We start from the raw sequence: 57,671 nt of genomic DNA, 5'->3' as shown, positions 1-57,671 counted from the left end.
TCACAACCTTTTGGGGTTGTAGAACGTGTAATTGTATCTGGAAACAGACAAGGTCAAGGTTATGGATCGCTCATTATGAAGCATATTGAAGAGCTGTGTATTTCAAGGGGTTGTGTTAAGGTCTTTTTAACCAGCGGAGCTTCGAGGAAGCAAGCACACGAGTTCTATACAAAGTTAGGTTATGACGGTGATTCGAGTAAAGCCTTTAAGAAGTACTTATAATTTTTGAAAGTTATTCGAAGATGAGGCAGACATCACATAACACCATATTCGCGCAGCGGGCGTTCGCCCCTTGGTCCGCAAAGAGCGAAGGGATTTCACTGCGGAGCGATTTCAGAGATACAGGAAGCGTTGGCGGACAACCCTGCGAACCTAACCGCGCCGCGACCGGCCCTTCGGGCCTTATGGTTCTCGGGTTCGCGAATACATATACGCTATCTGAAAGCTAGGCACTAATATTTTATCTGGTGGTGACTGCAATGACGCAAATTGAAGAACATTTTCAAGAGTTCCATGTTCTTGAAACTGAACGAACAAGATTAAGAAAGATAAGTTACTCGGATCAGGATGATATGTATAGTTATTGTAGATTTCCTATGGTATCGAGATATACCGTTTGGGACACTCATCAGTCACTTGATAATACAAAAGCATTTATTGAATTTGTGTTAAACCGTTATGACACACAGAAAGTAGGACCTTGGGGGATTGAGCACAAACAAGCCAAGAAACTAATTGGTAGTTGTAGTTTTGTGAGTTGGGATAATCGAAATAAAAGAGCAGAGCTTGGTTATGTATTGTCAAATGAATATTGGAATCAAGGATACATGTCCGAGGTAATTAGAAGAATTTTAGGGTTTGGATTCAATGAATTAGGGTTAGTTCGAATTGAAGCAAGATGCCATCTGGATAATATCGGATCCGCCAGAGTAATGGAGAAGACTGGAATGCGATTTGAGGGGGTATTGAGAAGGCATATCTTAGCGAAGGGTGCATTTCAGGATGTAAAATTTCATTAAGGTTGTGGTTGTTGTGAATGCAAGAACGTTATATGAACCGCCGAAACCTGATAAAAACCAAATAGTGAGGGAATCATCATGCCCAATGTGTCTGTCAGATACATTCATAGGAATGAATTAGATCAACTACTTTTGCTATATAAGCATTTAAATGCAGATGATCCAGAACTGAATATATACGAAATACAAAATCATTGGCGAGAGATAATGAATGACAAGCTGATGAAGATTATTGTTGTAGAGCATGAGGGGAAGCTTGTCTCTTCATGCGTTTTAGTTCTTATTAGGAATTTAACTAGGGGCGCAAGACCATATGGCTTGATTGAGAATGTTGTTACACATTCTGATTATAGAAAGAACGGTTACGGGAAATTAGTACTTCAAAAAGCAGTCGAAACCGCTAGGGAGAATGATTGTTACAAAGTGATGTTAATGACAAGCTCTAGAATGGAAGGAACCCATAGCTTTTATGAGAGCTGCGGATTCACTAAAGGGGATAAGACAGGATTTATAATTAAGATGTAATGAGGGGAATTCGAAGATGCGCCGGCATCATTTATCATCATATCCACGCTTCGGAGCCTGACGGCTCCTCGGTCTGCGGGATGAGATTGGCAGGGGAGAGAATTCGGCGGACCCATCTGCGAGGCTAACTGCGCTCCGCTCAGCCGGTTTGGTTGGAGGCTACGCCTCTCCAGATGCGTACTTTAAGCCTCTCGACGTCGTGAATACAAGAACGTTATACGACAGAACAGAGAGATGATAATAGTTAGATTCATAGTAAAAAATGCATTAACCAGAACAACAGAGCGAAAGGACGCTATCCCGTATGAAATTTTCAACGAACGAGCATTCGATTCACGACATTCGACTTGCCCGCTATGCCGCCGTGTCCACTGCCTTATGTCTGGTAAGTGATGAACAGCTTAGCAAGCGAGTGGAAAAAGCTACGGTTCTAAATACTGGTATTGGCGGTACAACGGCTTTCTTACAAATTGATGATACACCCGTGTTCGTGAAAATGGTTCCGCTTACGGAACTTGAAAGCCACTACGATAATTATATGTCTACCAGAAACGCGTTCAATCTTCCTCCGTATTGCCACTATGGGATAGGTTCACCAGGTGCTGGAGTGTGGCGTGAGGTCGCTGCCCATACCATGACCACCAACTGGGTTCTGGCGAGACAGTGTGAGAACTTTCCCCTAATGTATCACTGGCGGGTGTTAAAAAGCCCAGAACGGCGTAATCCAATCTCTGAGGAACTGAGCGATGTTCCCAAAATGGTTGAGTTTTGGGGTACTTCAAAAATACGGGATCGTATTGAGGCCCTTGAGCAATCCAACTACAATGTTGTACTGTTCTGTGAGTACGTACCTTGCAACCTGCATAACTGGCTTGCCGAACAGGTCGCTATTGGTGAGAATGCAGCCAATTCAGCGTTTGCCATGTTGGACTCAAACTTGTTGTCAACGGTCTCCTTTATGAATGCGAACGGATTACTACATTTCGACGTTCACTTTAACAATGTTTTAACCGACGGACACCGTGTGTATATTTCGGACTTCGGACTTGCAACGTCTTCTCGATTTGAACTGTCAGATTCCGAATTGGAGTTTTTTGAATTGAACAAGACTCATGATGGATGTTATGTGGCAACACAAATAGTGAACTGGCTTGTAGCAGCATTGACGGGTAGGATGAACCGTTCTGAACGAATCGAATTCATACGTCGTTGTGCTGAGGGTAAGGAATCCCTCGAAGTGATGGATTCGGCAGCGGAGATTATAATGCGGTACGCTCCTATAGCTGTAGTGATCAATGATTTTTACACCAATCTCGTTTCGAATAACAGAAATACATCGTTTCCCGTTGAGGAGATTGAACGGGTCTGTATGAAAACTGGGTTCCAGCTGCCCTTCTCGAATCCCAGGCTGGTCTAGTCTACTTTAGATTTCCAAATGTTATATCATGATTGGAGCTGAATTTTTGATGTTGCCTTCCCTAGAATAAGAGCTATCTAAGGGAGATGGACGTCGTCGTAATACAGGAACGTAGGTGAAATCCGCCAAGAGCTTAAAACATTTATAGTTAGGAGATTCTATGAAGCGAACAATTATGATTAGCGATATTCATGGATGTATCGATCAATTAAATCAGATGTTGCATAGTATCAAATTTAATTCGATAGATGATCAGTTGATTTTGCTTGGTGATTATGTAGATAGAGGGCCTAATAGTAAAGCAGTAGTTGATAAAGTAATCGAATTAGTAAGTATGCATAATGCCATTGCTTTACGAGGCAATCATGACCAACGATTGGTTGATTTAATAAATAATGATAGCGCATTGATTCGATCTAAATTTATTGAACATGGGGGAATACAAACCCTCCAAAGTTATTGTGATATTAATAACATGAATAACGAAATCTCTGATGAGATATTGAACCAGGCGAAGGATACAATTAAAACTTTTTTTGGTCACCACATAGACTTTTTAAGTGAATTACCTTTATATCACGAAGATCATGATCACATATATGTTCATGCGGGATTGAATCCCAATTTTATAGATTGGAAGAACCAGCCGGAATATGATTTTATGTATATTAAGGATGAATTCATTCAACACGCTTTTGAGGATCTAAACAAAAGAGTTATTTTTGGACATACAAGAACTATTGATATCCATGGAACATCAGATATTTGGTTTAGTAAAGACAAGATAGGAATTGATGGCGGATGTGCATATGGATTGCAGTTGAATTGTTTAATTTTTCAAGAAGGATCGTATATAGCGGAACAGATAAAGAACTTTTGAATGTTAATCCAGGAAGCGGGGGACATCACCTAACATCATATCCACGCATCAAGCCTGACAGCTCCTCGGTCCGCGAGAAGCGATTGGCAGGGAAGCAAATTCAGCGGACACATCCGCACCGACTAACCGCATCGCGGCCGCTCCCGTTGGTCGGTTGGACAACGTGGATAAGGGAACGTTCAGGGAGGGTTATATGAAGACCATTATTTATATGGTTAGGCATGCCGAGTCACCATATACTGAAGGAAATGAAAGAACCAGGGGGCTTACCCTAGAGGGAAAGATGAACGCAGAAAAAATAACAGAAATTTTAAAGGATGAAGGAATAAACATTATTACATCAAGTCCTTATGCTCGAGCTATTCTAACATTGGAGGGGTTGGCCAAAGAGTTAGAATTAGATATTCAGATATTTGAGGATCTTAGGGAAAGGCACTTTTCAGACTATGTTATTACTAATGAAGAATTTATACCCGCAATGAAGAAGATGTTTGATGACCCTTCCTATGCATTGCCAGGAGGAGAGTCTAATACTGTTTGCCAGAATCGATCAGTTATAGTGTTGAAAAATATCTTAGAAGAACACGAGGGAAAGAAAATTGCTATTGGAACACACGGGAATGTAATGACATTGATGATGAATCATTTTAATCCGAATTACGGATTGGATTTCATGAATCAAACAAAGAAACCAGACATCTATAAATTAAAATTTAAAGACCTGGTATTAGAAGAAGTAACAAGACTTTGGAAAGAATAGATTAATTTGTGGATCGATCGAATAGAACTTTGGGCATCACGTAACACCGTATTCACGGTGGTGCACCCTTGCGGCTCCTTAATCTGCCCGAGGCATTTCGGAGAAGTTAAGTCAGGCAGACGAGGCTATGTTCGTTGACCCGGTCGTTGTTCCCCATAAGCCTCTCGGGTTCGTAGATACATTAACGTTATATGACATACCCGAAAACCAAATTTCACTTTTTCCTATAAATAAATTGTACACATAAGGAGATATAGCAATGGAAAAAAACAATTTACTAAGAATGGACAATGTCGGCATCGTTGTAGAATCCCTTGATGACGCAATTTCTTTCTTCGAGGAGATTGGCTTGAAGCTCGAAGGGCGAGCCACGGTCGAAGGTGAATGGGCTGGTCGCGTAACCGGACTGGGTTCACAGTGCGTAGAGATTGCTATGATGGTTACCCCAGACGGCCACAGCCGAATTGAGCTTTCCCGATTTCTCACCCCACCTACTATATCAGATCACCGGACTTCTCCTGTAAACGCCCTCGGTTATCTACGCGTCATGTTCACCGTGGAAGACATTGACGAAATGGTATCCAGACTCACTAAGCATGGTGCTCAGCTCGTTGGCGAAGTCGTTCAGTATGAGGACTCGTATCGGCTCTGCTACATTCGTGGAACCGAAGGAATTCTAGTCGGTTTGGCGGAACAACTCGGTAACAAATAAGCAACGTACATTTATAAACATCAGTTACTGAAATATACATTTCTAGAAGCATCGTGCTGACGCCCCACTCTCAGAAGTGTGGATTGAATTGAAACGAATGACGGTCTTATTAAAACTTTAACCGTTATCTGAAAGACATGTGAAACTTAAAAAACATAAAAAAGGAAGATCATATGAAACGAATAGACGTTGCGTATTCTTTGATTACAGATAAAGACAAAACAAAAATCCTCATGGTGAAGAATCATAAAAACGGTACTTGGTCATTACCAGGTGGAGGCGTTGAAGAAAACGAGACCTTAGATGCGGCTGCAATCCGCGAAGCAAAGGAAGAAACGGGATTTGATATTAAAGTCCACGGTGTAGTGGCTATCAATGAGGCAATATTAACAAAACATGATGAACACGTAGTGTTTATTACTTTTAGAGCTGAAATAATAGGCGGGCAACAAGAGATAACTAGACCATCCGAAATTAGTCATGTTGAATGGGTAGATATTGATAGAGCAGATGAATTTATGCCTTATTATCAAGAAGGATTAAAAAATATTGTAAAAAACGAGATTGAAATCAAGTTTTTTAATGAAGGAAAAGTTTGAAGGAATTGTAAAGTAAGTTGAGGAGGACAAGTCCTTCAAATAAAACACCATATTTACGCATTGAACCGTTCGTTTCTCGGTCTGGTATGAGGGATTTCAGGGGAGCGGGATCAACCTGACAACCTTGCACTGGCTAAGTCCGTCGGACCCGGGGTATTCGCCCCTTAAGCCAGTGAGGGTTCGTGAATATAAAGAAGTTATCGGAAATCAGCGCAAACCACAATTCCTCAATCATATGGTGGTGAGACTTTTGATAAGTAAGTTCAAAATCGAAGATGAACAGCTTATTTTATTCATACAAAAAAACTACGGAATTCTTATTAAGGATATTGAATTTATTCCGGTCGGGGATTCGGCGTATTCCTATAAAGTAAATTGTATTGACGAACAACAATATTACTTGAAGTTATTTGATCATCATAATGATAGACAAAGAGAGGGAATACGACGACTACATTATTACCTACCTTTGACTTGGGATCTTTATCATCAAGGGTTGTTTATAAACATGACTCATCCAATAAAGAATTGCTTTGGGAGTTTATTTACTAAATTACAAGACATCACTATAGTTTTATTTAATTTTATAGTTGGAGAGACCTTGACCGAGGCATATCCTTTCTCAGAAGAGATTCTTGTAGGAATTGCAAAGTCCGTGGCTACATTAGAACAGATTACTCCGCACGTGAATCAGAATTTATTACCAAAGGAATCATTTGATGTCACTTTCGAATCTGATCTTTTGAGATGTATTTCGATCCTTGAGAAATCAAATCTAAACAATGACTTAAATCAATCACTACGAAAGCTTGTTTTATTAAAGAAAGAACAAATTCTCTTTTACATGAACTTAGTTAGAGAAATTCGGAATTCAGTTCATATCAATGCTAGCCAACTTGTTTTGTGTCACGGTGATATGTGGGGTGGAAATATCATATATCACAATAATCAGTTGTTCTTTTTAGACTGGGAATCGGTGATCATAGCACCACCTGAGTATAATTTGTTTGGCTATATTGGTTCGAGTTTCGACATCTTTATATCTTCTTATATTAAACAGTTGGATCGAAAGATTCAGATTAATCTGGACTTGATTCGCTTTTACTCTTATCGTGCACATCTTCGTAATCTATCTAACTGGGTTATGAATATTCTATTTAGGAATAAAGATGAGTCTCAAAGTATCAATGACTTAGAAATGATTCGAAACCACTGTTTAAATCGATTTGATCAAATTGAACCCAATATAAGAAATATTAGAAGAGACATAGTAAGTTGAATACTTATTCGAAGAAGGCGCTGATATCTTAATAACAATGTGTTCACTCATCGGGGCATACGCCCCTCGGTCCAGGCGGGAAGTCGGAGAAGTAATTGCCGGCTAAATTCGCACCACCTAACCGCATCGCGGCGCGGCCTTTCGGGCCTTATGGTGGTGGAGTTCGTGAACACACCAACTTTATTAGCCATGGGGGAGAGTGCGATTATAACCAATCTAAAGAATAGAAGAACACTTATTGTCCTCATACTCGTTATAGGGACATTATATTTTGTTCTTGGTGATATGAATGGTTTCATGAGTCAGTCAAACTTAAATAAAGAAATTCAGGTAAAACAAATCTCCAGCACGGAGATGTCCAAAGCACGATACACCAGAAAAGGATCAGGTGCATATATCGATTGGATAGACGTTGAATTAAATCAGGATGAAATTAATAATATTGTAAATTGGATTAATTCTGTACCTGATTCAGATCGTATAGCGTTGAAACAAATACCATCAAACACCAGCATTAGTGCAGGGATTGTTTTTAAATTAAAGACCGGAAAAGAAATAAGAATCCAATATGATCTTGAAAAGATTTATATAACAAGAACAGATATATGGACTAGGCAAATGATTTATACAATCGATCAAGAAAACTTAAGGGATTTCTTTGATCAACAACTTAAAGGGTTTTATTTTGGAGAAGACAAGGTAAATAAATCTTGAAGGTGATCCCAGAAGCCCGCCTCACATCATAGGCGTTGACCTGAACCGCTATGAAACGATGGAGGAATTGAAGCGCAGTCTTTTAAAATCGATCGAAGCACAGAATTGATGAAAGGTCCGGCCAATAAGAATGTGGCCGGACCTTCGTCGTTGTTTTGACACTTTGGAATCTGGAGGCTTAACTCGGTTCAATATGAACATGGACGTCATAAACGCCATGCGTTTCTTTTAATTCATGCTCCACCTGGTCGGAAATATCATGGGCAACCCGAATGTCCAGATTGGATCTGACCAGAATGACGATGTCGACCACCGTGTTGCTGCCGTAATTTCTTGCCCGAATGTCTTTGACTCCTTTGACTCCAACCACTTGTTTCACGGTTTCTTTGTAGCCTTTGATAATGTTCTCATCGAATCCGTCGGTTAAATGATGAGAGGCATCGCGGAATATATCCCAGGCGGTTTTGCATATCAGAAAACCTACCACTATGGCCGTCAGCGGGTCGAGCCAGGGAAGCTGAAATTGGGCGCCTATGATGCCGACAACCGTGCCGATGCTGACCCAAGCGTCCGAGAGGTTATCCTTCGCGGCCGCCATTACGGCTTGGCTGTTGATTTGGCTGGCAAGACGCTTGTTATAGCGGTAAACGCAGTACATGACAATTGCACAGCCGATCCCGGTCCAGGCGGATATGAGATCAGGCGATTCGTGGGTACCTTCAAACATGGAAGATGCGGCCCCGAACAATACCTGGATCCCGACGGCCATCATGATGAAAGAGGCGATCAAGGATGCTACCGTCTCCGCTTTCCAGTGTCCGTAAGGATGATCCCGGTCCGCAGGTTTTTGCGATAATCGTAGTCCGATCAATACGGCAATGGATGCCACGATGTCGGTAGCATTATTTAATCCGTCGGCACGCAGAGCTTCGGAATTCGCCGAGTAACCTATCAATAGCTTGATTGCAGATAGACAAATATAAGCAATGATGCTGATGATCGCACCTTTTTCACCTAATTTTAGATCCTTGTAACGTTGTTCTTCCACGTCTGGCCGACTCCTTCCGCACACCCCTAAAAATAGTACCTGACTATAATACCAATCCACGCATGGGTGGGTCTAGAGCAACGTTTTTTCCTGTCGCTTAATATGTGACAAGGGGCAAAAAATGTTGCGCCGGACTAAGAAAGATAGATTCCGGTAAAACGCAAAAAATGCCGGCGATGCGCCGGCCGTAATTTGTTATATATATCATCCGTAGATAGGCAGCCACAATCGAATATCCGCCTATCGTAGGCTATCGATTGTTTCTCCGAGATTTGCGGCGGAGGATGCTTATCGTGAGCATGATGGAAAGAATCCCGATTATGGCATGCATAGGCCTCTTGCCTCCTGAAGGTTCATGATGGAACATCGGTTATGCATCCATATTATTCACGATGAAAGCTTCGTGCTTGGGTTGTTATGCAGGGCAGGCCGCAGAATCGAGAGAAAGAGTTACGCATTCCGCTATGGCGAACATAATCCATATGCTACGGCGTTCGGTTCGTTTTCCTCGCTTTTGCCGTTGATTGACGGGGAACCAGAACCGTGGGCAGCTTGATCTGCTGGTATTCGCTGCTTCGATTCTCTATTTGCTCCATAATCAGCCTGCCGGCTTCACGGCCGAGCTCGAGCTCCTGCTGGACGACGGCCGTAGGAGGAACGATGCAGAAGTCCGGATACTCCACATCGTCGAAGAAGACGACCGACAGATCCTCCGGCACGGAGATGCCGAGCTGCAGAGCCGCTTGAATAACATGCGGGCTGAAGTTAGAGGACAGGAGAGCCGTCATCTGCGGATTAGCCTTTAAAAATTGCTGGATCATGGCAATCACCTCTTCGTCACTGCTGGTCATCGTCAGCTTGGTCATCTGCATGCCGCGATCAATGAGAATGTGGCGGTCCTCAAGTGCTTTTTCGTAGCCGTGCAATCGGTCCTCAATGCTTGATGTTCCTTCGGCAAGCGTGGAGATAAACCCGATTTGGCTATGACCGAGCTCATGCAGATGGTTGACGGCTTGCATGGCCGCCGCATAGTTATCCGAGCTGATCGAATTGGTGTCCACTCCCTTTAGCTCGCGGTCAAGCAGGACAAGGGGGAAGCGGTTCAGCGTAAGCGACAGGATTTCGTTGTTGTAGTGCTCACCTTCCACGGGATAAATGATGAGTCCTTTGACTCCGGCCTGCTTCATTTCCTGGATCCTCAGAATTTCATGTTCCTGGGAGTCGTTGGTTTTCGCGAATAAGAGCTGATATCCGTTCCCGGACAGGCTATCTTCAATTCCGCTCAGCAGATTAGCGGTGAACCGGTTGTCCAGACGGGGCAGGAGAAAACCGATAGCGGGCACCGTGTGAGCTGCTTTTTCCTCTGTTGAGATATTGGATATATCCTCCGGACGGTGGTCGGACACAAAGGTGCCCTTACCCTGCAGTCTGTAGACTACTCCTTTATCCACCAGTGTCGTCAGCGCATTCTTCACCGTAATTCGACTGACGCCGAATTGTTCCGCCAACTCATTCTCGGAAGGTATGCGGCTCCGCGGCTTCCAATTTTCGTTCCGAATTTGTTCAATGATAAACGTTTCGATTTTCTTGTACATGGGCGTGAATTTTTTTACCATGGCATTTATCTCCAATCGCTAATAGATCCGTTTTAAATATATTATATAAATACAACATATACAAGTGTTGTTTGTTTATATCAAGTTATTATGATTACACGAAAAGTGATCAATCCTTATTTATGGCTGATAAACCCGTGTTGTCTTATTTTAAAAGAAAATGTCGGGTTCGTTTCTATCTTTAGTTGTATCAAAAAATAAACATTTACATCAAAAAATATGTTGTTTATATTGTTATTAAAGTTATTGGATGAAGCGATTCCAATACGACGTATTCATCTCATATGAACCGCAGGATGGTGTAAGTTCCTTGAGATCAAAAGGAGGTGCAGCAGCTTTTATCCCCATATGGCAAGTCATAATGGAATCGTAACGGAAGAACATTCAAAATCGAAGATAAGGGTGGTTGCGGAAAATGAAAACCAGAGCAGGAATGATGATGACGCTGTTGATTGTTTTTTCACTAATTGTAAGCGCTTGCGGAGGAGGGCAATCAGGCGGAACTGAATCTGACGCCAATAAGGAACTGACGATGTGGACCTGGAAGGTGGCTTATACGCCGGGAATCGAGGCAGCCGCGAAGCTGTACGAGGAGAAAACGGGCGTCAAAGTCAAAGTGGAGACCTTCACGCCGGACGATACGTACCGCCAGAAATTTCAGGCTGCCGCTAACTCCAAGAATCTGCCGGATATCGTGAATTGGTGGGCAACTGCCGGCGATTCAATCGAGAACTCCGTTATGGAGCTCTCGGGAGAGGTTGGCGACGATATCTTGAGCACTTACTACAGTGCAGCCATGGATCCGATTATCGTCACGCAGAGTCAGGTTGATTCCTGGCAGGCAGACAAGAACGCCACGACGATTCAAAAGTCGCTGAAGGCCGGCCAGTTCTACGGGCTCCCCTTGGATATCGGCGGATTCTTTACCTTCTACGGTAACAAAAAGCTGATCGAAGAAGCGGGTCTGACCGCGGAAGCGCCAAAAACCTGGGAGGAATTCGTCTCGATGATGGAGACGATCAAAGAGAAGACGGGAACGCCCGGATTGGTGTTTGGAGCCAAGCTTCCTGATTTGTGGGAGAACTGGGCCGGATCGGCTTTGTCCATCATGCTGAACGAACCGCAAGGTTATATCGACCTGCTCGAACGAAAGTCCAAATTGAGCGATCCGGCGAATCTGCCGGTGGTGAAAGCGATGGAAACGTTAGCCAATAAAGATCTGTTAATGCCGGGCATTCTTTCGACGGATATCGATGGTGCCGATCAGGCATTTGCGGCAGGCAAAGCTGCTTTTGATCTGGGGGGTTCCTTCACGATGTCGACGCTGCTGGCCATGGGAATGAATCCGGAGGATATCATTACGTTCCCGGTGCCGCCGCTGGAAGGATCGAAGATTACGAGCTGGACGACGGATCCGTTTACTTTGACGATGCTGTCCGTGAACAAGGATTCCAAGAACAAGGATCAAGCGCTCGACTTCATTAAATTCTTGACCGCCGATCCGGATGCGGCCGTTGCGTTTGCTAATGCGGCGTATACCGTACCGGCACTGAACCTGGGTGACCGCGCGCAGGACCTGGACCCGAACCTGAAGTCGATATCGGAAGCGTTCGCAGCGGAGCCTGGCCCGTACAGCCAAGCGTCCCCAGCGATCAATACGTATCGCGGCAAGCATAAAGAGTGGGAAGTGTACGCCCAATCGATGCAATCCATGATCGAGAAGAAAATGACGGCCGAAGAAGTGGTCAAAACATTCGACGACACGATGGAAAGTCTGAAAGCCAGCGGCAACTAAGCCGCATACCGAGCGATCGGCCGGACCCGCCCCGGGTTCAGCCGATCGCTAAATTGAGAAGCCAAAGGTGATGGATCATGATAAAGAGTCGAAATAAGTGGGTGCCTTATCTTTTTTTACTGCCCGGCGTACTTCTGTTTCTTGCCATCGGCATATACTCGGTCGGATTCTCGATCATGCTCAGTTTTTATAACTGGTCAGGAATTGATTTTTCAACGGCGCGGTTCGAAGGGCTCGCGAATTTCCGTCAGTTCCTGCTTGGCGATGATCCGATCGTAACCCGAAATTTCTATAACGCGGTACTCCATAATCTGGTGATTGCCGTTTCCCAGGTCGTGGTCGTCGTACCGATCGCGCTTGTACTGGCCTTTGTGCTGCAGAACACAAAGGCGGCGTCCTGGTACCGCACAATCTACTTCCTTCCGATGATAGCATCCGGCGTGGCGATTTTCTATGTATGGAAAGGATTGTTTGAGCCAACCGGAGCTTTTAACTCGCTCTTCCTGTGGCTGGGGCTGGATTTCCTGGCGGTGCCCGGGGGGATGCTCGGAAGTTCATCGACCTCCTTGCTTGGCATTATTCTAACGTCCATATGGGGCGGCCTGCCGGGAACGCTCATTCTGTATTACGCGGGCCTGACGTCCATCGATCCCACCCTTTACGAAGCCGCAAGCGTAGACGGCGCCAAAAAATCCACGATGATCATGAAAATCACGTGGCCGCTGCTGAAGCCCATCACGCTCATCGCCGTCATCCAGATGGTGAATGGTGCCTTCCAGGCCTTCGAGAATGTGTTCATCATGACGGGCGGCGGACCGGCGGGCAGCTCGGAGGTTATCGGCACCCTGGTATATCGAACAGCCTTCCTGAACAATGACTACGGTCTGGCCAGCGCGATTGGATGGGTATCTTTTCTGATTACCGGCGTTATCGCCATTTTTAGCATCCGTTCATTCCAGGCGGACATCTAAAGGAGGATCACATGGTCAAACTTATTAAACACGTCGTTCTCGTCCTGTACGGATTGACCTGCCTGTATCCTTTTGTATGGATGATCGGCACATCGCTGAAAACATCGCAGGATGCGCTAGCCAATCCGCAAAGCCCGTTTCCACAGGCCGCACCGGCTTGGTCCACGTTCGGAGAGGTATGGAACAAGCTGAATTTCTATCAATTTTTTGTCAACAGCGTGATCGTAAGTGCAGTCGTCATTGTCGGCGTCATCCTTATCTACACCATGATGGCATTTTCATTTGCGAAGTTTATTTATAGAGGCAAAAAATTCATCTACTACATGTTTATTGCACTCTTGCTTGTTCCGGGCGTCACTACGCTGATCCCGCTCTATATCAACATGACAAATCTGGGGCTGCAAAATACGTACGTCGGCATGATCCTGCCCATGATCAACGGCGCCGCGCCGTTCGCCATTTTCTTGTTCACCAGCTATTTCCGCACGATTTCGCATGAGCTCTACGAAAGTGCCGTGCTGGACGGCTGCGACAATTTCAAAATCTACTACAGGATCTACCTGCCGCTTGCACTGCCTGCGATCGGGACGATTGCCATCCTGAACTTCATCGGCAGCTGGAACAATATCCTGTGGCCGATGATCATCGTGGACAGCCGGGATATGTTCACCTTGCCTATGGGACTGATGTACCTGGATTCTTCCTCCTTCAAGAAATGGAACGAATTGATGGCAGGCGCGTTGATTACGGTCATTCCGATTCTGGTCGCGTTCCCTTTCATGCAGAAGATGTACGTCAAGGGGATGACGGTCGGCTCGGTCAAAATGTAATACCGCTTGAACTCGTTATCATCGATAACGAATCAACCCTGAACTAAACCTTACAAGATTGGGATGAACTGGATGACTACAAAAACAGCGCACGTTATCGCGCATTCGCATTGGGATAGAGAGTGGTATCTGCCATATGAGAAGCACCGGCTGAGACTGGTTCGGCTGGTGGAGGATGTCATCGAGACGTTTGAAAAGGACCCGGCATTCACAAGCTTTCACCTGGATGGCCAATATATCGTGCTGGAGGATTACTTGGAAATCATGCCGCACAGGGCGGACCAGGTCCGATCGTTGGTCGAACAGGGCAAGCTGATCGTGGGCCCTTGGTACATTCTTCAGGATGAATTCCTGGTCAGCAGCGAAGCCAACGCGCGCAACCTGTTGATCGGCATCAACGCGTCAAGGAAAATGGGCGGTTACCCGAAGATCGGTTATTTCCCGGATTCCTTCGGCAACATGGGGCAGGCGCCGCAGCTGATCCGTCAGGCGGGCATCGAAGTAGCCGTGTATGGGCGCGGCGTGAAGCCCGTTGGATTTAATAACGAAATACAGTCAGGCAGCGGACACGGGCATACCTCCAAATACTCGGAGATGTTATGGGAATCGCCCGACGGTTCCAGGGTGCTGGCGATCCTGTTCGCCAATTGGTACAACAACGGGATGGAGATTCCAGTGGAGCCTGATGAGGTAAAAGCGTACTGGTCTCGGAAGCTTGCCGAAGCCGAAGAATTCGCTTCAAGCCCGGAGCTGCTATTCATGAACGGCTGCGACCATCAGCCGCTGCAGAAGGATCTGACGGTGGCTTTGCAAACGGCCGGCAGCATAGTGCCCGACGTGACGTTCCGCCACTCCAGCTTTCCGGAATATGTCGCGGCTTTGCGCAGTGCAAGCCCGGAGTCGCTGGACGTCATCCGCGGCGAGCTTCGAAGCCAATGGACCGACGGTTGGATGACGCTGGTGAATACGGCGTCCAGCCGTGTATATATCAAGCAGCAAAATGCGAAAACCCAAACGTTGCTGGAGAAAGTGGCCGAACCGCTGGGGGTTATGGCATCGCTGGCCGGTGCGGCGTATCCGCGGCATGAGCTGCTGTATGCCTGGAAGACGCTGCTTCAGAATCATCCGCATGACAGCATCTGCGGCTGCAGCATCGACGAAGTGCACCGGGAGATGTTGACGCGGTTTGCCAAATCGCAGCAGGTTGCCGAATCGGTTGCGACGCAGAGTGCCGCCTGGGTAGCGGAATCGGTAAATACCTCCGGCTTCGATCCGGAAGCCGCCCGCCCATTCGTCGTGTTCAACAGCTCGGGGCACGGCCGATCAGGAATTGCTAGGGCGACAGTGGATGTGGAGCGTCGATATTTTGATCACCAGGCGCCGCATTTGAAGTATCAGGAGTTCAAACAACAATGGGAGGCATTTAATCCAGATGAATGGGGTATAACGGACTCTAATGGCCATCAGGTGGAAGCCGTGATTACGCCGATCGGGCCAGTCTTTGGTTATGATCTCCCGGATGACCGGTTCCGTCAGCCCTACTGGGCTTATCAAGTGGAAGTGGAGCTTTACGTTCAAGACATTCCAGGGATCGGCTACCGCACGTTCGCCTTGGTCCCCAAGGAAATCCTAAGTGTGAAGGCGTGGGAAGCATCCGTATCCTCCGAGTTGGTTGCAGGCGATCATGTCATGGAAAACCGGTTCCTTCGCGTCGAGATTGCCGAAGACGGATCGTTTATGCTGTCGGATAAAGTCAATAACCGCCTGTATGAGGGGCTTGGCATCTATGAGGATACCGGCGATATCGGGAATGAATATATGTACAGACAGCCGGATGATGAAGTAGCACTGACTACTCAAGGGCTCCCTGCGGACATTAAGCTTGTGCATCATACAAGGCTGAGAGCGGTATACCGAATCGAGCACGCCTGGAAGCTTCCGACCCGTGCGGATGACCTGCTGGATGAAGAGATTCGGTCCATGGTGCCGTTCCGGTACCGTCAATCCCGGCGGGTGAGCGAGATGGCGGAGGTTCGGATTGTAACCGAGCTGACCCTTGAGAAGGACAGCCGTAGGGTCGGCATCAAGAGTTACATCGACAATACGGTGCGGGATCATCGCATCCGAATGCTGTTCAGAACCGGTCTTGAGGCGGACCATGTTACGGTTGACTCCATCTATGAGCTGGCGCAGCGTCCGATTCAACCGGAGGCGGAATGGAGCAATCCGAGCAATGCCCAGCATCAGAATGCCTTTGTTAGCATTAGCAATGGCCGTGAGGGACTTACGATAGCAAATAAAGGCCTGAACGAGTATGAAGTGCTTGCCGAAGGGAATACACTTGCGGTTACCTTGCTGCGCGGAGTTCGGGAGCTGGGGGATTGGGGCGTATTCGCGACGCCTGAAGCGCAGTGCCTGGGGCAGCACACCCTGGAGATGGAACTGATCGCGCATGATCTGGACGTTATCCGTTCCCGTGCTTATGTGCAGGCGTATCAATTCCCGGTTCCATGGACGGTGCAGCAGACCGGCGTGCATGGAGGAACGCTGCCAGCTTCTCAGGAGTTTTTGCAATGGGAGGGCGAAGGTCTTGCCTTCAGTGCGCTGAAACAGGGCGAAGAGAAGCATGATCTGATGTTCCGGGTTTTCAATGTGTCTTCGGAAGCTGCAACGATGAAGGTGAAACCTTCGTTTCAGGTTGATCAAGTTTATGAAAGCACGATTATTGAAGAAATGGGAGAAACCTTGAGTCCGGACGAGGATGAACGTTATGCGTTGAAGGTCGGCCCGGCAACAATTCAGACCCTTGGCATTCAAACGCCGGCTCGATGATCCACGCATATCTCTTTGAATAGAAGGAGGGGAAGGACATGGCTATCATTTCAGGCATTCAATGTATTCGTACCCGGCATGACGGAAGCTGGGTCATTGTCAAAGTGCTGACGGACCAGGACGGCCTGTACGGGATCGGCTCTGCCAGCGATATATACCAGCCCGGAGCGATTGTCAGCGTCATCGAAGAATTGCTGAAGCCGCTTCTGATCGGACGGGACGCGAGCCAGATCGAGGACATATGGCAAACGATGTATACCAGCGGGTATTGGCGCAACGGTTCGACGCTTCATACGGCGATGGGCGGCATAGATATGGCATTATGGGACATTAAGGGCAAGGAGGCGGGGCTTCCGGTGTATCAGCTGCTCGGCGGCGCCGTCCGTTCTGCCGTGCCTTGTTATGCGCATGCCAACGGTTCCACCTATGAGCAGCTGGAAGAAGAGGTGATGGCTTATCAAGAGCAAGGCTATGGCGTCATCCGCTGCCAGCTTGGCGGATACGGCGGCGGCGGTTTTGTATCCTCTCGGCTGCCGTCAACGATTTTTCCTCCTGCGAATCGATTTGATGAAGCCAGTTACATTACGGCCATTCCGGCTATGTTTGAAAAGCTGCGCGTTCGATTCGGCATGAATCTGTCTTTCACGCATGACGTGCACGAGCATTTGACGCCCTCGGGAGCGGTTGCCCTATCCAAGGAGCTTGATCCATACCGCTTGTTCTTCTTGGAGGATCTGCTTCCGGCGGAGCATACGGACTGGTATCGCAGCGTGAGGTTGAACAGCACGACCCCGCAAGCCGTGGGCGAGCTGTTCGTGCATCCTCGGGAATGGCTGCCATTGGTCAAAGAGCGCTTGATTGACTTCGTAAGGATGCGTGTCTCCAAGGCCGGAGGGATTACGCCATGCCGCAAAATCGCCGCCGTCTGCGAAGCATTCGGCGTCCGTACCGCATGGCAGGAAGGCGGGGAGAACGATCCGGTGAATCAAGCGGCCGCCGCCCATTTGGACATGGCCATCATGAGTTTCGGCGTGCAGGAGAGCAACCATTTCCGCGCAGAGGAACAGGAAGCCTTTCCCGGCCATGCCGTGCTGGAAGGCGGGCATCTGCAGCTTAACGACAAGCCGGGGCTCGGGATCGATATCGATGAAGCTAAAGCGGCCGCCTTGCTGCGCGATCCGAAGCGCCTGACATCCTATCACCACCCATACAAGCTGGACCGCAAGCCGGACGGAACGCTACTTCGGCCGTAAGGCTAATGACAAGGAGGCATCATCATGAACAGAATCATCGTCACAGGCTCGGAAGGCAAACTCGGACATTACGTGGTGGAAGAGCTGAACCGGGCGGGTTACAAGGTCATTGGGACGGATAATCGCCCGTCCAGCGGAAGGAACCGGTATGCCCGCTATGTGCAAGGGGATTTGAATCAACTTGGAGAGGTATATGGATTATTAGCCGAGGCGGATGCCGTGATTCATTTGGCGGCTATACCGAATCCGGTCAGTTATTCGCCTGAGCGGATATTCGCTAACAATGTCATGTCCACCTATAACGTTATGGAGGCCGCATCGAAGCTGGGTATCCAGCGTGTCGTATTCGGATCCAGCGAGTCGGCTTACGGCTTTTGCTGGGCGAAGCATCCGTTTGCGCCTCACTATCTTCCCGTGGACGAAGACCATCCGCTGCTGCCGCAGGAGAGCTATGGACTATCCAAACAGACCAACGAGCATATCGGCGACATGTTTGCCAGACGGGTGAACATGCAAGTCTTCGCGATGAGGTTTTCATTAGTTCTGACTCCGGAAGAGTATAGCCGCGAGATCGCTGCTTTCTCCGACACCGCCAGGCACCATCGTATTTTATGGAGCTACGTCGATGCGAGAGATGCAGCCACCGCCTGCCGTCTAGCGCTAGAAACAAGCCCTAACGAATCGCAGGAGGCCTGCCGACTGGATGTGACGTCCAGCGATATTCTCAGCGATGTTGGTCTGGAAGAGCTGGCACGGCGATATTATCCGCAGGTGCCTTTGCCAGGGGCGTCTATTCAGGAATTGACCGCTTTCGTAACCAATCGGCGCGCACGAGAGCGGCTGAACTGGAAGCCTGTGCATTCATGGAGGGAAATTCTAGGACAGCAAGACATGCAATAAGGAATAACCCAAACCCGATCCATTGATTATTGAAACTCTTGGAATCGTGTCGTCTGGTCCGTTATTGTAGCAGACCAGCAGTATCTTGGTGCATGTACGGATGCTGCAGGGGACGGACGGTTATTTTCTACCGGAAGAAACGCTGACCTCGGAAGAGGCGTCAGTGCTCCTGTACCGCTTGTATAATCTGCTGCCATACCCCATGTAATTTCTTGTGCCCAGACTTAGCTGCCATCAGCATGAGCTTATAAGGCTTCATCAATAGAATCCGAGGAGGGTCCTAACCTATGAATAAGATGAACATGCATCCCTATGCAACGATACAGCAAAAAACTACTTCGATGAATCCCGTTATTACCAGCATCTACACGGCAGATCCCTCGGCCCATGTGTGGAATGACGGCAAAATCTACGTATACGCCTCGCATGACGTGGATCCGCCCCGAGGCTGCGACCTGATGGACCGCTATCACGTATTCTCCTCGGAGGACATGGTGCATTGGCAGGACGAAGGTGAAATCTTAAACTCCGATGATGTGAGCTGGGGCCGGCCGGAAGGCGGATTTATGTGGGCGCCGGACTGTGCTTATCGAAATGGAACCTATTACTTCTATTATCCTCACCCGAGCGGATCGGATTGGAACGATACCTGGAAGATCGGAGTCGCCACGAGCGACAAACCTGCCAGCGGGTTTATCGACCAAGGATACATCCAAGGCCTGGGAGGTTTTGCGATGATCGACCCGGCCGTATGGGTTGACGATGACAACCGTGCGTATATGTACTACGGCGGGGGCGGCGTTTGCGCCGGGGTCGAGCTGAACGATGACATGATGACGATTCATGGGGACGTTCAAGTCATGGAAGGGCTGGAGGATTTTCACGAAGCTGCCTGGGTATTCAAAAGAGAGGGCCGGTATTATCTGACTTACGCGGACAATCTGGAAGGAAATAATCGAATGCGTTATGCCACCAGTGACCATCCGCTCGGACCTTGGACATATCAAGGCATATTCCTGGAGCCGACGGGCTGTTCAACGACGCATGGATCCGTGGTCGAGTTCAAAGGAAGCTGGTATTTGTTCTATCACAATCAAGCGATATCAGGTGAGGGCACTCTCCGGAGCGTATGTATTGATGAGCTGCACTTTAATGAGGATGGCACGATCCAGAACGTGCGCCAAACGCTCGATGGGGTTAAGCCCGCTCCGGGAGGGCCTACGTGCTCTCCGAAGCTGGAGGTGTATGACGCAGCTTTATGCCAAGTGGTCGGCGGTGCGGAGCTTAAACAAGCCGCGGACGGCGTTACCGTTGCAACCCATCTGAGATCCGATACGGCCTGCTGCCGATTTGGCGATATCAAAGGCGGATCGACTGGAGGCAGGGCTGAAGTCGGAATCGTCTACGGTACGGCGGAACGCTTGGCTAAACTGAGATTGAGCGTAAACGGTACTGATTATTCATTCGTAAACGCATTGGGCACGGGAGGTATCCACGAAAGAACGGGATACACGGGCATTACGGTTGTGCTGAATGCCGGCAACGGGAATACGGTCGAGTGGAGCGGGGGACATGGCGAGATAGCGATTGAGGCATTAATCGTCAAGCATCTGAAAGATTGATTACGCGATTATTCATTATGGATACCATAGAACAAGTGGGAAGGTACAGGGATGGATAAGGGTTGGCCTGTGCATGCAATCGCTTATGGCGGACATGCGCAGGCTTTTATTGTGCGGGAAGAAGAAAAATAGCGGGCGAGATCCTCTCTCGACACCGCTATCTGTATTTACATCCTGAATGCATGCCCCCCGAACGTGAAACATGCAGAGCGACATTCCAACTTGCAATTCCATGAAGCCGCATGTCCTCCAGTGCTCTTACATGATCTTGTTTAAGTAAAGCATATATTCGCCACGGTTCAGCGGGTTGACTTGCCGACGTGTATTGACTGGGAAGGGAGCTTGCACCTTCGTATAACCGCCTGGTTTAACGGTGAGCATGCCTTCGCCGCTCGTAAGGGAATGAACCTCGGCTTTCAGCAAGTCGGTAGTCCGCACCGGAATGGTGCCGTGAACGTGGACGGTACCGTTATGGAACGCGGGTTCCTGATAAGTGCCGTCCAGCGCGGCTAATTTGGATAGTACTTTGCTTAAGCTGTTTTCCGGCAGAATGAATTGGATCACGTTCATGGGCTCGTATACTTCCGTCCCTGCTTGGTCGAGCGCAGCCATGAGGACTAGAGGAGTCAAGCTTCGAAAGTCCTTTGCCGTCGAAACCGGGCTTGCGTAACCGGTATGCGTCAGCGTTACGATCGTATCGGTCACTGCCCATCCGTACAAACCTTCCTGAAGCACCTCGAATACCGTGTCTTTAATTGCTTTCTGAAAAGCTAAGGGAAGGGAGCCCAGCTCCACTTCCAGCCTGTACTGAATTCCGGTACCGAACTCGCCAGGTTCGACCCTGATGCCCACCGTTGCATAAAAAGGACACTCGCCTATATATTCAACAGCTTCTCCCGTGCCATAAGGCTTCTCGATGCAAATCACCCGCGGAGCGGAAAATACGGCTTCGATGCCGTACTGCTGCAGAATCGTTTCCAGCAGAATTTCTTGCTGGACTTTGCCGAATACATGGATGACATTCTCGCTTGTTTTCGTGTCCTGGCTATATTGCAGAAACGGATCCTCTTCGGTGAGATCGCTTAAGGCGGCATGCAGCCGATGTTTCTCCGCGGAATGAACGGCCGAAACCTGGACTTGAATCGGCGGCTTTTGAAAATGAACCGTCTTCATCCTCCCGGAAACGCTGCCGATGACGTCGCCCACCTTGAGTTCGCCGTCGATAAGAATGGCGATGTCGCCTGCGCCGATTCCATGGACCGGAATGGATTTGCCCTGGTGCAGAGCATGAAGCTGCTTCACCTTGAGCGTCGAGGTTTGTCCGTTCTGATGGATCACCGGAATTTCATCACGATACTGGATGCTGCCAGCGTACAGGCGGAGGTATACATTCCGCTCCCCATTCGGTCGTCTGATCACTTTGAATACCAAGCCGGATAACGGTTCATGCTGAAGCATCGACGATGGGTTAACCGGGAAAAAATCGCCGAGCGCTTGAAGCAGCGGTTCTATGCCGAGACCTTTGGCTGCTGAACCTGCAAATAGGGGATAAGCTTTGCCTTGGCGCGTTTGCCTCCGCAATTCCTCCTGCAGCCGTTGGTGTGATATCGGAATATCCAGGGCATAATCGTTCAGCAGATCGTCATTGGACAATGCCAGGGTTTCTACCCAGCCTGCGTGGTGGGGATCGGACGCGTCCGCCTGAACGGCTGCGCCGCCTTCCTTGATGACCGAACTCATTTCGCAAATATGTTCGTCAAGCAGATGGCGTATCATCGCATAAACCTTCCGGTAGTCGGCACCCATTCGATCGATTTTGTTCATGAATAATAGGGTGGGTATCTTTTGTTCCTTCAATGTCTGCATGAGCACCCGGGTTTGGGACTGTACGCCTTCAACGGCGGAAATGACCAGAATGACGCCATCCAGTACGCTAAGCGAATGCTCAACCTCCGAGATGAAGTCGGCATGGCCGGGCGTGTCGATGAGATTGACTTTCAGATCGCCCAGCATGAACGATACCGCGGCGGATTTGATCGTAATGCCCCGTCTCCGCTCAATGTCCAATGAATCCGTGGTCGTATTGCCATGGTCCACCGAGCCTGCTTGTTCAATAATCCCGGCCTTAAATAGAATTTGCTCCGTCAGCGTAGTTTTACCGGCGTCAACATGGGCCAAAACTCCAATGTTCAATATGTTCTTCATATATCGTAACCCTCATTCGTTTCATCATTTGTAGTCCTTTCGGTTGGATGTCGTTGTGACATTGCCGCATAGATATCGCCTCCATGTAGAATAAAGTTAATTCTAGTTTATCCATTGAGAAGGGAACGGAATATGGAATAAATGCTTATAATCATTCATTATCTTGCACGGTACCTGACAACGTGCTGCGTCCTGTTTGGGTTTACATATTTATTACCGTGAAATATCGCCCGAGTTGAATTAGGATAGAGGCATAAACCATGTTGAAGGAGTCTTGCATTTGATATCACTTCATGTCATAGATAAAGATAATTGGGAGGATTGCATCCGCCTTAAACCCAAACCTGAACAGGAGAAATGGATTGCCCCTAATCTATATTCCATAGCGGAAGCTCAATTTATGGAGGGTTTCGAAACGAGAGCCATTTTCCATGATGAAGAAATGATCGGATTTGTTATGTACGGACTGCACCCGCACGATGACAACTATTGGATATACCGATTTATGATCGACGGCAAATTTCAGGGAATGCATTATGCCAAGCCTGCGATTCGCCTGGTTCTTGATGAGATTCGCCATTCGCCGAATCGTACGGACGATGTTATGCTGTGTTACAAACCCGGGAACGAGCATGCAAAAAGGCTCTATACCCAAATCGGGTTTACGGAAGCCGGTTATGCTCCCTGGGGAGATGTGATGGCTAAATATAGTTTTGTATAATATAGACGTTCATAATGTGAAACCGTGCGTTCTGCCATAACTTATGGTGGCACTATCAAAGAGGATGGGAGGGGACTGCGATTCGAACCTTAGCGATAAGCGACATTCATGGCTGCTATGATGAATTCAATCGGTTATTGTCCGAAGTGCGGTATCATCCCGCACAGGATAAGCTGGTCCTGCTTGGGGATTATGTGGATCGCGGATCTAAAAGCAAAGAAGTGATTGAGCAGGTGATGGGAATGCGGGATTCCAGCGTCATCACCCTTCGCGGGAATCATGATCAAATGATGCTGGATGCCATTCTGCTGGATACGGACGAAGCGAATTCACGCTGGATTCGCAATGGTGCGCGAAATACGATTGAAAGTTATTGCGGCGCCGATTTTTTTGATGGCGATCTGGATCGCTCCAGATACAATGAAGGCAAGGCCTACATAAAACGGCATTATGAGCATCATTTATCATTTCTCGATACATTGCCCCTGTACTATGAAACAGACACCCACCTATTCGTGCATGCCGGAATCAATCCGGGCGTGGAAGACTGGAAGCAGCAGCCTCCACATGATTTCATCTGGATACGGGAACCATTCTTCAATTATCCCACCGGCATCGACAAAACCGTGGTATTCGGGCATACCCCGGCCGTCAACTTGCATGACTCGGAGCATATTTGGTTCTGTGGCGATGGGGACAAAATCGGCATCGATGGAGCATGCGTATACGGTAAGCAGTTGAACTGCCTGGAAATCACGGAACAACTGGAATACCGAACGTATTTTGTCCGGTCCGTGCCTGCGGAGTGATAGGAAGAGTATGTTATTCTATCATTAAAGCCATGGTTTAACAGACATAATAGGAGGATCAGTCCATGTTGATGATGAACGAAAAGATAAAAGCGCGCGAAGTCGAGCTTACCGGCTTGAACGGCGAGGAGTTGGGCGTCGTCTCCAGGGAAGAGGCGCTTGCCCTGGCTAAGCGTCACAAAGCCGATTTGGTGTGCACCTCGTTGTTCAGCAGCCCGCCGCCATGCAAGCTCGTAAGCCGCGGCCAAGCGAAGCAGGAGGCGGTTAAAGCGAAGCAGCAGGTTTCGGGCGGTCCGATCAAGGTCAAGGAATTCCGCCTGTCCGTACATATCGAAGAGCATGATTACGACACCAAGCTCTCGCAGATGCATAAGCTGCTGGCAGCGGGCAAAGCCGTCCAGCCGGTCATACGCATCCAGGGCAAGGAAGGCGAAGCTGCCCGTAAGCTGCTTGAACGACTCGTTCAAGATCTGGCCGGGGTGGGTAAGAAGGAAACGGGCATACAGGTTAGCGGCAAACAGGCCGCGGTGAAGCTGCTGCCGGTATAATCTTGCGGAACGTCTTTCAAGGGCGTTTCATTATTGGTGGCGTACAGCGGTTTACTTTTTGAGTTTCTGGTGATATTATGGATCAAATTATAAACGCCATGAAGAGAAGAGTAGATGAACAGGAATCCCTGCAGAGAGCTCCGGTATGCTGAAAAGGAGCGGGAAGCCCTTCATTGAACCAAGCCTCCGAGCGGCGCATCGGAACTTATGGATAAGGGATGGTGCGACAGGAGCTCCTGTTACAGAGCTAGGGTATAAGCGATCGCGTGATGGCCGTACCCGATAAGGCTGGTATCGAGAGATATCGGCAAACCGGGGTGGCACCGCGAAACGAATCTCGTCCCCAAGACTTATGTCTTGGAGACGGGATTTTTTGTTTTATACGGCATTGCGGCAGTAATCAAACATAGGGAGGATTCAGGTATGAGCAACGACTACAACAATGGAGCGGAAACGGCGGATTTTTTGACCAGGATGATCAAGGACGATGTGGAGAACAACGTATATCACAGGCCGGTGGCTACGCGGTTCCCGCCAGAGCCCAACGGTTATCTGCACATCGGCAGCGCCTATGCAATCCACATTAACCATGCCATCGCCAGCCGGTTTAACGGGACATTCAATCTTCGGTTCGACGATACAAATCCGCTGAAGGAAGACATGAAATACGTGGATGCGATCCGGGAGGATATCGAGTGGCTCGGACTGAAGCCGGGCGTTTATTTCGGATCGGATTATGCGCATCAAATCGCTGAGGCAGCAAGGAAACTCATCAACAAGGGGAAGGCATATGTCTGTGATCTCACGCCGGTACAAATGACGGAATACCGGGGGACGCTGACCGAAGCCGGCATGAACAGCCCGTTTCGAGAGCGCAGCATCGAGGAGAATGTATCGTTATTCGAACAAATGCTGGCAGGGGCATTCCAAACGTCCGCGAAAGTGCTCCGGGCCAAAATCGATATGTCTTCGCCCAACATGAATCTGAGAGATCCTGTCTTATACCGGATTATTCATGCCGAGCATTATCGTACGGGAACCACGTGGTGCGTGTACCCGATGTATGATTTTGCCCATCCGATCCAGGATTGGATTGAAGGAATCACGCATTCGCTGTGCTCTGCCGAATTTAAAGAGCATCGACCGCTGTACGAATGGGTGCTGGCCGAGCTGGAGGTGACGGAGCCCCCGAAGCAGCGGGAGTTTGGCAGATTGAACATCTCCGGATACGTAACAAGCAAGCGATACCTGAGGGAACTCGTCGAGGGAGGTTTTGTGGACGGGTGGGATGACCCCAGACTTCCTACGTTGAAAGGACTTCGGCGACGGGGGGTGACTCCCGAGGGAATCCGGCATTTCCTGGACGAACTTGGCGTGATTCGCGGCAACAGCATGGTGGATTCGGCGATGCTCGACCATTTCATCCGTCAGGACTTGAAGGATCGGTGCCGCAATGCGATGGCGGTCATGAACCCGCTGAAGGTGATCATTACGAATGTTCCTGAAGATCGCACCGAGATGCTGAGCATACCGAACCATGAACATGACGAAGCGTTAGGGATGCGGGAGGTACCTTTTTCACGGGAGCTGTACATCGAACGGGAGGACTTCATGGAGGAGCCGGATCCCGGATTTCATCGGTTATCGCCCGGCAAGGAAGTGCGCCTGAAAGGAGCCTACTTCATCAAATGCGAGCATGTCGTGAAAGACCCGGCAACGGGGGACATCATGGAAATTCACTGCACGTATGACCCACTGACGAAGAGCGGCAGCGGATTCAAAGGGCGTAAGGTGAAATCCACGCTGCACTGGGTCTCAGCGAAGCATGGGATTCCGGCGGAGGTTCACTTGTACGATACATTATTGAAGGAATCGGCCGAGCTGTTGGAATCGGATAATATTTGGGCGGATCTCCTGAATCCGGAGTCGTTGATTCGGATCAAAGACGCCATACTGGAGCCCTCCATGAAGGAACCGGCCATGAACCAAACGTACCAATTTATCAGACACGGCTATTTCTGCTTGGATTCCAAGCATGCAACAGAGCAAGATCTGGTGTTTAACCGGATTGTTTCGTTGAAGGATTCATGGAAGAAGACGGGCAAGAATTAAAGGATACGATCAGGGGGCCCCGATCGTCGGGTACGGACATTCAGACAGCACAAAGAAGCCGGCAGCGAGTGGCTGCCGGAGATTCCTTTGCGAAGGTCTTGATCAATAATCTGTGTATGCTGCTATTCATGGGACGTTAAGACGTCCAATGTGCCGGCCGGGCTAAGGAAGAAGGTAGCCGGGTGCTTGCGTCTCCCTTCGCCGCGTTAACCTGGAATTGAGTCAGGAAGATGCTGTTCGTTAAATTAGCTCCCCTTAGGTCGGCATCCCGGAAATCGGCCCCGATCAAATCCGCGGCCCGCAGATCGGCTCCTCTGAGGTCCGCCGCAATGAGGTAAGCTCCTCTCAGATTGGCGTATCTTAGGTCAGCTCCTTTAAGCTTTGCTCCCATGAGATCGGCACCACGGCCCCCGATCTTCTGACGCACGGGCGGCCCTTTATGCTTCTGTCGCGCATCGTTCCGCACAAGCTCACTGGTTCGAAGAAGCAGCTGGTTCACTTCAGCGCGATGAGCTGCCACATCCAGCCGTAGCAGGGATGCGGCAGGAAGCTGGGTCAACTTCCTCGTCGCTTCCAGCGACGATTTAAGATCAGAATGTATGGCATGCGCCGGCTGCAAACTCAGCGCTTCGTTCAGATACCATAACAGCTCTTGAAGCTGTCGCATAATCGGAAATACGTCGAACATTTCTTTTGCCGTCTCCGGGGCCTGCCGCCAGTCGCGTCCGTTATAGGTAACCTGTGAAACCATTTGCCCCGCGCCGAAGCATTCATAAACGGTGCATCCCCGCATGCCGCGCTGCCGCAGGCTGTTGTGCACTCCGCATCGGAAGTCGGATTCCAGATGGCGGCAAGGGGTCCCGCCGTCTTTGTCGATGGCAAAATCGGTGGAGGAAGCGAAAGGCAAAGCGACGCAGCATAATCCAAAGCAGCGTTCGCAATCCGATTGCAATTGAATTCGGCCCTGTTCATCAGGGATGTGTTCTTGTCTGTCTAGCATGCGTAGAGGTGCTCCTTCCGGTCATAGAAACGTCAATAAATGACTAATCATAGTTATATTTTAAAACAAAATAAGGATAGAGTCATAGATGCAATGTTGATTATAACTGTTTTATACCTTAAGAATGCGTGAGAGCCCGATATCTGCGTAACCATCGTTTAGGCTGCCAAGGAAATTTAGGCAGCTTTTTTTTGCATGATCGATGAAAAGCCAACAGATAGTATATAATGAAATTCGTGTCTTCGGACAGGCTAGATGTGGAATCCCGTTCATTTCAGGACATATGTCCTTTCCTGCGTCCGGTGAGATCACTTTTAATAGTATACAGATCTATAGATGAAGGAGTTTGTATCGTGAGAGGAATTTTATTTGCATTCATTGGCGGTGCCTGCATTACGCTGCAAGGTGTAGCCAATGCCCGGATCAGCCAGGATATGGGCACCTGGCAAGCCGCCGCGGTCACGCAGCTGACCGGTTTTTTGATGGCATTGGTCATTCTGCTGTTCGTCCGGGACGGCAGCAGGCAAGGCTTCGGGCAAGTGAAGCCGCTGTATCTGATCGGCGGAGCGTTGGGCGCGCCCATCATATTCAGCGAGGTGACGGCGATTCAGAACATCGGTGTTACATTAACGATATCCGCGTTATTAATCGCCCAGTTATTCTTGACGTTCCTGATTGACAGCAACGGATGGTTCGGCGTGGCGAAGAAGAGAATGAGTTTGCCTCAATTCATCGGGATCGGGATGATGATTGCCGGAGTCGTGATTATCAAATTATGATGCGGATAATAAGGGGCCTTTAGACTGGTGATGGGGAAAGGAGACAGAGACGTGAAGGAAATTCATGATGCCGAGCTCATGCAGGATTATTTGTTAAGCAACCAAATCAATTCCATATTTCCCGATGGGCTAAAGCCTTATTTGGTGTTATATCATTTTGACCACGGCGACATCATCTGTACGCAAGGCGAGCCTGCCGAGATGCTGTACGTCCTGGTTGAAGGGAAAATTAAAATCTTCACGACATCCGCGGAAGGCAAGGCGCTGGTCCTTTCATTCAAAACGCCGCTCGAGGTGATCGGAGACATCGAATACGTTCAGGGAAATCCGATGATCAATACGGTACAGGCCGTGTCGCCCGTCTACATGATCGGCGTGCATTATCGCTGGCTTCGCAAATACGGGCAGGAGCATCCGCCGCTGCTTCAATTTTTGCTGCGGATCATCACGCGGAAATTTTATATCAAATCCAATTTCTTGAGTTTTAATTTACTGCACCCGGTGGAGGTACGACTGGCCAGTTATTTACTGTCCGTTTCGGAGGAAGCGTCGGGCACGTTTGTCATCAGCGACCCTGCGGCATACCATCTGACGGATGTCGCGAATCTGCTCGGAACCAGTTATCGGCATTTAAACCGGGTGATTCAGAAATTCAGTCATGAAGGACTGATCGTGCGTTGCAAAGGTTCCATTCTGATCAAAGATCGGGAAGCGTTGATGAGTGTAGCCGGCGGCAATATCTACGAAGAATGACGATGGTGAAAGAAACCGTAAGGGAGATAGAGCATGGTAGCAGGATTGGTATTAGCGCTGATCGCGGGTTCGTTGGTTAGCTTGCAGAACATTTTCAATAACAGGGTGAATGAAAAAACAGGCTCCTGGTCTACAACGACGTTGGTGCTAGGCATGGGCTTTGTGGCTTCGTTCGCCATGAGTCTTGCCGTAGAGGGAAAAGGGACATTCGACATTCAAAACATGGAGCCCTGGTACTGGATCAGCGGAATGATCGGAGTCGGGGTCGTGATCTGTTTGGTACAAGCGACAAGGCTGCTTGGTGCTACATTCGCGATTTCGATCGTTATGACCTCGCAGCTCGGCTTCGCGCTGCTGTGGGACTCTTTGGGTTGGTTGGGCCTGGAGAAGGTCCCGTTTACGAGCAATCAGCTGATCGGTGTTCTTGTGATTGTCGGGGGCATACTAGTATTTAAGTTAGGCGGTAAACAGGAGCAGCAAGAGACGGCATAGCCATCAGCAAACGAAGAATGAGGGAGGAATCCATATGATAACGGAAATTGATAAAATCGCTTGGATCCACATCGTGGATGGACGCATACTGTGCGCACGTTCAAAAGGCAAGGACACGTATTACCTGCCCGGAGGAAAGCGGGAACCGGGAGAATCCGATATCGAAACCCTGGTTCGGGAAATTGAGGAGGAGCTGTCCGTTCGCATCAAACCGAAGTCCGCGGCGAATGCAGGGAGCTTCCGCGCTTCCGCCCACGGTAAATCGGAGGGCGTTCGAGTAACGATGTCCTGTTACACGGCTGAATATGAAGGGGAGTTAAGACCGGCTTCGGAGATTGAAGAGCTGGCATGGCTCACGTATAAGGATCGGGCACGGGTCTCCGAGGTCAGCCAGATGATCTTTGATCATTTGCATGAACTGAAAAAACTGGCGGATTAAGCCTTAGGGATTATCCTATTACTTGATCCTGGCTGCCATCTGACGGGCGTTTTCATTATCCATGCCCGCCCTGACAGCAGGCCCAAGTGAATACAGCCATGCAACAAAAAAAGACGCTCCGAGGGGAGCGTCTTTTGTATTTGGAACAAATGTTCGTTTTATGGGTCATCTAAATTGAAAATCACTATATTCGGCTTTGATATTATTAGTATAACTCAGCGTTAAATATAAGTCTATATTTTGCCAGGAAAATGCCCTATAGTTTGTAATACCCGGCCGGGATAGAAACTGCATCGCCAATGTTTAACTTGGGCTGTTGGGACTGAAGAGAGGGAGTTTTATGCCAATACGATTATGGAATACCAATTTAAAGGTTCGATTATTCGGCGAAGCGCTGTTCAATATGCTGTTTTGGATGTATTTTCCTTTCATAACGGTATATTTCGGCGCTGCTCTAGGCAATCATATCGCGGGAATCCTAATGACGGTTCCTCCGATATTCAGCATCGTTGGCAGCCTGCTCGGCGGCGCTTTAGCCGATCGGCTGGGACGACGCCCCGTCATGCTGCTTGGCGCCTCGCTGCAAACGGTCATGTTTGCGCTGTTCGCGCTGTCGCCTTCGCACTGGACCGATTATGCCGCATTTATCGGCATCGGATTCGGGGGAGCCATCTATAGGCCGGCCAGTTCGGCGATGGTAGCGGATTTGGTTCCCGTTCAAGAACGACGGCAGGTATTCGCAACGTTTACGACGGCGAACAACTTAGGGGCCGTGCTTGGTCCGGCACTTGGAGCCATTTTCTTTTTTCAGTATCGGCAAGAGCTCCTGTGGTCATGTTCAGTCGTATTGCTGGTCTATTTCATCGCGATTTACTTTATTGTTCGGGAAACCTTGCCGGCTTCAGCGAAGAGTCCGGAGCGATCTGATTCGATCCTTCAGGTGTTCAAGGCGCAGTGGAAGGGATATGGCATCATTTTTCGGGATAAAGTGTTTCTGGTATACATACTGGCAGGGATATTTGCCCTAGTGACCATCATGCAGCTGGACCTGTATTTGGCGGTATATGTCATCGATTATGTGCCATCCCAGACGCTGTTCTCTTGGAACGGTCATTCGCTAATGTTATCGAGCACGGAGATTCTTGGGTGGGTACTGGGCCTTAACGGGCTCCTGTTCGTTCTATTTATTCTTCCGGTAACCAAGTGGTTTCGGAACTGGAAGGAGCGTGACGTATTCGTTCTTTCTTCATTGTTATCCGGTGTGGGCACGTTTGCGCTTGGGCTGAACACCAACATCTGGTTTTTATTCTTCGTAACCATTATTTTTACTTTCGGGGAAATTGTCCGCTCGCCGGTGACGCAAAGCTTTATCAGCCATTATGCGCCGGAGCATGCAAGAGGGCAGTATATGGGAGCTGACAGCTTGCAGTTTACGGTAGGAAGATTGCTGGCGCCGGTGACGGTATTTCTGTCAGCTTGGGTACCGCCGATGGGCGTATTCGGCATCATACTGTTATCGGCCTTGATCAGCACGGTGTTGTATATTCTGCTATTTCGAATGTATGTAGAAAAAAGCCATAGCTAGCGGACGCTTGAATGGATCGTAAAAAGAAAGGGCCAAGCCGGGTTGGGACGCAACCGGCTTGGCTTTTTTACTTTTTCATACGAGGCTTGCCGTGGAGGTTTGGAAAAATGTTGTATTTTTATATTTACAAACCGCCGGTCGGTATATATAATGGAGTTATAAATTCACGGAAGGTTGGTGAAGGCCATGATACCGTTTATTGCCATGTTCGTGTCGCTTCTTTTGTTTCGGGCACTGGGCTTTGCAGGTTGGGAGTATACGAATGATTGGGTTAATTCGCTCAGGTTAGCGGTTGCGGTCATGTTCCTGATTACGGCTTCTGCCCATTGGGGAAAACGGCGAGCCGATCTGATCGCGATGGTACCGCCGGGGATCCCTAATGCCGCGCTTGTCGTTACCGTCACCGGGGTGCTGGAGATTGCGGGAGCTATTCTGATCCTTATTCCGGCCACGACCGCCTTCGCCTCTTCAGGCCTGGCTCTTATGCTGCTGGCCATGTTTCCGGCCAATGTGTTCGCTGCAAAACACCGGTTGCCGCTCGACGGCAAGCCGGCCACTCCGATCGGACCGAGAACGCTGATGCAAATCGTGTTCCTGGCGGCGGTCATCATGGCTGGATGGCTTCCGCCTCAGGGGTAACCAACCATCATCAAGGAGGATAACAGATGAAGCAGGAAGAACGACGAGAGCAGACCAAGCGAATACTGCTTGAAGCCACGGAAGAACTGATACGAGAGCAGGGCGCAAGCCGAACCACGCTCAATGACATCATGAAGCGTTCCGGCTTGTCCAAGGGAGCTATTTTTCATTATGTTTCAAGCAAGGATGAGCTGTTTGTCCTCGTGTTAAGAGCAAAGCTTGCCGAACAGAACGAGCAGTTCATGAACGAGGTGAACAAGCAAGGGAACATTAAACAGTTTGACGGGCCGATGAATGCCATTGCAAACGGCATGTCGAGACTGGAAAGCAGGGACGATGTCAGCAACCTGATCTTGATGTACCTGATCGGCAAAAGCGATCAGCCGGAAATTGCCGACATTGTGGCTGGCTTCTACAGGGAAGCGAGAGCCACTTCCAAGGAATGGATTGTTACGGGCCAGGAAGCCGGCGTCATAACGAAATCCATCGATGCGGAACGGACGGCGGAGCTGTTCGAGCTGTTGTCTTTCGGATTGCGGATGCGGGGACTTATCGGCGTAACAAGCGATGTATTCAGCACGAAGGAATATTCGGATTTCATCATCGATATATTGCGGCCCGGGCATCGGAAGGAGGGGGATGACTGATGACGTTATGGTTATTTCTTCACATTGCCGGATGCGTATTGTTTCTGGGCAATATCGTCACGGCGGCATTCTGGAAGGTACGGGCGGACCTGAAAGGGGATCCTGCAGAGATCTATCACACGGTAAAAAATGTCATGTTAGCCGATGCTGTGTTCACGCTTCCAGGCCTGCTGCTGATCATCGTTTCAGGCATAGTGATGGCCATGCAAGCCGGATATGGAATGAGCGGGATGAGCTGGCTTACGGCTTCCTTGGTTTTGTTCGGCATTACGGGAATTCTGTGGGCGGGCATATTGATTCCTCTGCAAAAAGGAATGATTCGGCATAGTTTGCAGTCCGTAGAGGATGGAGGAATATCAGCAAGTTATAAGCGAGCTTCAACGTATTGGGCGGTAGGCGGGACGATAGCAACACTGCTGCCGTTCGTTATTTTATACCTCATGGTGAGCAAACCATTCTGAACGATAATGACGATCTGATCGCTAAACCGCGATCGGGTCGTTTTTAGTTAACGGTCCGCAACGAAACATGTCGCGTGAAGCGCCGTCTCCCTCACGCGTTAGCGCATATTTGACAATCGTCTGCATACGATTAGGCGAGAAAGCTTGCGAATAGGGAGGAAAACTTCATGTCCGTTTATGATCCGCAGCTGGTTCAGATGGTTAAGGCTTATCTGCCAAACGGCGCGGAAATTGTACACATGGGTCATACTGCCAAACATGCTGCCGTCATAACCGCCGATCTTACGGGAGATCAGGTGCCTGAAATCGTTGGAGTGTATCGATTGAATGAAGCATTATATCTATTTGTGCTGCTTTATCGAAATGCTGGTTACGAAGTCGTTGCCAATGTCATGGGACAGGGGTATGGGGTTACTTTACTGACGGCAGCCCCCGTGTTAAACCCTAGCCTGAACCATGTAATCGTAGGTTGGCAGCTCGGCTCTATCTGGTCCAAATTGTCGATCTACGCATGGACTTCGGAGGGATATAAGGATATCGCGCCTGCTGACGTGAATTTCAGTTATATCGATATCGTGGATCTGCCCGGTCCGGCGGGATCGGATGGTCTTGCTGAAATCGCGTTATGGATCCACGATACGGGAGAAGCGTATCGAGTCGAAGTGGTCAGGTGGGACCGAGGAACGTTAGTGCTTGCAACGGATGCTTACCCTTATTATTTTCCTGCCGTCGTTCAGTATTACGAGAGATTGACGCACGAACATCCGGATTACGCTTATTATTGGTACTACTTGGCAGACGCGCAATACCGGGCAGGGATGCCGGAGGCCGCGCTTGTGTCGGTCCGTAAAGCACTTGAGTTCGCAGAGCCTTACCCTTCACGCGAGATTCTGCTTGAGCTTGAGAGCCGGATCAAGGAAATGCTGGCAAGCAGGGGGAAATCGCAGACCCTTGGCCGCTTATATCCGGCATCCGTGAAAACAACGAGCGGAACAAAGTGGGGATACATTGACCGTAGCGGCAGCATGGTCATTCAACCCAAGTATGAGGATGCTCAGGATTTCCAGGACAATGGCCTTGCAGTCGTTGGCGCAGACGGCCTTTATGGGCTCATCGACCGGTTCGCCCGTTTCGTCGTGAAGCCCAAGTATCAATCCATTAGCCCATTCTTGGAACATCGAGCGACCGTGATCGATCGTCAAGGCTTTCAGATGATCAACGAACAAGGGCGAGTGCTGACAAGGCGGAGTTATCCGTATATCGCGGGGCTTAGCGAAGGAAGAGCCGTTTTCGATGTTACCGATTCCGGCGGCGGAGATGGCGCAAACAGCCGATACGGCTATCTCGATGCCGAGGGTCAGGAGGCGATCCCTGCGCAGTATGAGGAAGCGAATGATTTTGCAGGCGGCAAAGCCGTTGTGAAAATAAAAGAAAATCTGTATGCCCTCATCGATCCCCAGGGACGCCAATTGGCCACCTATCCGTTCGCTTACGTTGGACCGCTAGGTGAGGGCATGCTGGCCTTCCAGAGGGAAAGCGCCGGCAAGTACGGTTATATCGATGAACAGGGAAACGTTGTCATCCCGCCGGCTTTTTCTTCGGCATTTCCTTTCCATCACGGCAGAGCTATCGTTAACACGGCTGAAGATTACCGATCGAAGTATGGCGTCATTAATAAACAGGGAACATGGGTGATCCAGCCGGAATATAACGACATCCGGGATTTGAAGGAAGACCGGTTTGCACTCGGGCGTGCGATCGATCCGGAACAGCCGTATATTGGATCTATCTATGCCATTGCCGATTGGGAAGGAAAGAGGCTGTCCGATTATGTATATCGTGACGTTCTTGAATTCACGCACGGTTTGGCCTCGGTATATGATGCGATGCAGACGTATTTCATTGATCGATCAGGCCAACCGGCACCGGGATATCCCCGCGTTAACGGCAGTGGTTCATTTACGCTGGAACCAGGCGGCTTGATAAAGGCCATGGTCGATCAGAGGCTGTCGTATCTGGATCGGTCGGGCCGAGTCATCTGGAAGCAGAATACGGTAATTCCGTTACAGCCTCCTTATCAGGTCGCAGAGGAGAAGTATAAACCCAATCCGGATTACTTAGTTTATTATCCTCAGATCGAGGGAATGAGGGATCGGGCTGCCGAGCAAGCGGTTAATAACAAGCTTAAAGATATGTCTCAAGTAAAGTCCATCCCGGCCGACCAGCAGCTGGAATATGCTTATACAGGCGATTTTGACGTCATATTCTACAAGGAGCAGCTGCTTGTACTCGAGCTGAACGGTTATCATTATCCCTTCGGTGCCGCGCATGGCATGCCGACACGAACCTTTGCCTTGATTAACCTGGGGAACGGCAGCATGTATTCGCTGAAGGATTTGTTTAAGCCAGGCAGCGATTATGTGCAGGAGCTCAGCCGGATCGTCGGCAAGCAGATCAAGGAGGATCCTCAGTATTCGTACGTGTTTCCGGACAGTTATACGGGAATCGCTCCCGACCAGTCCTTCTATGTGACGGATCATGCGATTCATCTGGTGTTTGCGCCTTACGAGATTGCTCCTTACGCCGCGGGTTTTCCGACATTCACCATTCCGTTCGCACAGATCCGGGATATCATCAATACCGAAGGCGAATTCTGGAAGGCGTTCCATTCCTGACATTTCATTCAGCGCGCCGCTTTCGAGGACAAAAGCCGTGCCTGGCCTTTTCATAAGACCGAACAAGGTTTAGAATAGATGAATATTGCCATATTGATATCAACGTTGAAAGGACCTTCATGGTGGTAACATTTTTTCTTCTTATTATTTATCTTGCCTTCATTAGTTTAGGGCTTCCGGATTCGCTGCTTGGTGTCGCCTGGCCGGCCATGCAGCCGGATATCGGAGCGGCCTTTGAATCCGCGGGTTTACTGTCGATGATGGTAACCGGAGGCACGATCGTGTCCAGCCTGGTCAGCGGAAGCGTGATCGAACGCTTCGGGACGGGGATCGTTACGCTTATCAGCTGCTTGCTGACGGCCAGCGCGCTGCTCGGGTTTTCGTTTGCGCCATCGTTGTTCTGGCTCATTCTGTTGGCGATTCCCCTTGGTCTAGGCGCAGGAGCAGTTGATGCAGGGTTGAACAATTACGTGGCAAACCACTATAAGGCCCATCATATGAGCTGGCTGCACTGCTTCTGGGGCGTCGGCGCAACGTTAGGACCGATCATCATGTCCTATTCCATGGGGACCGGCAATGCATGGAGAGACGGATATTATACCGTATCGATCCTGCAATTCGCGCTGGTCTTCATCCTGCTGCTTACGTTACCGCTATGGAAGATCGTGGCGAGCCGACATCAGCCTCAAGGCATGCAGGACGTACACACGGGAACCGACTCCGCGAGCAGAGGGGAAGCCATGGTCCAGCGCGGCAATCCGCTGCAGATCAAAGGAGTAAAGGTTACCTTGCTGGCATTTTTGTTCTATTGCGGTGTTGAAGTGACCGTCGGTTTATGGGGAGCAAGCTTTCTGGTAGGGACCAGGGGGCTCCCTTTGGAAACAGCGGCAGTCTGGGTATCCATGTATTACGGAGGCATTACGGTCGGCCGCTTCATAACCGGATTCGTGACGCTGAAGATCAACAATCTCACTCTCATACGGGCCGGGCAGGTGACGGCTATTGCAGGGGCCGTCCTGTTATTGCTGCCGCTGCATCCCTATCTGTCCCTCATCGGTTTGATTGTCATCGGACTCGGCCTAGCGCCCATATTTCCTTGCATGCTGCATGAAACGCCGGCGCGCTTCGGCAGAGCCCAATCATCCAAAATCATGGGGTATCAAATGGCTGTTGCCTACACAGGCACAACGATACTGCCCCCGCTCTTTGGGATCGTTGCAGCCCAGATATCCATCGGGTTGTTTCCCGTCGTCATCCTGTTGTTTGCCCTGATCATGATGCTGAGCTCCGAAAAGGTTAATCGGATCCTCTATAAAAGCGGGAAGAGCACGGTTTGATTCGAACCGGGCTTTTCTTTTGTCGGCTGGGATACATAGGGAGTTCAGCCTTGCAGTTTTACTATTTTATGGACAAGTCAATGACAGGATATGTAATACAAAATCATAGAGTAGAGGTGTTTGACACATTATGCTTCATAACCCGACAGGAAAAGAACGCCTCGGATTAGCCTTGCTCCTTAGCTTGCTCGGCATATTAGGACCGTTCAATATCGACATGTATTTGCCCAGCTTTCCCGAAATCGCCGATGACTTAGGCGCGCGTGCATCGCTCGTCCAGTTAAGCTTGACATCCTGCCTGATCGGCCTTGCGGTCGGCCAGATCATTGTGGGACCTATCAGCGATGCGCAAGGAAGAAGAAAGCCGCTCATCATTTCGCTGGTCTTGTTTGCCCTTTCCTCCTTGTTCTGCGCTTTGGCACCCCATATTACGGCGCTTGTCATCGCCAGATTCTTGCAGGGCTTTACCGCAGCGGCAGGTCTGGTCATCTCGCGCGCCGTTGTAAGGGATGTGTTCAGCGGCCGCGAGCTTACGAAGTTTTTTGCCTTATTATCCGTCATCAACGCGGTTGCTCCCATGGTTGCGCCGATGTCCGGCGGGGCCATATTGCTAATGCCGGGAGCGAGCTGGCATTCCATCTTTTATTTTTTAAGTTTGTTCGGGGCAGTCATCGTATTGATCGTGGCCATACGGCTACAGGAAACGTTGCCGCTCGAGAGAAGAACGCCAAGCTCCCTGGCCCATTCGGTACGTACGATGGGAAGCCTGTTCAAGGATCGTTCCTTTATCGGTTACGCGTTGACGGTAGGCTTCATTCACGGCGGAAGCTTCGCTTACGTTTCCGGTACTCCCTTTGTATATCAAGGCATTTACGGAGTGTCGCCGCAAGTCTTTAGCATTCTGTTCGGAATCAATGGAATCGCCATTATAACAGGCAGTTTCATCATTGGCCGTTTTGGCGGCATCATACATGAGCGGAGCCTGCTTCGGATCGGGGTTATGGTCTCGGTAAGTGCAACCTTGCTGCTGCTGATCATGACGATGCTCAAAGGACCTCTTGCGGTCATTGTCATCTTGATCTTTACGTATATGATCACGATCGGCATGGTAGCTACCAGTACATTTACGCTAGCCATGGAGAACCAGGGTCATCGGGCTGGAAGCGCGAGCGCAGTCATCGGTTTGCTTCCCTTAATGCTGGGTTCGATGGTGTCACCGCTGGTCGGGATTAACGAATCCACCGCCGTGCCGATGGGAGCCATCCTGTTCGCCACCTCCGTGCTGGGTGCGGGATCGTTCTTCAAACTGACGAAAACGCAGGGGACGGCAGCGGATTACTGATACAGACCATAGGAGAGAGGGCGATAAGCGTCCTCTCTTTTTTAAGTTTGAACATGCTGCGAATATGCAAAATATCCCTTGCATGACATTCCCATCTCTGTGACAAAATGTACGAAGGTGGTGAATGGAAATGCGTATACAAAACATCTTATTCGGAATGCTGTCTCTTGTATTGATCACGGTAATGGGATGCCAGCACAAACAACCTGCCGAGCAGGATTTGCTGCGGGTAAAATCCGAACAAGGAGCGACGCATAAGAAAGTCATATTTTTGATGATCGACTCCCTAATGGCTCAGGCCATCGATAAGGGCATATCCCAAAAGCAGCTGCCCACCTTTCAAACCTTGATTGAACATGGGCAATACTACAAGGATCTGGTCAGCTCTTTTCCTACGATGTCCGTTACGATCGACAGCACGATGTTAACGGGAGCCTATCCGAACGTACATGGCGTTCCGGGTCTGTTATGGTATTCGACCGACGATAAAAAAATGGTCAATTACGGCACCGGACCGATGGAAATCTTAAGGCAGGGGATCAATCCGGTCCTGACCGATGCGTTAATCCATCTGAACGGGAAGCATTTACATGCGGATTCGCGTACGATCCACGAAGATTTAGCCCGCAGGGGCTTGAAATCGGGGTCGATCAACGGCTTGGTATATCGCGGAACGACCGAGCATACGCTGACGATCCCGGATTGGATACAGGGGCCGACGTCGCTGCAGAAAAATATAAAAGTTAAAGGCCCGGATTTTTTAACCTTGGGAGCTCTGTCCAATCCCTTCGACGGTAACGAGAAATTGCCTGACGATCTCACCGAACGGATGGGGATGAACAATAAGTTCGCGATAGGGGCCGTAAACCATCTGATCCAAGCTGATAAGCTGCCGGATTTTTTGTATGTATATTTGCCGGACTTGGACCAGAAGCTTCATAAAAAGGGGCCGTCGGAGCTCGAAGGCGTCAAAAAGGTGGATCAGCAGCTTCAATCCTTACTGCAGTCGTTCGGATCCCCGGAAAAAGCGTTCGAAGAGGCTATATTTGTCATCGCCGGGGATAGCGGCATGACGCAGCTTCTTCCACGTGAGCAGCGTTCGGAGATTGATTTGCCTGCTATGCTGAAGGGCATCCGCATATTAAAGCCGGGTGAGGATCTCAAGGATGAAACCGAGATTGCGCTGGCGGTGAATGAAACGATGGCTTACGTATATAAGTTCAAGCCGGATCGTACGTTGCGAAGCTTGGCCGAAATCATAAGCAAGGATGACCGCATTGATTTTGTTGCATGGAAAGAAGACGAATGGATTCACGCCATGCAGGGATCCACGTATAAGGAGCTCCAATATAAAGAGAAGGGCAGCCTGATCGACCGTTATAAACAAGCGTGGACCGTGAAGTTGGATGCCGAAGTGCTGGACCTTCAATTGAATGCCCAGACTCGCACTTTGGACTACGGGCAATATCCGGATGTGCTGGCAAGATTGTCAGGGGCGCTGAACTCCCATAAAGGACAATTCTTGGTGGTGACGGCTAAACCGGGATACGAATTGGCGGACCGAAGCTCGCCGACCCATGAGGGGGGCGGGGGCCACGGATCGATTCGCCACATGGAATCGCTTGTTCCGCTGATCATTGTCGGAACAAACGAGAAGCCTCCGCATTTACGTATGGTTGACTTGAAAGCCTATTTGCTTGATTTGCTGGCGAATCACAATCAAAAGGCAAAATAGAGCTGCCGATGAATCTGCCTGTGCTAGGCACCCTGTTCCAATTTTTTTGGAAAAGGGTGCCTTTTTAGTAGCGATTTTTTTGGCCTTTGCCGTTATAATATGATGTAATTCTTGCCCAGAAAAAGAGAAGGAGTTGGACTAATATGTCATCAAACCGCTTGATTCATTCCGTTATTTTTTCGCTTAAGCACGAGAAAGGCTCGGAGGAGGAGCATCGTTTCCTGGAGGACGGACGAGCTGCCCTCAGCACGATTCCGACGGTTCAGGAGTTTAAGGTATTCAAGCAAATCAGTCCCAAAAATACATACGATTACGGCTTCTCCATGAAGTTTGCGAGCGAAGCCGATTATGAAGCCTACAATGTGCATCCTCAGCATGTTGATTTTGTCGAGAATCGCTGGGAGAAGGAAGTCGAGCAGTTTCTGGAGATCGATTACAGCGAGATATAGAAGTGGCCCATAAGCAATGGCAAACCATAAATCATGTTAGGGGGAAAAAACATTGACTAGAGCAGGGGAAGGGTCGGAGCCTCAAATAACGCCGCGGCCGGCGCTAGGACGTTTGAAGCCTTACACGGCGGGTAAACCCATCTGGGAAGTGCAGCAAGAATACGGACTGGATCGCGTCATTAAGCTGGCTTCCAATGAAAATTCGCTCGGTCCTTCGCCAAAAGCATTGCAAGCCATTCAGAATCAGCTGCCTGACCTGCACCGTTATCCCGATGAACGCTCGTCGGTTCTTACGCAAGCGCTTGGCCGGCACCTGGGATTGGCAGCGAATCAATTCATCGTGACGAACGGCGGAGATGAGCTGATCATGCTGATTTCACGGGCGTATCTGGAGCCTGGCGACGAGATTGTGGTGCCCGATCCAACGTTCAGCGAATACGAATTTGGCGCATTTCTCATGTCGGGCACGGTCATTAAGGTGCCGCTGCGCGAGCCATATGCCTTCTCTGCAGAAGATATGCTGGCCGTCATGACGGAACGTACCAAAATCGTTTACCTGTGCACCCCGAATAATCCTACAGGCACCTACATGCCAGAGTCCGAAATGAGAAAGCTGCTCGACAGCCTTCCGGATTGTGTGCTGGTGGTCATTGATACCGCATACCGCCATTATGCCACGGCCTCCGATTATTCGGACGGCATTGATTTTATCAAGTCGGGTTATCCGGTCATCACCCTCAACACCTTCTCTAAAATTTATGGGCTTGCGGGCATTCGAGTCGGGTACGGCGCTGCTTCCGAAGGGATCATCCGCACGCTGCTGCAGGTTAAGGAGCCCTTTAACGTGAATGCATTGGCACAGGCAGCGGCAGCGGCCGCGCTCGGAGATGAAGAGCATGTCGATGCATCCCGCCGGATGAATGAACAAGGAAGGCACCAAATCTATGAGGGACTGAGCCGATTATCGATTCCTTATGTCGAGAGCATGAGCAATTTCATTCTGGCAGAGCTTGGCGAACATGCAGATATCATATACCATCAGCTGCTGGAACGGGGGATCATCGTCCGGTCAGCCAAAGGGTGGGGGCTTCCGCGTCATATTCGGATTTCGGTAGGAACCGCGGAAGAAAATCAAGGTTTGCTGGACGCTTTACGCGAGATCCTGTTCCATTCAACATAAACCGTTGAAGAAGGAATACAAAGGCATTACCCGGGAGGCAAGGATCACGTCAATAATCTTGCAGCATCCAGCTCATCCAAAACAAAAAGGGCCGCAGGCGCGGCTCTTTTTGTTTTGAGTTCTGATCCGTTTTTCGGGACCTACAGGCTCTTAAGATTGCCACGATTCTCAATGACGGTCGTAACGCTCAGCTTGAAATCCAGATCGGGATAATACGTCGTTCTCCAATCCTGCAGTTGTTCGCGGGTCAGGTGGTTTCTGAAATGTTGTCCCAAGGCCAGTATATCCGCTTGTTCTTTTTGCGTTTGCTTAAACATCTGATTCAGCCTGGTGGTGAGCAGTTCTTCCAGCTTCCCGTTGATCTGCTCTTCCGTCGGGTGTCCCCTGGAGTCCAGGATGGTGACTTTCAGCCTGAGATGGCTTCGAAGATAAGGTCTTCCATCCTTCATCCAGCTGCGATGGGTCAGCTTGTTGCTAATGATTTGAACGGTGGCGCTGTTCATAACCTCGACCTTCCCGAATGCGCTTTTTCCGTAAAAGGCATTGGCAACAAGGGTTTCGTCGGGCCCGATTCGGCCTGTCATCCTGCCATTCTTGATGATGGCTGAGCCTACGCATTCGATACTGGTGGATCTGCCTGAGCGAATGATCGGGACGATCACGTCGTGCGTATAGGAATGAATGCTTCGAAACATTTGCCATACGCGCGTGTCCGCCAGCTGGGGGTTCCATCCGGCGTTTTTTTCAAAAAAATCATATACGATGCTGCCGCTGTGCTCCGATTTCGCCTGCACCTTTGAAAAGAATTGATCAAGCTCTTCATCGCAGATCGCTAAAAGCGTTTTGGATGAGATGTCCCTTGACCGATTAAACGCGGAAATAATGTCTTCCATGCCCTTGCTGGCAAAGTTCTTATCCACGATGACGATTTTTAAATGCAGCAGATCCACCTGAGTCTCCATGTTCATGCTCATATGATCGATGATTTCATTGATGGTGTTGCCCGTATCCGAAACGATATTGACGGTGCTGGTTTCATTCGTGGCCGGAATGTCCAGAAACACCTTATATTGATTCTCCTCCGTTAACGAAATGCCCATGATCACCGGAAGCGAGCGATGGTTAATGTCTTTGTTATCCCAGCAGCCTGCAAGCAAGGGGACCAGGGCAGCCAGCATGAGAAAGCATTTCAAAGGATGGCGGATGTTGACCGGATTGTCCATTTCAGGTTACCTCCGTTGCACGGTTTGCTTTGTGCTTGTGCCGCCATCCGATAAGGAACGTGATCAGCGGAAGCACCAGGAAAATATACAATCGCAAAGGAATAATCAATACCTGCAAATTCTTGAGGTAATTCCAGTTGGGGATGGCCAAGGATATGGCAAACAGACCAGCGGTCAGAGCAATCAACAGGTAGATGCCGGGGACATTCGGGACAGCCTTCTGGGCTAGCGTCGCAAGAACCCATAAGGTCACTCCCAAGTACATCAGCGCAAACGCCATCAGGCTTAATAAGAAGAAAATCGTGATCCGATCAAACAACAGCCAGGTGATATTCACGGTATCTATGGTCATCAGCATAGGAAATTGGTATAACTCGGCGGTGGCTTGGCCAAAGGTCAAAAGCGGCAGATAGACCGATAAGAAGAACATGGGCAGCAGCAGAAGGCAGCCCAGCATCATTTTCTTGAGACTGATATGTATGGATGGAGGCAGCAATCCCAGGAAAAAGGAGCCGCCTGCGTAAACGAATAAACTGACCAGAAAATCGGGCTTTGCGATGAAATGAAAAGTTTGCTCGCGGTCAATGAGCGGCAGCAAGTAGTACCAGTCCACATTTTGAAAGCCTAGGCAGAGAACAAACAAAATGGGGAACATGAACAACACAACCAACAGGACGCTGGTTCGCGCCATGCTGGACATTCCTTGCCACGCCATGAGAAAACCAATCGCAATCAATAGCAGCTGAACCGCCCACAACGGCGTGCTCGATAAGAAGACCAAAGTTAACATCTCGGAATAGGCCCTAAGTGTTACGATGATAGCGATGCCGAAGTAAAAGAATGCAGGAAGCAATAAGATCCACGCCAGGTATTTGCCGGTGCTGCGGAACATATCCACGACATTCGGCTGGGCGGCCCATTTCAGACCTTTCATGTACATATAAAGGGCAGCTGCATGCAGCGCATAGCTGATGGAGATTCCGATCCAGTGGCCCGTGTCCATGCCGGAAAACATGTCGGAGGGATAGAGGAAAAAAATAAGTCCCATATGACAAATCACGTACAGGATGGTTGCTTGATAACCTTTCTTATCCATTTCGCTCATCCTTCTGATTCAATATTGGTAACGACAAGTAAGGAATCCCCATACTTTTCTGATGGCCCATATAAGCACAGATGACAACGATTCCAGCAAGCAATCCCAGCATGCCGTAGATGGCGGACAGTATGATCAGCAGATACTTGAACACCCGCACGGATACGGAGTTTTGGAAGCCTACCACCGTAGAAGAAGCAATGGTTGTACCCGCCAGCACGATAATCAACAGGTTGCTGACGAGTTTGGCGGATACGGCAGCTTGACCAAGTATAATACCGCCAACCATCGTAATGGTAGGACCCACGCTTTTGGGTAGACGGACGCTGGCTTCCAGGATCAGCTCCAGAACGATAAGAAGCAGCAGCGTCTCGACAAAGGCGGGATAAGGGACTTCCTGACGGCTGTTAGCAATCGAGAGGGCCAGTTGGAGCCGAAGAACCTCGGGATTGACGGATACCAGGGCAACATAGAGTCCGGGAATTATCGTCGCGATCAATACGCCGAGGATTCTCAAGAATCGGATCAGGTACATGAAGGGGAGGGGATAATTATGATCGTCCTTCATGCAGAACATATCCATGACAAGGCTGGGGATAATGATTGCGAACGGATAACGGTCAAGCATTAACACGGCCTTGCCCTGCTGAAGGGCGTGGGCTGCATTCTGCGGAAGTTCCGTCATGTTGAAGTTGGTTACGAGCGACCACGTGTTGACGCCAAGCATCTTTTCGAGCTGCTGGATATGATGAACATCCTGATCCAGACCTGATTTGATTTTTGCTTGAATGGATTGTAATAACCGGGGGTTGATCTTGTCTTCCTGATAGATTAACAATAAGGATTTGGGATGACTTTTTCCGACGGTGTACGTTTCCACGTGCAAGGACGATCCGGTGCAATGTTTTCGGAGAATGCCGATGTTCGTATTGATATCTTCCAGAAAGGCGCTGCTGGAGCCGTATAATGTGTTCTCGGTTTCGGGAGATGTGATGGAGCGGGTGACAGTTTTCGATATGGGAAGGACGGCGCAGCAGGCTCCGGACAGGGGTTCCAGAAGGATCAGGTGGCCCTTCTTGATTCCCGTCACAACCTCTTCCAAATCGGGTTCAACAAGCTCGCCCAAAATTTTAAGCAGATCTGCGGGCGGCAGGGCGGTTTCGGTTAGATTCGAGGTTTGGGTTTGAAGCGATGCGATGCTCTGGGGAAGATCCACCAATGAATCAAAACCGATCACCTGGACATGATATTGCAGCAATCGAATTTCAACATTGAAATAATCGGCATTCGCTTTGAAATATTCAGCCAGGCTTTCTTTGAGGTTCATTCCAGCATCCGCTCCCCGCCATTCTTGATACTAGATATCATTTCCATTACGGTCTCTGCTTTATGCATAAAAAGTACGGCCGGTTGATGTCACAATCGCATTGCCTTATTTGTCTATATGATGAATAGATTAAAAAGGAGAGAAATTGGATGGAAAAAATGCTCATTATTAATGCTCATCCGAAGGTGGAAGCAGCCGCCTCTGTCAGTTTACAGGTGCTTCAGCATTTTGTAGAGGCGTACACGAAATGGAATCCAGCAGGGATAATCGAACAGGTAGATTTATACCGCGATCATATACCTGCGATTGACTACAGGGTTCTTGAGGCATGGAGCAAACAGGGAAGAGGGGGGCCGCTTAACGAAGAGGAGCAGCAGATCACGGACCGGATGTCCGTCATCCTGAGGCAGTTTAAGGATGCGCGGAAGTATGTCATAGCCATGCCATTGCACAATTTCAACGTTCCGTCCAAGCTTAAGGATTATATCGACAACATCCTCATCGCGCGGGAGACATTTCGATACACGAAGAACGGTTCGGAAGGTTTGCTAACCGATGGCCGCAGTTTGCTGGTCATTCAGGCAAGTGACGCCATTTACACGAATAATGACTGGTATACCGAGGTGGAATATTCACATAAGTACCTTACATCCATGTTTAATTTCATGGGGATCATGGATTATCAGATCATCCGGGCACAAGGGAATGCCATTCTGGATCGAAGTCAAATTCTGGAGAAGGCTTTTCAGGAAGCCGAAACAGCTGCGAAGGCCTTGGCTATGGCGAAGACTTCGAATATAGAGCCTATACGAAGTGGATTAGCGGAATAGGAATGTATCATGAACAAGGCTGCCTGATGGCAGCCTTTTTTATAAGTATCCGTGATCCTTTAAATAAGCATGCAGGAGCATCATTCCGTCACGGATCTCGCCAGGCTCAAGATGGCCGTAGCCAAACAGCAGCTTGTTGGCGTGGAGACCTTTTTGAATGCTGTGATAATCCAGCGGCGTGATGCGTATTCGATCTTGCCTGATCCTCTGCCTGAAAGCCTCGTCAAAGACAGCCCCGGGAAACTCTACGGCAAGATGCAAACCGGCTGAATCTCCCCAAGAACGCCAATCATCTTCGAAGTGTTCATGTAATGAAGACAAGAGGACCTGCCTGCGTTCGCCGTAGATCTTACGCATTTTCCCGATATGCCTGTCAAATTTCCGGGTATGTAAAAATTCGGCCAAAGCAGCCTGTTCAAAAGGGGGATTCTGCACATCGGTATGGGTACGTAACCGGCCCCAGCTTTGTTGAAGCTGACGGGGAACCACCGCGTAACCGATGCGAAGCGCAGGGAATAGAACCTTGCTGAATGTGCCGACATAGACCACCCTATCGGGATCCATGGCATATAAAGGCGAGACGGAATCCCCGTAATATCTGAACTCGCTGTCATAATCGTCCTCAATGATATAGCTGTCGTTCTTTCTGGCGTAACGAATAAGGGCAGCGCGCCGATCGGCCGGCAGGATACCGCCAAGTGGAAATTGGTGGGAGGGGGTGACATACACGGGACCACTTGATTTGCCGCCCAGCAGATCTGTTTGCATGCCGCATTCGTCCACGGGAACTGGACGTATGCAATACCCTTTATTGATAAACGTCTGCAGCATCTCGATATTGCAAGGATCTTCAAACCATATCTCCTGACGGTCCCGATAGAGCAAATCGGCAAGGATGCTGAGCGCATGCGTCGCGCCTGCCGTTATGTATATATCCTGGGCATCCACGCTGAGTCCTTTGCTGCGATATAGCCATAAAGCGATTTCATTGCGCAGCGCCGGCAGGCCCTGGGGACCCGTATAACCCAACAGGGCGGAGCTCATGCCGCCAAGGGTTTTCGATGAAATCTGCTGCCATGCGTACCGCGGGAATAACCTCAGTTCTGGCTGGCCCGTACGAAAATCCGCTGCAAAGTCAGGAGGGCCTTCTTTCTGCGTCCGCGGTTCGGCGTCAGTCGGAGGTTCCAGCACGATGCCTGGGGCGACGCGCGTCGGCGCTCCTTGTCTGCTGACGACATAGCCCTCGACGTTCAGCATGTCCAGAGCTTCGTTGACCGTGGCACGAGACACGTTCAGATCTCTGGCCAATTGACGGGAAGAGGGGACGGCTTCTCCTGACGGCAGGTTTCCTTGAACGATCTTATCCCTTATGGCCAAATAAATTTGGCGTTTGAGCGAAACTTCGCTGTTCCGATCTAATTTGATTCCCCACATGCTGGCTCGACCTCCGACTGGTATGCTTATATTTGTGATCAACTGGCTCTTTTATCATACCAGTTAATTTCCTATGATTGTAGCATAGATTAGCGGCTATCGATTGGAGATTTCAAGGGGATGTGATCAAGTTGGAACGATGGAAAGGGATGCTTTATTTAATGGGGGCTTTCACGCTGGCAGGAACCTCTGTCATCACGGCGTGGCTGTTGAACGGAAAGTTAGGTACGTTTACTATAACGGCGGCCAGCTTATTGCTGGCTCTGTTATGCATGCTTCCTTTTTGCATGAAGGATTTGAGGAGAACGGTTGGCAGGCTGTCATGGGGTGAATGGGGGTATCTGTTTTTTCAGGCGCTCTTGGGTATGTTTCTGTTCCGGATGCTTCTACTGCATGGCCTTCTTCATACTAGCACGGCAGAAGCCGGAATACTCACGGGGACTACGCCCGCTTTTACCGTGATGTTGGCATTCATGTTCCTGAAGGAATCGGTTAGCGGCAGCAAGCTGGCAGGCATTCTCAGCACGGTAGGAGGCATCCTCGTATTACAAGGAATTCTCACGCCCGGCCTTTCTTTCAAGGTGCAGCACATATACGGGAACTTGCTGGTGCTCTGCGCGGCTCTAAGCGAATCCGGCTTTAACCTGCTATCCCGTATCGGTTCGGTGAAGCAAACGGCTTCCCCAAACCATGCCATGCATCCTGTAGTCCAAACGACGCTCGTCTCGGCGATCGCCTTCCTATTATGCTTGATTCCCGCAGGGTTCGAGGATCCTGTCAATTCTTTGGCCGCCATCGGGTTACGAGAATGGCTGGCACTGATATGGTATGGTCCGATCGTTACGGCCGTGGCGTTCATCATGTGGTATGCCGGCATCAAGCGCTGCCATGGTTCAACAGCTGCCGCTTTTTCCGGCATGATGCCTTTCACGGCTCTATTGTTATCTGTCATGGTACTAAAAGAACCCGCAGGATGGGAGCAGTGGGGCGGAGGCATTCTGGTCGTTCTCGGTATGTTCCTCATTGGCAGGCAGCAGGCCATAAGCCCTCCGTCGGCCAAACAGCTTCAGTCGGAACATGGAAGCCTCGCTGGAGTGAGGGAATAGGTTAACAAAAAGAAGCAGCGTTGATCGCTGCTTCTTTGGCTTGTGGATCGGCAAGGCTCAGCGTTTCAAGAGACTCAGGTGCCAACTGTCTGATTGACTGAGAGACCGCTTGCTGGGGGTTGTGTTCACCAAAGGAAAGTTTGAAAGGATAAAATTGGGTTATAGATTATACAAGCGGAGAACATAAATCAATGACAGGAGTGATCAGGATGGACAAGGTACTGGTTAAGCTATTGGTCCATGGCGCGATGATTACGGCCATCATCGTCGGGCTATCCAATGCCACGTTTGCATCAGCCGCGATTGCCGCGCTGGGAATAGGCGTTGCGTCTTATCTCGTGGGTGACCTATTAATTTTGCCAAGAACCAATAATATGGTTGCAACCATCGCGGACGCAGGACTGGTACTCGTCATGCTGTGGCTTATTAGTGAATTGGCGAACTGGACGCTGGAATTCCCAGTGATTCTACTCATAGTGGTGTTAGCCGGGATCTTTGAATATTTCTTTCACATCTGGCTCCTGCGTGATCATCAGCCTGTCAAGAAGCAGCAGGCTTAGTAGTCTGAGGCCAGTCAATTGGCAATAAGAAGTTAGAAATAGCAAAAACACTCTGAGCTGATAAAGCTCAGAGTGTTTTTGCTGTTTAAACGCCATTTTTATTCGGGTCTCTTGATTTGAAGCGGCGGCGGAATAAGCCAGCCTTTTTCTTTATTCATCTGAAGGATTCGCACACCTTGGGCCGTCTTGGTGAGATGATATTTAGCGAATAACGCACCGATATCCTCCCGGATCGATTGTCCCATGATTTGACTGCATGATACCAGTCCGAGCGAGGTATCCGCTGCGATTTTGGCCGCGATTTCCGGATCCGTGAATCTTGCGCCAGCCGGAATATCCTCAAGTTTGACAGGGGGTCTTTCGGGAAGCCCCGGTGCAGGCGGGATTCCGTTGTCGGTTAGCAGCTCGTCGGATTCTTTAATCTCGAGTTTCGCCTGATCCAGCAGATCATGAAGTATTTTTTTTAGGTCTTTATCTCCCGCGTGATTCAAATAAGCCTCGTAGCAGGAAACCATGCCCTTTGCCAGCATGGAGGTTTCCCAAACGCTAAAAATCTCCCCGTAATGCATGGGTTCATCCTTAGGGTTGCCGCTTAATATACCCATCCCAATCGCTCCTTTAATATTTATCCAAACAGAGTCATTATGTACAGGAGGTCATTGTTTCATTCTTTCAAAAAATCAGATTGAAGTTCTAGGAGAATTTGCAGGAAATCATTGTATCGGGTGCAGACGCATGGAAAAAGAGAGGCCTAGGCAAACTTGATACATGACAATTTAGAAGAAGCGGAGGATATGCATATGTATTTTTATAAAGAGGATCTGATCAACCTGATCGTTCCGGATAAACCAGATCCCGCAGCTGCCAAAGTCCTGCAAGAAACGTTAGGCGGCCGGTTCGGCGAAATGCGGACGATGATGCAGTTTTTCTTTCAGAGCAGCAATTTTCGAGGAAAGGCAACGCAGTACCGCGACTTGATCCGCGGTGTTTTTTTGGAAGAAATCAGCCATGTCGAATTGGTCCAACATACAATCAACCAGCTGCTTACCGGTGCTGGAGCAGAAGGAGCGGGAAACTCCGGGATGGACGCGGCCCCGCTGAACGAAGCGATCCAACATGCGAATCCGCATCATTTTATTATGGGAGCCCAAAGTTCTTTGCCTGTGGACGCCGCCGGAAACCCGTGGATGGGAAATTACGTGTACGATCACGGCAATCTGGTTGGTAATTTGCTCGATAATATTGTACTTGAATCTACGGGAGTGCTTCAAAAAACACGAATTTATGAGATGAGCACGAACAAGGCCTTCCGCGAAACGCTGGCTTTCCTCATCGTACGGGATAATGCACATCAAAATGCTTTTGCAAAAGCGTTGGAGACGCTTGGCGTGGAATGGGGCAAAATATTTCCCGTTCCGAATTATGACATCCATAAATACCCGGAATGTCAGAAATACGTTGATATGGGTTTCCATAACGCTCAGTTCAATTTCAGGTTGGATGACACACGCATCGGCGAAATTTTCAGCGGTCAAACACCTAGCAGAAACGGCGGAGAATTACAAGTGGTTCAACCGCCGGAGGGTTTCCCGTTACCTGTGATGCCGGAGCTGGCCAACGAGCACGCACCTGGTTTATACGATTTAAATCATTAAGTCTGCATCCGTTCGGATATGCAGGTTATTGAATAAAAAGAGGCAGTCATCGAGCTGCTTCTTTTTGCGTGCTTCGTCAGAAATCATGAGATCTAATTGTCATTTGTCATTATGACGTGCCACTGTTTATATAAAAATTAATTATAATCATACGGCCTATATATAAGAGTTTGTTTAGGATGATACCCTTGAGTGCAAGGAGGGATTTGGATTGAGTTTATTTCCTGTCACTTACTCGCTTCTGTCCAAACAAGCGGTAGGGTTACATATCCAACGCAATTATGAGATCGGTTCCGTTGTGAAAATTCAGTATTTCTTGCGGGGGATGAACGATACGTACGCAATAGAAACAGATGTTGATAAGTATATCTTCCGTATCTATAGGGCCGATCGAAGAAGCCGGCCTGACATCGAGTTTGAATTGGAATTGCTGCGGTTTCTCAGTGCGAACGGGATCAGCGTGTCAGAGCCCATTCCGGGAAAAGACGGCGCGTACCTTAGTGGATTTAACGTCATGGAGGGAACCCGGTACGGGGTTCTATTTCAATATGCGGAAGGACACGAGATGCCGATTCACGCCGCAGCGGACAGTTACCGGTTCGGTGAATCCATTGGCCATATGCATAAGGCGGCGGATCAATTTGAAAGTCGGTTTGCAAGGGAACGGCTGGATATGGAGTTTCTTATAAATCAGCCTTTATCCATCATCAGATCCTATATGAAGCATCGGTTAACCGATTGTAACTACCTTAGTGAAATGGCAACGGAACTAAAGAAACGAATTTCGGACCTCAAGGTTCAAGGTTTAGATTGGGGCGTGTGCCACGGAGATTTGCACGGCAATACGAATGCTGCATGGACAGAGGACGGAAAGCTGACCCATTATGATTTTGATTTATGCGGTTACGGCTGGAGAGCTTACGATATTGCGGAGTTTAGGCTGGCCAGAGAAATACATAGCAGACATGACCCGGAGGAAGTGGAAAGATTGTGGGACGCCTTTCTGAGAGGGTATTGTAGCGTCAGATCTCTCAGCGAAAATGATCTTGCTGCCGTCCCTGTATTCGTTGCCGTTCGGCAGCTTTGGCTCTTTGGTCTATGTTTTCGCGATTCGGAATTTGTGGGCATTGCCGACTTTGATGAAGGTTTTATAGATAGCAAAATGCAGTATTTCAAGCGTTTGGAATATGTCTAGGATGGAGGAAATTATATGAAAGTTACCGTGGAGTTAACCGACGCTTCCGCCAAATTTATGATTAACAATCTATATCCGCTATATTTGCATGATTTATCGGAGATATGGGAGTGGAAGCCGAATCGATACGGCGTCTTTGAGGATGACGATACTAGAACCTTATATGACCAGAATCAAGTTTTTGATATATGGTGGGAGAAGCCCTCGGTTTTGTTTCCCTATCTGATTCGAGTGGAAGGTATTCCGGCAGGGTTCGCCCTCGTCGCAACCCCGCCATACACTTTTGGCAGTGAATTTTACATGAATGAGTTTTTTGTTATGAAACCCTTCCGGGGTAAACATGTTGCTGAGAATGCTGCATCGCAAGTGTTCAGGAAGCATGCCGGCAGCTGGGAAGTCCAGACGAATGCCACCGATCGCAATAAGCGGGCTCAGGCATTCTGGAGAAAGACGATGCACAATAATGTTTCGCCCTCTCCCATGCAGGAATTTGTTGCAACGAGGGACGATAAAGAGATGCTGATCTTTCAGTTTGTATCATCGCGGGTGTAAAGTCCGACACACATATATGTCTTCTAAACAAAAGAAGTGATCGACATGGCGGAAAAACAATTCATACTTGAGGTATGAGTTGTTTTTTTATTTATGTTTTCGGGTGTCCCTTTTTTGGAAGATGAGGGGTTATACAGACGTAAATAAGATTTACACGGAGGTGCGTCTTCGAATTGGATTCGATCGAGGAGTACGTGAGACGTGTTAAGGCCGGAGAGGTGGATTGTTTCGAGCCTATCGTCGAAACGTACAAAAAACAGATTTACCTATATTGCTGCCGAATGCTCGGCTGCAAGCAGGATGCGCAGGATGCCGTCCAGGATATCTTCATCAAAGCGTTTACCAAGCTTTATACCTATGAAGCCAAAGTTTCATTCTCATCATGGTTATACAAGATTGGATATCATCATTGTCTCAATATTCTTCGTAAGCGACGGGTTCGCATGCGAGTAAGCCGACTGATCAAACCGGCGGGTTATGCTGATAGCGTGGAAGAGACGCTGGAGCGCAAGTGGTTTAGCGAACCGTTGGAATATGCCATGACCAAGCTCTCGGCAGAGGAGCGAAATCTGCTTGTGTTGCGGGTTTTCGAAGATAAACCATTTACGGAGATTGCGCAGATTCTGGATAAGAATCTAAGCGCGGTGAAGAAAAAATATGCTCGAATGAAACAGAAAGTCATCCAACTGATCCAGGAGAAGGAGGGGGCGGGGTTATGCGAGATTCGGGACAGCCGGAGCAAGATCGAATTCTGAGAAGCATGGAAATCCACTCCGTGGATGAAGAAGTAGACGTGACTCCCGCCATCATGCAAAAGGTGCGACGAATTCACCGGAAGAAACACGGAAGAAATGACGGCAATCGGAAGAAAACCTTAATGATTGCAATGCTTACTGCGATTTTGATTCTTTCGTCGCTTAGTGTTTACGCCAGTCATTATTTGATACAGATCAAGAACAAGGAAGGCGAAGTCATTCTGTCTACCATAAAGCCATGGAAATATTCCGAATCGGAATATAACGCCAAACGTGTGAAAGAGACGGAAGAAGAGCTGAGAAAGAGGTTAAAGCCGGGAGAACAGGCGGTATTTTATATCAAGGACCTGCACATGACGCCACTCGTCAAAGAACAACCTCTGAATTATTTTTATATGTTGACTAAGCATTCAAATTATCAGGAACTCGCAAAAGAAATCGAGGAAAAAGGCGCTCCCGTGCTTCAAGAGCCTGAATATGTACCGAAAGGGTATCGTTATGATTATGGACAGATTCAGATTAGGAACAATCCCGTATGGGGCACACCGGAGTATGAAACTCTTCTGAACGAACTCAAAGAGCAGGCAGAGAAGTCGGATGAAGAACGGGGACTGTTCTATAAGATTGTTCCTTGGTTCAAGATTGCATCTACAGGAATGGAATATCGTAAAGGCGAAAATCGGATCAAGATGGTAGCTTATGCCCGAGAGAAGGGCTCCAAGGCCGGGGTGCCCACAAACCAAGCCGTAAAAATAAAGGTGAAAGGGAAAGAAATGATTCTGTCAGCCAGTCCATCCAGCCCTTCGCGCAGCTTGACTTGGCTAAGCGACAATGAAGAGGTGCTGTATATAATTACGGATGACCCAAAGGATCCGTTGTCCAAGGATGAGTTTGCGAAGATTGCGGCAGGGCTTATTCCGTAAAGGCATCCGATTTTTTACAAAATGTCCCTTTTGATGACGGCAAGGTGTTATATGAGATGTTAATAAAACTCAAAAGGCTTTGCCGCCGAAAGGAGCACGAATGGTAACATGATAAAAAACAAGATGAAAGTCGCATTATTTCTCGCAGCCACGATGATGGTCGGATCCGTCAACGCATACGCAGCCAGTACCGAAAGCGCATCGATATCGAAGACGATATCTGCCAAACCGGAGAAGGGAATCGTTTCATATGACGATCAAATCACGGACTTGGTCGACAGGCTTAAGCCAGGTCAGATGATTGCCTACTATGCTGCCGATCAGGAATTTAACCGGACAGATCAAATCTACTTCGCATCCAAGGGCTTTGCTTTCACTAAGTATACGGATTATTTGGCGAAGTCGAAGGCAATGAGTGCACCGTCCCTGACCAAGCCTGCAGCCTTGCCGAAAGGTTACACTTTCAAGAACGCGGTTGTATACTTAAAGAGTCCTGAAAGAACGTCGAGCTTGTACAAGAAGCTGGACAAGGAATTGAAGGGGAGGGCTGGAAACGGCGAGAAGTTCGTGTATTCCGAGATCATGAAGGTAAATGAAGCATCCGCCGCGATTCTGAACTATGAAAAAGGCAAAGTAAAGCTTCAAGTCGTAGCGAGTGATATCGTTCCCGAACAGCCGATAGGCGGAACGCCCGTACCGCAGGAGAAACCGAACGAATCAAAGGAAACCATCGTCATTAACGGTGTCGAATGTGTCTACACCGCCGACTCGAAGGGAAGGGATCACCTGGATTGGGTGGATGAGGAGCAACAGATTCGTTACAGCATTTGGGCGGAAGACGTCAAGTCTGATATTCTTCGCTATGCCCAAAATATGCTTGCTCAAAAATAGAAGCTCTGCATTAGATCCGGTCGATGCAATAACCCATGTTTTTATTTTTTGCTCTAAAGTCTAAACTCTTTCATATAACAAGCATAGGATATTGTGTTCCGAAAATAAAGGAGGTTAGAACCATGGGTGAAGTTGCCGGTTACAATGGCGGAGGATACGGATCGGTTGGAGCGGTGCTGGTTCTCTTTATTCTCTTGGTCATCATCTTGTCTGCTTTCGGATTCGGATTTGGAGTTTAATAGGTTATGGACAAAAACCCGCACCGTTTACTCGGTGCGGGTTTCTTCCGTTCATTGCGAGGCATGCCTTCCCATTGGCGAGACCACATCGGATTCTATGAGCAAGGACAACCATTTGCTATATAACTCCCACGGTTTCCCTGAGTCCAGCAATGCTTTGCAGGTATATATTCCTTCTTCGACGGAGCTGACTTTGTCCGCCAACTGTAAACGTACCGCACCATTCAGCAGCACCTGGTAGATAAATCCGAGGTCCCCTTTGCCCAGCAGAACCTCCGCCGTAGCGTCAGCTTGTTCGGAAGGAGTCCAGCCGATGTCCGGAACCGGCACATCTAGTCCGTACGCCTCGGGATCGATGATCTGCAGGCTGGCCTTGCCGTTCTCGATCCGGTATGTCCGCGTTGGCCGGTGAATGAATAATTCATCGGAGCCTTCACTGCCTTGAATAATGATCGCTTTACGGTAATCGAGTTTCATGATCAGTCGGCTTAACCGGTCAAAAACCGTATTATGGTATACGCCGAAGGTTAAATAAGGGGAATGGGAATAATCGACAAACTTTTCCGCCGTGTTGAGTACGGTCCGCATCCCCAGTTCCTCGCGAATCGGGCGAAGGTGCTTAAGCGGAGGGCACCATTCTTCCGCATCTACATATAATACGCCCGTCCGTTTGGCCGCCCGGATGCATGAGTCTTTTGCCAATGCCGGTCCGGTTATTCCTTTCGCCGCGAGTATATCGGACAAGGTAATCCCCCACTTTGGAGGGAGGGATGCAGTCCCGTGCAGCGTAACAGGGAGATCGGCAGCCGCGAGGACAAAAGCAGTGGCTAGCGTCGAGAAAAAAGATGACTTTCTGCCGTCATAAGGACCTGCGCAGTCGATACCCGCATGTAGAAACGAACGGTCCGCATATTCACGACTGACCTTCACGAAGGCTTCCAATTCTTCCACGCTTTCCATCTTGATGCGTTCAGCGATGAAAAAGGCGCCGATCTGCGCAGGAGTAGCCTGTGCACCTAGTATCGATGCTGCAGCCAGAAGCGCTTCCTCGTAAGTCAGGTCCCGAGCGCCGCGTTTGCCGCGGCCGACTTCTTTCAATAAGTGGATCATGATTTTTTGGCACCTCCTGAACCGGTCTCTTGCAGCAATTGATACAGCTTAACGATCGAGGTGGCGACGTCCACCATTCTTTTTCTTTCATTCAT

At 49.1% G+C, this 57,671-nt stretch carries 57 protein-coding genes and 1 other annotated feature (2 of these 58 running past the window's edge); of the genes, 46 read left to right on the top strand and 11 right to left on the bottom strand.

Features of this window, described 5'->3' with window-relative positions:
- The 10 genes from JNUCC32_RS12450 to JNUCC32_RS12405 form a co-directional block, all read left to right on the top strand.
- Positions 1-222, top strand: partial view of a GNAT family N-acetyltransferase gene (locus JNUCC32_RS12450; RefSeq protein WP_192572253.1) — the 3' portion only. The gene continues 210 nt to the left of window position 1, outside the view; only the last 222 of its 432 coding nucleotides appear in the window; its start codon lies beyond the left edge, outside the window; its stop codon occupies positions 220-222.
- Between the two features lie 257 nt (positions 223-479).
- Positions 480-1,019, top strand: a complete 540-nt coding sequence (locus tag JNUCC32_RS12445; RefSeq protein ID WP_192572252.1) for a GNAT family N-acetyltransferase — start codon at positions 480-482, stop codon at positions 1,017-1,019.
- Positions 1,020-1,097: 78 nt separating this feature from the next.
- Positions 1,098-1,544 carry a GNAT family N-acetyltransferase gene (locus JNUCC32_RS12440; RefSeq protein WP_192572251.1) on the top strand — a complete coding sequence of 149 codons (447 nt, stop codon included), beginning with the start codon at positions 1,098-1,100 and terminating at the stop codon, positions 1,542-1,544.
- A 304-nt stretch (positions 1,545-1,848) separates the two neighbouring features.
- A complete protein-coding gene (locus JNUCC32_RS12435) occupies positions 1,849-2,961 on the top strand; it encodes a protein kinase domain-containing protein (RefSeq protein WP_192572250.1) in 1,113 nt (370 codons plus the stop codon).
- Between the two features lie 160 nt (positions 2,962-3,121).
- A complete protein-coding gene (locus JNUCC32_RS12430) occupies positions 3,122-3,841 on the top strand; it encodes a metallophosphoesterase family protein (RefSeq protein ID WP_192572249.1) in 720 nt (239 codons plus the stop codon).
- Positions 3,842-4,034: 193 nt separating this feature from the next.
- Positions 4,035-4,601, top strand: coding sequence for a histidine phosphatase family protein (locus JNUCC32_RS12425; protein ID WP_192572248.1), 567 nt, complete (start codon positions 4,035-4,037; stop codon positions 4,599-4,601).
- Positions 4,602-4,860: 259 nt separating this feature from the next.
- Positions 4,861-5,313, top strand: coding sequence for a VOC family protein (locus JNUCC32_RS12420; RefSeq protein WP_096775448.1), 453 nt, complete (start codon positions 4,861-4,863; stop codon positions 5,311-5,313).
- A 173-nt stretch (positions 5,314-5,486) separates the two neighbouring features.
- Complete coding sequence (locus JNUCC32_RS12415) at positions 5,487-5,912, top strand: NUDIX hydrolase (protein ID WP_192572247.1); 426 nt, start codon at positions 5,487-5,489, stop codon at positions 5,910-5,912.
- A 250-nt stretch (positions 5,913-6,162) separates the two neighbouring features.
- Positions 6,163-7,191: a phosphotransferase gene (locus JNUCC32_RS12410; RefSeq protein WP_192572246.1), complete on the top strand. Its 1,029-nt coding sequence runs from the start codon at positions 6,163-6,165 to the stop codon at positions 7,189-7,191.
- A gap of 165 nt (positions 7,192-7,356) precedes the next feature.
- Positions 7,357-7,905 (top strand): hypothetical protein, encoded by a 549-nt coding sequence (locus tag JNUCC32_RS12405; protein WP_228468946.1) that lies wholly within the window; start codon positions 7,357-7,359, stop codon positions 7,903-7,905.
- A gap of 178 nt (positions 7,906-8,083) precedes the next feature.
- Here the strand turns inward: JNUCC32_RS12405 and JNUCC32_RS12400 are convergent, their stop codons facing one another.
- Together JNUCC32_RS12400 and JNUCC32_RS12395 are read right to left on the bottom strand one after the other, a co-directional pair.
- Complete coding sequence (locus JNUCC32_RS12400; RefSeq protein ID WP_096775451.1) at positions 8,084-8,953, bottom strand: cation diffusion facilitator family transporter; 870 nt, start codon at positions 8,951-8,953, stop codon at positions 8,084-8,086.
- A 485-nt stretch (positions 8,954-9,438) separates the two neighbouring features.
- The gene (locus JNUCC32_RS12395; protein ID WP_192572245.1) at positions 9,439-10,569 is read right to left on the bottom strand and encodes a GntR family transcriptional regulator; all 1,131 of its coding nucleotides are present in this window, start codon (positions 10,567-10,569) and stop codon (positions 9,439-9,441) included.
- A gap of 415 nt (positions 10,570-10,984) precedes the next feature.
- Between JNUCC32_RS12395 and JNUCC32_RS12390 the strand changes: the two genes are divergently transcribed.
- From JNUCC32_RS12390 to JNUCC32_RS12360, 8 genes are all read left to right on the top strand, one after another.
- Positions 10,985-12,364 carry an ABC transporter substrate-binding protein gene (locus JNUCC32_RS12390; protein WP_192572244.1) on the top strand — a complete coding sequence of 460 codons (1,380 nt, stop codon included), beginning with the start codon at positions 10,985-10,987 and terminating at the stop codon, positions 12,362-12,364.
- A 77-nt stretch (positions 12,365-12,441) separates the two neighbouring features.
- On the top strand, positions 12,442-13,335 hold the full coding sequence (locus JNUCC32_RS12385) for a carbohydrate ABC transporter permease (RefSeq protein ID WP_096775454.1): 894 nt from the start codon (positions 12,442-12,444) through the stop codon (positions 13,333-13,335).
- A gap of 11 nt (positions 13,336-13,346) precedes the next feature.
- Positions 13,347-14,165: a carbohydrate ABC transporter permease gene (locus JNUCC32_RS12380; RefSeq protein ID WP_176502492.1), complete on the top strand. Its 819-nt coding sequence runs from the start codon at positions 13,347-13,349 to the stop codon at positions 14,163-14,165.
- A 72-nt stretch (positions 14,166-14,237) separates the two neighbouring features.
- Positions 14,238-16,997, top strand: a complete 2,760-nt coding sequence (locus tag JNUCC32_RS12375; RefSeq protein WP_192572243.1) for an alpha-mannosidase — start codon at positions 14,238-14,240, stop codon at positions 16,995-16,997.
- 38 nt (positions 16,998-17,035) lie between these two features.
- Positions 17,036-18,250, top strand: coding sequence for an enolase C-terminal domain-like protein (locus JNUCC32_RS12370; RefSeq protein ID WP_192572242.1), 1,215 nt, complete (start codon positions 17,036-17,038; stop codon positions 18,248-18,250).
- Between the two features lie 24 nt (positions 18,251-18,274).
- Positions 18,275-19,150, top strand: coding sequence for an NAD-dependent epimerase/dehydratase family protein (locus tag JNUCC32_RS12365; RefSeq protein WP_192572241.1), 876 nt, complete (start codon positions 18,275-18,277; stop codon positions 19,148-19,150).
- Positions 19,151-19,235: 85 nt separating this feature from the next.
- Positions 19,236-19,358 carry a hypothetical protein gene (locus tag JNUCC32_RS31710; RefSeq protein ID WP_267132971.1) on the top strand — a complete coding sequence of 41 codons (123 nt, stop codon included), beginning with the start codon at positions 19,236-19,238 and terminating at the stop codon, positions 19,356-19,358.
- Between the two features lie 79 nt (positions 19,359-19,437).
- Positions 19,438-20,772: a family 43 glycosylhydrolase gene (locus JNUCC32_RS12360; RefSeq protein WP_192572240.1), complete on the top strand. Its 1,335-nt coding sequence runs from the start codon at positions 19,438-19,440 to the stop codon at positions 20,770-20,772.
- Between the two features lie 258 nt (positions 20,773-21,030).
- Here the strand turns inward: JNUCC32_RS12360 and JNUCC32_RS12355 are convergent, their stop codons facing one another.
- On the bottom strand, positions 21,031-22,977 hold the full coding sequence (locus tag JNUCC32_RS12355) for an elongation factor G (RefSeq protein WP_192572239.1): 1,947 nt from the start codon (positions 22,975-22,977) through the stop codon (positions 21,031-21,033).
- 280 nt (positions 22,978-23,257) lie between these two features.
- On the opposite strand from JNUCC32_RS12355, the gene JNUCC32_RS12350 reads away from it, so the two are divergent.
- The 4 genes from JNUCC32_RS12350 to JNUCC32_RS12335 all read left to right on the top strand — a co-directional run bounded on the left by JNUCC32_RS12350 (position 23,258) and on the right by JNUCC32_RS12335 (position 27,167).
- Positions 23,258-23,698: a GNAT family N-acetyltransferase gene (locus JNUCC32_RS12350; RefSeq protein ID WP_192572238.1), complete on the top strand. Its 441-nt coding sequence runs from the start codon at positions 23,258-23,260 to the stop codon at positions 23,696-23,698.
- A gap of 80 nt (positions 23,699-23,778) precedes the next feature.
- Positions 23,779-24,507 carry a metallophosphoesterase family protein gene (locus JNUCC32_RS12345; RefSeq protein ID WP_192572662.1) on the top strand — a complete coding sequence of 243 codons (729 nt, stop codon included), beginning with the start codon at positions 23,779-23,781 and terminating at the stop codon, positions 24,505-24,507.
- A 65-nt stretch (positions 24,508-24,572) separates the two neighbouring features.
- On the top strand, positions 24,573-25,055 hold the full coding sequence (gene infC / locus JNUCC32_RS12340) for a translation initiation factor IF-3 (RefSeq protein WP_036663531.1): 483 nt from the start codon (positions 24,573-24,575) through the stop codon (positions 25,053-25,055).
- Between the two features lie 89 nt (positions 25,056-25,144).
- Positions 25,145-25,403: a binding site (T-box leader), on the top strand.
- 75 nt (positions 25,404-25,478) lie between these two features.
- A complete protein-coding gene (locus JNUCC32_RS12335; RefSeq protein WP_192572237.1) occupies positions 25,479-27,167 on the top strand; it encodes a glutamine--tRNA ligase/YqeY domain fusion protein in 1,689 nt (562 codons plus the stop codon).
- A gap of 136 nt (positions 27,168-27,303) precedes the next feature.
- Here the strand turns inward: JNUCC32_RS12335 and JNUCC32_RS12330 are convergent, their stop codons facing one another.
- The gene (locus JNUCC32_RS12330; RefSeq protein WP_192572236.1) at positions 27,304-28,167 is read right to left on the bottom strand and encodes a pentapeptide repeat-containing protein; all 864 of its coding nucleotides are present in this window, start codon (positions 28,165-28,167) and stop codon (positions 27,304-27,306) included.
- 353 nt (positions 28,168-28,520) lie between these two features.
- Here JNUCC32_RS12330 and JNUCC32_RS12325 point away from each other — a divergent pair, with 353 nt between their 5' ends.
- From JNUCC32_RS12325 to hisC, 14 genes are all read left to right on the top strand, one after another.
- On the top strand, positions 28,521-28,946 hold the full coding sequence (locus JNUCC32_RS12325) for a DMT family transporter (protein WP_015734833.1): 426 nt from the start codon (positions 28,521-28,523) through the stop codon (positions 28,944-28,946).
- Positions 28,947-28,997: 51 nt separating this feature from the next.
- Positions 28,998-29,699 carry a Crp/Fnr family transcriptional regulator gene (locus JNUCC32_RS12320; RefSeq protein WP_192572235.1) on the top strand — a complete coding sequence of 234 codons (702 nt, stop codon included), beginning with the start codon at positions 28,998-29,000 and terminating at the stop codon, positions 29,697-29,699.
- A 33-nt stretch (positions 29,700-29,732) separates the two neighbouring features.
- Complete coding sequence (locus tag JNUCC32_RS12315; RefSeq protein WP_192572234.1) at positions 29,733-30,191, top strand: DMT family transporter; 459 nt, start codon at positions 29,733-29,735, stop codon at positions 30,189-30,191.
- A gap of 34 nt (positions 30,192-30,225) precedes the next feature.
- Complete coding sequence (locus tag JNUCC32_RS12310) at positions 30,226-30,630, top strand: NUDIX hydrolase (protein ID WP_192572233.1); 405 nt, start codon at positions 30,226-30,228, stop codon at positions 30,628-30,630.
- Positions 30,631-30,970: 340 nt separating this feature from the next.
- Positions 30,971-32,215 carry an MDR family MFS transporter gene (locus tag JNUCC32_RS12305; protein WP_192572232.1) on the top strand — a complete coding sequence of 415 codons (1,245 nt, stop codon included), beginning with the start codon at positions 30,971-30,973 and terminating at the stop codon, positions 32,213-32,215.
- 186 nt (positions 32,216-32,401) lie between these two features.
- Positions 32,402-32,854, top strand: coding sequence for a DoxX family protein (locus JNUCC32_RS12300; RefSeq protein ID WP_096775470.1), 453 nt, complete (start codon positions 32,402-32,404; stop codon positions 32,852-32,854).
- Between the two features lie 26 nt (positions 32,855-32,880).
- Positions 32,881-33,501 carry a TetR/AcrR family transcriptional regulator gene (locus JNUCC32_RS12295; protein WP_192572231.1) on the top strand — a complete coding sequence of 207 codons (621 nt, stop codon included), beginning with the start codon at positions 32,881-32,883 and terminating at the stop codon, positions 33,499-33,501.
- Positions 33,501-33,962, top strand: a complete 462-nt coding sequence (locus JNUCC32_RS12290; protein WP_192572230.1) for a DUF2269 family protein — start codon at positions 33,501-33,503, stop codon at positions 33,960-33,962. The genes JNUCC32_RS12295 and JNUCC32_RS12290 overlap by 1 nt, the downstream gene beginning before the upstream one ends.
- A 167-nt stretch (positions 33,963-34,129) precedes the next feature.
- Complete coding sequence (locus tag JNUCC32_RS12285) at positions 34,130-36,637, top strand: WG repeat-containing protein (RefSeq protein WP_192572229.1); 2,508 nt, start codon at positions 34,130-34,132, stop codon at positions 36,635-36,637.
- Between the two features lie 122 nt (positions 36,638-36,759).
- Positions 36,760-37,974 carry an MFS transporter gene (locus JNUCC32_RS12280; protein WP_430623467.1) on the top strand — a complete coding sequence of 405 codons (1,215 nt, stop codon included), beginning with the start codon at positions 36,760-36,762 and terminating at the stop codon, positions 37,972-37,974.
- 130 nt (positions 37,975-38,104) lie between these two features.
- The gene (locus JNUCC32_RS12275; RefSeq protein WP_192572227.1) at positions 38,105-39,316 is read left to right on the top strand and encodes a Bcr/CflA family efflux MFS transporter; all 1,212 of its coding nucleotides are present in this window, start codon (positions 38,105-38,107) and stop codon (positions 39,314-39,316) included.
- 130 nt (positions 39,317-39,446) lie between these two features.
- Complete coding sequence (locus tag JNUCC32_RS12270; RefSeq protein ID WP_192572226.1) at positions 39,447-41,051, top strand: alkaline phosphatase family protein; 1,605 nt, start codon at positions 39,447-39,449, stop codon at positions 41,049-41,051.
- Between the two features lie 143 nt (positions 41,052-41,194).
- Entirely contained in the window at positions 41,195-41,500 is a 306-nt protein-coding gene (locus JNUCC32_RS12265; protein WP_096775477.1) for a Dabb family protein, read from the top strand.
- 52 nt (positions 41,501-41,552) lie between these two features.
- A complete protein-coding gene (hisC, locus tag JNUCC32_RS12260) occupies positions 41,553-42,680 on the top strand; it encodes a histidinol-phosphate transaminase (protein WP_192572225.1) in 1,128 nt (375 codons plus the stop codon).
- A gap of 140 nt (positions 42,681-42,820) precedes the next feature.
- Here hisC and JNUCC32_RS12255 read toward each other — a convergent pair whose 3' ends face one another.
- Genes JNUCC32_RS12255 through JNUCC32_RS12245 form a run of 3 tightly spaced genes read right to left on the bottom strand, consistent with a single transcriptional unit; the run spans position 42,821 to position 46,326 of the window.
- A complete protein-coding gene (locus JNUCC32_RS12255) occupies positions 42,821-43,903 on the bottom strand; it encodes a Ger(x)C family spore germination protein (protein WP_192572224.1) in 1,083 nt (360 codons plus the stop codon).
- A gap of 1 nt (position 43,904) precedes the next feature.
- A complete protein-coding gene (locus JNUCC32_RS12250; RefSeq protein WP_192572223.1) occupies positions 43,905-44,999 on the bottom strand; it encodes a GerAB/ArcD/ProY family transporter in 1,095 nt (364 codons plus the stop codon).
- Positions 44,992-46,326 carry a spore germination protein gene (locus tag JNUCC32_RS12245; protein ID WP_192572222.1) on the bottom strand — a complete coding sequence of 445 codons (1,335 nt, stop codon included), beginning with the start codon at positions 46,324-46,326 and terminating at the stop codon, positions 44,992-44,994. The genes JNUCC32_RS12250 and JNUCC32_RS12245 overlap by 8 nt, the downstream gene beginning before the upstream one ends.
- A gap of 149 nt (positions 46,327-46,475) precedes the next feature.
- On the opposite strand from JNUCC32_RS12245, the gene JNUCC32_RS12240 reads away from it, so the two are divergent.
- Positions 46,476-47,156, top strand: a complete 681-nt coding sequence (locus tag JNUCC32_RS12240; RefSeq protein WP_192572221.1) for an FMN-dependent NADH-azoreductase — start codon at positions 46,476-46,478, stop codon at positions 47,154-47,156.
- A 39-nt stretch (positions 47,157-47,195) separates the two neighbouring features.
- On the opposite strand, the gene JNUCC32_RS12235 is transcribed toward JNUCC32_RS12240, so the two are convergent.
- Positions 47,196-48,590 carry a MocR-like pyridoxine biosynthesis transcription factor PdxR gene (locus JNUCC32_RS12235; RefSeq protein WP_192572220.1) on the bottom strand — a complete coding sequence of 465 codons (1,395 nt, stop codon included), beginning with the start codon at positions 48,588-48,590 and terminating at the stop codon, positions 47,196-47,198.
- A gap of 122 nt (positions 48,591-48,712) precedes the next feature.
- Between JNUCC32_RS12235 and JNUCC32_RS12230 the strand changes: the two genes are divergently transcribed.
- Both JNUCC32_RS12230 and JNUCC32_RS12225 read left to right on the top strand, forming a co-directional pair.
- Positions 48,713-49,696, top strand: a complete 984-nt coding sequence (locus JNUCC32_RS12230) for a DMT family transporter (RefSeq protein WP_192572219.1) — start codon at positions 48,713-48,715, stop codon at positions 49,694-49,696.
- Between the two features lie 209 nt (positions 49,697-49,905).
- A complete protein-coding gene (locus JNUCC32_RS12225) occupies positions 49,906-50,256 on the top strand; it encodes a DUF2512 family protein (RefSeq protein ID WP_192572218.1) in 351 nt (116 codons plus the stop codon).
- Positions 50,257-50,354: 98 nt separating this feature from the next.
- Here JNUCC32_RS12225 and JNUCC32_RS12220 read toward each other — a convergent pair whose 3' ends face one another.
- Entirely contained in the window at positions 50,355-50,861 is a 507-nt protein-coding gene (locus JNUCC32_RS12220) for a DUF3231 family protein (protein WP_192572217.1), read from the bottom strand.
- 195 nt (positions 50,862-51,056) lie between these two features.
- On the opposite strand from JNUCC32_RS12220, the gene JNUCC32_RS12215 reads away from it, so the two are divergent.
- The 7 genes from JNUCC32_RS12215 to JNUCC32_RS12185 all read left to right on the top strand — a co-directional run bounded on the left by JNUCC32_RS12215 (position 51,057) and on the right by JNUCC32_RS12185 (position 56,466).
- Positions 51,057-51,911 carry a manganese catalase family protein gene (locus tag JNUCC32_RS12215; RefSeq protein WP_192572216.1) on the top strand — a complete coding sequence of 285 codons (855 nt, stop codon included), beginning with the start codon at positions 51,057-51,059 and terminating at the stop codon, positions 51,909-51,911.
- A 211-nt stretch (positions 51,912-52,122) separates the two neighbouring features.
- Positions 52,123-53,106 (top strand): phosphotransferase, encoded by a 984-nt coding sequence (locus JNUCC32_RS12210; RefSeq protein WP_192572215.1) that lies wholly within the window; start codon positions 52,123-52,125, stop codon positions 53,104-53,106.
- A 15-nt stretch (positions 53,107-53,121) separates the two neighbouring features.
- On the top strand, positions 53,122-53,658 hold the full coding sequence (locus tag JNUCC32_RS12205; protein ID WP_192572214.1) for a GNAT family N-acetyltransferase: 537 nt from the start codon (positions 53,122-53,124) through the stop codon (positions 53,656-53,658).
- 194 nt (positions 53,659-53,852) lie between these two features.
- Positions 53,853-54,413 carry an RNA polymerase sigma factor gene (locus JNUCC32_RS12200; protein WP_228468945.1) on the top strand — a complete coding sequence of 187 codons (561 nt, stop codon included), beginning with the start codon at positions 53,853-53,855 and terminating at the stop codon, positions 54,411-54,413.
- On the top strand, positions 54,374-55,336 hold the full coding sequence (locus tag JNUCC32_RS12195; protein ID WP_228468944.1) for a hypothetical protein: 963 nt from the start codon (positions 54,374-54,376) through the stop codon (positions 55,334-55,336). The genes JNUCC32_RS12200 and JNUCC32_RS12195 overlap by 40 nt, the downstream gene beginning before the upstream one ends.
- Before the next feature lie 108 nt (positions 55,337-55,444).
- Positions 55,445-56,227 carry a hypothetical protein gene (locus tag JNUCC32_RS12190; RefSeq protein ID WP_192572212.1) on the top strand — a complete coding sequence of 261 codons (783 nt, stop codon included), beginning with the start codon at positions 55,445-55,447 and terminating at the stop codon, positions 56,225-56,227.
- 122 nt (positions 56,228-56,349) lie between these two features.
- Complete coding sequence (locus JNUCC32_RS12185; RefSeq protein ID WP_009593567.1) at positions 56,350-56,466, top strand: hypothetical protein; 117 nt, start codon at positions 56,350-56,352, stop codon at positions 56,464-56,466.
- A 51-nt stretch (positions 56,467-56,517) separates the two neighbouring features.
- Here JNUCC32_RS12185 and JNUCC32_RS12180 read toward each other — a convergent pair whose 3' ends face one another.
- Both JNUCC32_RS12180 and JNUCC32_RS12175 read right to left on the bottom strand, forming a co-directional pair.
- A complete protein-coding gene (locus tag JNUCC32_RS12180) occupies positions 56,518-57,576 on the bottom strand; it encodes an anthranilate phosphoribosyltransferase (RefSeq protein WP_192572211.1) in 1,059 nt (352 codons plus the stop codon).
- On the bottom strand, positions 57,573-57,671 hold the final stretch of the coding sequence (locus tag JNUCC32_RS12175) for an ANTAR domain-containing response regulator (protein ID WP_015734881.1). 525 nt of this gene lie beyond the right edge of the window; the window shows 99 of its 624 coding nt (coding positions 526-624); the start codon falls outside the window, past its right edge; its stop codon occupies positions 57,573-57,575. Before JNUCC32_RS12175 ends, JNUCC32_RS12180 begins: the two co-directional genes overlap by 4 nt.

The sequence above is a fragment of the Paenibacillus sp. JNUCC32 genome (genome assembly GCF_014863545.1).
Lineage (GTDB): Bacteria > Bacillota > Bacilli > Paenibacillales > Paenibacillaceae > Paenibacillus_AQ > Paenibacillus_AQ lautus_A.
The sequence above is the reverse complement of the archived record's forward strand: the minus strand, read 5'-3'. Positions and strand labels throughout refer to the sequence as shown.

What these genes read in the sequence shown, in the direction of transcription:
- JNUCC32_RS12445 (WP_192572252.1), top strand. Translation starts at nt 480, where the DNA reads ATGACGCAAATTGAAGAACATTTTCAAGAGTTCCATGTTCTTGAAACT.
- JNUCC32_RS12440 (WP_192572251.1), top strand. Translation starts at nt 1,098, where the DNA reads ATGCCCAATGTGTCTGTCAGATACATTCATAGGAATGAATTAGATCAA.
- JNUCC32_RS12435 (WP_192572250.1), top strand. Translation starts at nt 1,849, where the DNA reads ATGAAATTTTCAACGAACGAGCATTCGATTCACGACATTCGACTTGCC.
- JNUCC32_RS12430 (WP_192572249.1), top strand. Translation starts at nt 3,122, where the DNA reads ATGAAGCGAACAATTATGATTAGCGATATTCATGGATGTATCGATCAA.
- JNUCC32_RS12425 (WP_192572248.1), top strand. Translation starts at nt 4,035, where the DNA reads ATGAAGACCATTATTTATATGGTTAGGCATGCCGAGTCACCATATACT.
- JNUCC32_RS12420 (WP_096775448.1), top strand. Translation starts at nt 4,861, where the DNA reads ATGGAAAAAAACAATTTACTAAGAATGGACAATGTCGGCATCGTTGTA.
- JNUCC32_RS12415 (WP_192572247.1), top strand. Translation starts at nt 5,487, where the DNA reads ATGAAACGAATAGACGTTGCGTATTCTTTGATTACAGATAAAGACAAA.
- JNUCC32_RS12395 (WP_192572245.1), bottom strand. Translation starts at nt 10,569, where the DNA reads ATGGTAAAAAAATTCACGCCCATGTACAAGAAAATCGAAACGTTTATC.
- JNUCC32_RS12390 (WP_192572244.1), top strand. Translation starts at nt 10,985, where the DNA reads ATGAAAACCAGAGCAGGAATGATGATGACGCTGTTGATTGTTTTTTCA.
- JNUCC32_RS12385 (WP_096775454.1), top strand. Translation starts at nt 12,442, where the DNA reads ATGATAAAGAGTCGAAATAAGTGGGTGCCTTATCTTTTTTTACTGCCC.
- JNUCC32_RS12380 (WP_176502492.1), top strand. Translation starts at nt 13,347, where the DNA reads ATGGTCAAACTTATTAAACACGTCGTTCTCGTCCTGTACGGATTGACC.
- JNUCC32_RS12375 (WP_192572243.1), top strand. Translation starts at nt 14,238, where the DNA reads ATGACTACAAAAACAGCGCACGTTATCGCGCATTCGCATTGGGATAGA.
- JNUCC32_RS12370 (WP_192572242.1), top strand. Translation starts at nt 17,036, where the DNA reads ATGGCTATCATTTCAGGCATTCAATGTATTCGTACCCGGCATGACGGA.
- JNUCC32_RS12365 (WP_192572241.1), top strand. Translation starts at nt 18,275, where the DNA reads ATGAACAGAATCATCGTCACAGGCTCGGAAGGCAAACTCGGACATTAC.
- JNUCC32_RS12360 (WP_192572240.1), top strand. Translation starts at nt 19,438, where the DNA reads ATGAATAAGATGAACATGCATCCCTATGCAACGATACAGCAAAAAACT.
- JNUCC32_RS12355 (WP_192572239.1), bottom strand. Translation starts at nt 22,977, where the DNA reads ATGAAGAACATATTGAACATTGGAGTTTTGGCCCATGTTGACGCCGGT.
- infC (WP_036663531.1), top strand. Translation starts at nt 24,573, where the DNA reads ATGTTGATGATGAACGAAAAGATAAAAGCGCGCGAAGTCGAGCTTACC.
- JNUCC32_RS12335 (WP_192572237.1), top strand. Translation starts at nt 25,479, where the DNA reads ATGAGCAACGACTACAACAATGGAGCGGAAACGGCGGATTTTTTGACC.
- JNUCC32_RS12330 (WP_192572236.1), bottom strand. Translation starts at nt 28,167, where the DNA reads ATGCTAGACAGACAAGAACACATCCCTGATGAACAGGGCCGAATTCAA.
- JNUCC32_RS12315 (WP_192572234.1), top strand. Translation starts at nt 29,733, where the DNA reads ATGGTAGCAGGATTGGTATTAGCGCTGATCGCGGGTTCGTTGGTTAGC.
- JNUCC32_RS12310 (WP_192572233.1), top strand. Translation starts at nt 30,226, where the DNA reads ATGATAACGGAAATTGATAAAATCGCTTGGATCCACATCGTGGATGGA.
- JNUCC32_RS12305 (WP_192572232.1), top strand. Translation starts at nt 30,971, where the DNA reads ATGCCAATACGATTATGGAATACCAATTTAAAGGTTCGATTATTCGGC.
- JNUCC32_RS12300 (WP_096775470.1), top strand. Translation starts at nt 32,402, where the DNA reads ATGATACCGTTTATTGCCATGTTCGTGTCGCTTCTTTTGTTTCGGGCA.
- JNUCC32_RS12295 (WP_192572231.1), top strand. Translation starts at nt 32,881, where the DNA reads ATGAAGCAGGAAGAACGACGAGAGCAGACCAAGCGAATACTGCTTGAA.
- JNUCC32_RS12290 (WP_192572230.1), top strand. Translation starts at nt 33,501, where the DNA reads ATGACGTTATGGTTATTTCTTCACATTGCCGGATGCGTATTGTTTCTG.
- JNUCC32_RS12285 (WP_192572229.1), top strand. Translation starts at nt 34,130, where the DNA reads ATGTCCGTTTATGATCCGCAGCTGGTTCAGATGGTTAAGGCTTATCTG.
- JNUCC32_RS12275 (WP_192572227.1), top strand. Translation starts at nt 38,105, where the DNA reads ATGCTTCATAACCCGACAGGAAAAGAACGCCTCGGATTAGCCTTGCTC.
- JNUCC32_RS12270 (WP_192572226.1), top strand. Translation starts at nt 39,447, where the DNA reads ATGCGTATACAAAACATCTTATTCGGAATGCTGTCTCTTGTATTGATC.
- JNUCC32_RS12265 (WP_096775477.1), top strand. Translation starts at nt 41,195, where the DNA reads ATGTCATCAAACCGCTTGATTCATTCCGTTATTTTTTCGCTTAAGCAC.
- JNUCC32_RS12255 (WP_192572224.1), bottom strand. Translation starts at nt 43,903, where the DNA reads ATGGACAATCCGGTCAACATCCGCCATCCTTTGAAATGCTTTCTCATG.
- JNUCC32_RS12250 (WP_192572223.1), bottom strand. Translation starts at nt 44,999, where the DNA reads ATGGATAAGAAAGGTTATCAAGCAACCATCCTGTACGTGATTTGTCAT.
- JNUCC32_RS12245 (WP_192572222.1), bottom strand. Translation starts at nt 46,326, where the DNA reads ATGAACCTCAAAGAAAGCCTGGCTGAATATTTCAAAGCGAATGCCGAT.
- JNUCC32_RS12240 (WP_192572221.1), top strand. Translation starts at nt 46,476, where the DNA reads ATGGAAAAAATGCTCATTATTAATGCTCATCCGAAGGTGGAAGCAGCC.
- JNUCC32_RS12235 (WP_192572220.1), bottom strand. Translation starts at nt 48,590, where the DNA reads ATGTGGGGAATCAAATTAGATCGGAACAGCGAAGTTTCGCTCAAACGC.
- JNUCC32_RS12225 (WP_192572218.1), top strand. Translation starts at nt 49,906, where the DNA reads ATGGACAAGGTACTGGTTAAGCTATTGGTCCATGGCGCGATGATTACG.
- JNUCC32_RS12220 (WP_192572217.1), bottom strand. Translation starts at nt 50,861, where the DNA reads ATGGGTATATTAAGCGGCAACCCTAAGGATGAACCCATGCATTACGGG.
- JNUCC32_RS12215 (WP_192572216.1), top strand. Translation starts at nt 51,057, where the DNA reads ATGTATTTTTATAAAGAGGATCTGATCAACCTGATCGTTCCGGATAAA.
- JNUCC32_RS12205 (WP_192572214.1), top strand. Translation starts at nt 53,122, where the DNA reads ATGAAAGTTACCGTGGAGTTAACCGACGCTTCCGCCAAATTTATGATT.
- JNUCC32_RS12195 (WP_228468944.1), top strand. Translation starts at nt 54,374, where the DNA reads ATGCGAGATTCGGGACAGCCGGAGCAAGATCGAATTCTGAGAAGCATG.
- JNUCC32_RS12190 (WP_192572212.1), top strand. Translation starts at nt 55,445, where the DNA reads ATGATAAAAAACAAGATGAAAGTCGCATTATTTCTCGCAGCCACGATG.
- JNUCC32_RS12185 (WP_009593567.1), top strand. Translation starts at nt 56,350, where the DNA reads ATGGGTGAAGTTGCCGGTTACAATGGCGGAGGATACGGATCGGTTGGA.
- JNUCC32_RS12180 (WP_192572211.1), bottom strand. Translation starts at nt 57,576, where the DNA reads ATGATCCACTTATTGAAAGAAGTCGGCCGCGGCAAACGCGGCGCTCGG.